The sequence below is a fragment of the Planobispora longispora genome (assembly GCF_016863135.1).
GTDB lineage: Bacteria > Actinomycetota > Actinomycetes > Streptosporangiales > Streptosporangiaceae > Planobispora > Planobispora longispora.
The window spans coordinates 1-56,434 of sequence record NZ_BOOH01000055.1 but is presented as its reverse complement, the minus strand read 5'-3'; the positions used below and the strand labels follow the sequence as shown (position 1 = coordinate 56,434).

The 56,434-nt window shown below is 71.2% G+C and carries 50 protein-coding genes and 7 pseudogenes (1 of these 57 cut by a window edge); 25 read left to right on the top strand and 32 right to left on the bottom strand.

What is annotated here, in order from left to right; all coding sequences use genetic code 11:
• The 6 genes and pseudogenes from Plo01_RS32245 to Plo01_RS32225 all read right to left on the bottom strand — a co-directional run.
• On the bottom strand, positions 1–276 hold the beginning of the coding sequence (locus Plo01_RS32245) for a HypD family hydrogenase formation protein (RefSeq protein ID WP_444980771.1). It extends 405 nt beyond the left edge of the window; the window shows 276 of its 681 coding nt (coding positions 1–276); its start codon is at positions 274–276; its stop codon lies off the left edge, out of view.
• Positions 260–502: a HypC/HybG/HupF family hydrogenase formation chaperone gene (locus Plo01_RS32240; protein ID WP_239317482.1), complete on the bottom strand. Its 243-nt coding sequence runs from the start codon at positions 500–502 to the stop codon at positions 260–262. Before Plo01_RS32240 ends, Plo01_RS32245 begins: the two co-directional genes overlap by 17 nt.
• Positions 503–578: 76 nt before the next feature.
• Positions 579–704, bottom strand: a pseudogene (locus tag Plo01_RS41435) (hypothetical protein); the annotation flags it as partial.
• Positions 705–795: 91 nt separating this feature from the next.
• Positions 796–1,197, bottom strand: a pseudogene (locus Plo01_RS32235) (acylphosphatase); the annotation flags it as partial.
• Between the two features lie 109 nt (positions 1,198–1,306).
• Positions 1,307–2,239, bottom strand: a complete 933-nt coding sequence (locus Plo01_RS32230; protein ID WP_203894522.1) for a universal stress protein — start codon at positions 2,237–2,239, stop codon at positions 1,307–1,309.
• 81 nt (positions 2,240–2,320) lie between these two features.
• Positions 2,321–3,721, bottom strand: coding sequence for a wax ester/triacylglycerol synthase domain-containing protein (locus Plo01_RS32225; RefSeq protein WP_203894521.1), 1,401 nt, complete (start codon positions 3,719–3,721; stop codon positions 2,321–2,323).
• A gap of 197 nt (positions 3,722–3,918) precedes the next feature.
• Between Plo01_RS32225 and Plo01_RS32220 the strand changes: the two genes are divergently transcribed.
• A complete protein-coding gene (locus tag Plo01_RS32220) occupies positions 3,919–4,197 on the top strand; it encodes an SHOCT domain-containing protein (RefSeq protein WP_239317480.1) in 279 nt (92 codons plus the stop codon).
• Between the two features lie 110 nt (positions 4,198–4,307).
• Here Plo01_RS32220 and Plo01_RS32215 read toward each other — a convergent pair whose 3' ends face one another.
• Positions 4,308–5,945 carry an ABC transporter permease gene (locus tag Plo01_RS32215; protein WP_203894520.1) on the bottom strand — a complete coding sequence of 546 codons (1,638 nt, stop codon included), beginning with the start codon at positions 5,943–5,945 and terminating at the stop codon, positions 4,308–4,310.
• Entirely contained in the window at positions 5,942–6,955 is a 1,014-nt protein-coding gene (locus Plo01_RS32210; protein ID WP_203894519.1) for an ABC transporter ATP-binding protein, read from the bottom strand. The genes Plo01_RS32215 and Plo01_RS32210 overlap by 4 nt, the downstream gene beginning before the upstream one ends.
• 911 nt (positions 6,956–7,866) lie before the next feature.
• Between Plo01_RS32210 and Plo01_RS32205 the strand changes: the two genes are divergently transcribed.
• Positions 7,867–8,334: an SRPBCC family protein gene (locus Plo01_RS32205; RefSeq protein ID WP_203894518.1), complete on the top strand. Its 468-nt coding sequence runs from the start codon at positions 7,867–7,869 to the stop codon at positions 8,332–8,334.
• Here Plo01_RS32205 and Plo01_RS40625 read toward each other — a convergent pair.
• Positions 8,292–8,781, bottom strand: a pseudogene (locus Plo01_RS40625) (transposase); the annotation flags it as partial. The gene Plo01_RS32205 and the pseudogene Plo01_RS40625 overlap by 43 nt on opposite strands.
• A 303-nt stretch (positions 8,782–9,084) precedes the next feature.
• On the opposite strand from Plo01_RS40625, the gene Plo01_RS32200 reads away from it, so the two are divergent.
• On the top strand, positions 9,085–9,312 hold the full coding sequence (locus tag Plo01_RS32200) for an IS3 family transposase (protein WP_203894517.1): 228 nt from the start codon (positions 9,085–9,087) through the stop codon (positions 9,310–9,312).
• Between the two features lie 41 nt (positions 9,313–9,353).
• Here Plo01_RS32200 and Plo01_RS32195 read toward each other — a convergent pair whose 3' ends face one another.
• Together Plo01_RS32195 and Plo01_RS32190 are read right to left on the bottom strand one after the other, a co-directional pair.
• The gene (locus Plo01_RS32195; RefSeq protein WP_203894516.1) at positions 9,354–9,893 is read right to left on the bottom strand and encodes a Tn3 family transposase; all 540 of its coding nucleotides are present in this window, start codon (positions 9,891–9,893) and stop codon (positions 9,354–9,356) included.
• Positions 9,894–9,909: 16 nt separating this feature from the next.
• Positions 9,910–10,794, bottom strand: coding sequence for a helix-turn-helix domain-containing protein (locus tag Plo01_RS32190; protein ID WP_203894515.1), 885 nt, complete (start codon positions 10,792–10,794; stop codon positions 9,910–9,912).
• A gap of 163 nt (positions 10,795–10,957) precedes the next feature.
• On the opposite strand from Plo01_RS32190, the gene Plo01_RS32185 reads away from it, so the two are divergent.
• Both Plo01_RS32185 and Plo01_RS32180 read left to right on the top strand, forming a co-directional pair.
• Entirely contained in the window at positions 10,958–12,001 is a 1,044-nt protein-coding gene (locus Plo01_RS32185) for an NAD(P)-dependent alcohol dehydrogenase (RefSeq protein WP_275415445.1), read from the top strand.
• Between the two features lie 372 nt (positions 12,002–12,373).
• Entirely contained in the window at positions 12,374–12,847 is a 474-nt protein-coding gene (locus Plo01_RS32180) for a hypothetical protein (protein ID WP_203894513.1), read from the top strand.
• 175 nt (positions 12,848–13,022) lie between these two features.
• Here Plo01_RS32180 and Plo01_RS32175 read toward each other — a convergent pair whose 3' ends face one another.
• A complete protein-coding gene (locus tag Plo01_RS32175; protein ID WP_203894512.1) occupies positions 13,023–14,705 on the bottom strand; it encodes a hypothetical protein in 1,683 nt (560 codons plus the stop codon).
• A 191-nt stretch (positions 14,706–14,896) separates the two neighbouring features.
• On the opposite strand from Plo01_RS32175, the gene Plo01_RS32170 reads away from it, so the two are divergent.
• The gene (locus Plo01_RS32170) at positions 14,897–17,599 is read left to right on the top strand and encodes a hypothetical protein (protein WP_203894511.1); all 2,703 of its coding nucleotides are present in this window, start codon (positions 14,897–14,899) and stop codon (positions 17,597–17,599) included.
• Positions 17,600–18,435: 836 nt separating this feature from the next.
• Here Plo01_RS32170 and Plo01_RS32165 read toward each other — a convergent pair.
• From Plo01_RS32165 to Plo01_RS32150, 4 genes are all read right to left on the bottom strand, one after another.
• Complete coding sequence (locus tag Plo01_RS32165; protein ID WP_203894510.1) at positions 18,436–18,843, bottom strand: hypothetical protein; 408 nt, start codon at positions 18,841–18,843, stop codon at positions 18,436–18,438.
• A gap of 34 nt (positions 18,844–18,877) precedes the next feature.
• A complete protein-coding gene (locus tag Plo01_RS32160) occupies positions 18,878–20,185 on the bottom strand; it encodes an MFS transporter (protein ID WP_203894509.1) in 1,308 nt (435 codons plus the stop codon).
• 295 nt (positions 20,186–20,480) lie between these two features.
• On the bottom strand, positions 20,481–21,506 hold the full coding sequence (locus tag Plo01_RS32155; RefSeq protein WP_203894508.1) for a hypothetical protein: 1,026 nt from the start codon (positions 21,504–21,506) through the stop codon (positions 20,481–20,483).
• 221 nt (positions 21,507–21,727) lie between these two features.
• Positions 21,728–22,690: an NAD(P)H-dependent flavin oxidoreductase gene (locus Plo01_RS32150; RefSeq protein ID WP_203894507.1), complete on the bottom strand. Its 963-nt coding sequence runs from the start codon at positions 22,688–22,690 to the stop codon at positions 21,728–21,730.
• Positions 22,691–23,294: 604 nt separating this feature from the next.
• Between Plo01_RS32150 and Plo01_RS32145 the strand changes: the two are divergent.
• Positions 23,295–23,462: pseudogene (locus Plo01_RS32145) on the top strand (SulP family inorganic anion transporter); the annotation flags it as partial.
• 94 nt (positions 23,463–23,556) lie between these two features.
• Here Plo01_RS32145 and Plo01_RS32140 read toward each other — a convergent pair.
• Positions 23,557–25,185, bottom strand: coding sequence for an ABC-F family ATP-binding cassette domain-containing protein (locus tag Plo01_RS32140; protein WP_239317478.1), 1,629 nt, complete (start codon positions 25,183–25,185; stop codon positions 23,557–23,559).
• A gap of 146 nt (positions 25,186–25,331) precedes the next feature.
• On the opposite strand from Plo01_RS32140, the gene Plo01_RS32135 reads away from it, so the two are divergent.
• Complete coding sequence (locus tag Plo01_RS32135; protein WP_239317476.1) at positions 25,332–26,039, top strand: TetR/AcrR family transcriptional regulator; 708 nt, start codon at positions 25,332–25,334, stop codon at positions 26,037–26,039.
• Positions 26,040–26,172: 133 nt separating this feature from the next.
• Here Plo01_RS32135 and Plo01_RS32130 read toward each other — a convergent pair whose 3' ends face one another.
• Positions 26,173–26,943: a TetR/AcrR family transcriptional regulator gene (locus Plo01_RS32130; RefSeq protein ID WP_203894504.1), complete on the bottom strand. Its 771-nt coding sequence runs from the start codon at positions 26,941–26,943 to the stop codon at positions 26,173–26,175.
• 47 nt (positions 26,944–26,990) lie between these two features.
• On the opposite strand from Plo01_RS32130, the gene Plo01_RS32125 reads away from it, so the two are divergent.
• Positions 26,991–27,740, top strand: a complete 750-nt coding sequence (locus Plo01_RS32125; RefSeq protein ID WP_203894503.1) for a bleomycin resistance protein — start codon at positions 26,991–26,993, stop codon at positions 27,738–27,740.
• A gap of 122 nt (positions 27,741–27,862) precedes the next feature.
• On the opposite strand, the gene Plo01_RS32120 is transcribed toward Plo01_RS32125, so the two are convergent.
• Complete coding sequence (locus Plo01_RS32120; protein ID WP_203894502.1) at positions 27,863–28,678, bottom strand: MBL fold metallo-hydrolase; 816 nt, start codon at positions 28,676–28,678, stop codon at positions 27,863–27,865.
• Entirely contained in the window at positions 28,672–29,268 is a 597-nt protein-coding gene (locus Plo01_RS32115; RefSeq protein WP_203894501.1) for a dihydrofolate reductase family protein, read from the bottom strand. The genes Plo01_RS32120 and Plo01_RS32115 overlap by 7 nt, the downstream gene beginning before the upstream one ends.
• A 76-nt stretch (positions 29,269–29,344) precedes the next feature.
• Here Plo01_RS32115 and Plo01_RS32110 point away from each other — a divergent pair, with 76 nt between their 5' ends.
• From Plo01_RS32110 to Plo01_RS32090, 5 genes are all read left to right on the top strand, one after another.
• A complete protein-coding gene (locus tag Plo01_RS32110; RefSeq protein WP_203894500.1) occupies positions 29,345–29,848 on the top strand; it encodes a winged helix-turn-helix transcriptional regulator in 504 nt (167 codons plus the stop codon).
• A 139-nt stretch (positions 29,849–29,987) separates the two neighbouring features.
• Positions 29,988–30,455 (top strand): WD40 repeat domain-containing protein, encoded by a 468-nt coding sequence (locus tag Plo01_RS32105; RefSeq protein ID WP_203894499.1) that lies wholly within the window; start codon positions 29,988–29,990, stop codon positions 30,453–30,455.
• A 94-nt stretch (positions 30,456–30,549) separates the two neighbouring features.
• Positions 30,550–30,795 (top strand): hypothetical protein, encoded by a 246-nt coding sequence (locus Plo01_RS32100; protein ID WP_203894498.1) that lies wholly within the window; start codon positions 30,550–30,552, stop codon positions 30,793–30,795.
• A 96-nt stretch (positions 30,796–30,891) separates the two neighbouring features.
• Positions 30,892–31,452: a suppressor of fused domain protein gene (locus Plo01_RS32095; RefSeq protein WP_203894497.1), complete on the top strand. Its 561-nt coding sequence runs from the start codon at positions 30,892–30,894 to the stop codon at positions 31,450–31,452.
• Positions 31,453–31,543: 91 nt separating this feature from the next.
• Positions 31,544–32,491: a WD40 repeat domain-containing protein gene (locus tag Plo01_RS32090; protein ID WP_203894496.1), complete on the top strand. Its 948-nt coding sequence runs from the start codon at positions 31,544–31,546 to the stop codon at positions 32,489–32,491.
• A gap of 45 nt (positions 32,492–32,536) precedes the next feature.
• Here the strand turns inward: Plo01_RS32090 and Plo01_RS32085 are convergent, their stop codons facing one another.
• Positions 32,537–33,193 carry a WD40 repeat domain-containing protein gene (locus Plo01_RS32085; protein ID WP_203894495.1) on the bottom strand — a complete coding sequence of 219 codons (657 nt, stop codon included), beginning with the start codon at positions 33,191–33,193 and terminating at the stop codon, positions 32,537–32,539.
• A gap of 597 nt (positions 33,194–33,790) precedes the next feature.
• On the opposite strand from Plo01_RS32085, the pseudogene Plo01_RS32080 reads away from it, so the two are divergent.
• Positions 33,791–33,871: pseudogene (locus Plo01_RS32080) on the top strand (IS5/IS1182 family transposase); the annotation flags it as partial.
• Between the two features lie 300 nt (positions 33,872–34,171).
• On the opposite strand, the gene Plo01_RS32075 reads toward Plo01_RS32080, so the two are convergent.
• A complete protein-coding gene (locus Plo01_RS32075; RefSeq protein ID WP_203894494.1) occupies positions 34,172–34,540 on the bottom strand; it encodes a hypothetical protein in 369 nt (122 codons plus the stop codon).
• A gap of 210 nt (positions 34,541–34,750) precedes the next feature.
• Here Plo01_RS32075 and Plo01_RS32070 point away from each other — a divergent pair, with 210 nt between their 5' ends.
• The 3 genes and pseudogenes from Plo01_RS32070 to Plo01_RS32060 all read left to right on the top strand — a co-directional run bounded on the left by Plo01_RS32070 (position 34,751) and on the right by Plo01_RS32060 (position 36,919).
• Complete coding sequence (locus Plo01_RS32070) at positions 34,751–35,221, top strand: DUF1963 domain-containing protein (RefSeq protein ID WP_203894493.1); 471 nt, start codon at positions 34,751–34,753, stop codon at positions 35,219–35,221.
• Positions 35,222–35,636: 415 nt separating this feature from the next.
• Positions 35,637–36,197: pseudogene (locus Plo01_RS41560) on the top strand (putative DNA-mimic protein); the annotation flags it as partial.
• A 35-nt stretch (positions 36,198–36,232) separates the two neighbouring features.
• On the top strand, positions 36,233–36,919 hold the full coding sequence (locus Plo01_RS32060) for a hypothetical protein (protein ID WP_203894491.1): 687 nt from the start codon (positions 36,233–36,235) through the stop codon (positions 36,917–36,919).
• A gap of 723 nt (positions 36,920–37,642) precedes the next feature.
• Here Plo01_RS32060 and Plo01_RS32055 read toward each other — a convergent pair.
• Complete coding sequence (locus Plo01_RS32055; protein WP_203894490.1) at positions 37,643–38,119, bottom strand: hypothetical protein; 477 nt, start codon at positions 38,117–38,119, stop codon at positions 37,643–37,645.
• 280 nt (positions 38,120–38,399) lie between these two features.
• On the opposite strand from Plo01_RS32055, the gene Plo01_RS32050 reads away from it, so the two are divergent.
• Together Plo01_RS32050 and Plo01_RS32045 are read left to right on the top strand one after the other, a co-directional pair.
• Positions 38,400–40,778 (top strand): hypothetical protein, encoded by a 2,379-nt coding sequence (locus Plo01_RS32050; protein WP_203894489.1) that lies wholly within the window; start codon positions 38,400–38,402, stop codon positions 40,776–40,778.
• Positions 40,779–41,416: 638 nt separating this feature from the next.
• Positions 41,417–41,839 carry a hypothetical protein gene (locus Plo01_RS32045; RefSeq protein WP_203894488.1) on the top strand — a complete coding sequence of 141 codons (423 nt, stop codon included), beginning with the start codon at positions 41,417–41,419 and terminating at the stop codon, positions 41,837–41,839.
• A 75-nt stretch (positions 41,840–41,914) separates the two neighbouring features.
• On the opposite strand, the pseudogene Plo01_RS32040 reads toward Plo01_RS32045, so the two are convergent.
• From Plo01_RS32040 to Plo01_RS32025, 4 genes and pseudogenes are all read right to left on the bottom strand, one after another.
• Positions 41,915–42,205 (bottom strand): annotated as a pseudogene (locus Plo01_RS32040) (NUDIX hydrolase); the annotation flags it as partial.
• 11 nt (positions 42,206–42,216) lie between these two features.
• The gene (locus Plo01_RS32035) at positions 42,217–42,417 is read right to left on the bottom strand and encodes a DUF6968 family protein (RefSeq protein WP_373871744.1); all 201 of its coding nucleotides are present in this window, start codon (positions 42,415–42,417) and stop codon (positions 42,217–42,219) included.
• Between the two features lie 807 nt (positions 42,418–43,224).
• Positions 43,225–43,935 carry a hypothetical protein gene (locus Plo01_RS32030; protein ID WP_203894486.1) on the bottom strand — a complete coding sequence of 237 codons (711 nt, stop codon included), beginning with the start codon at positions 43,933–43,935 and terminating at the stop codon, positions 43,225–43,227.
• Positions 43,905–44,264: an NAD(P)-binding protein gene (locus Plo01_RS32025; protein WP_203894485.1), complete on the bottom strand. Its 360-nt coding sequence runs from the start codon at positions 44,262–44,264 to the stop codon at positions 43,905–43,907. The genes Plo01_RS32030 and Plo01_RS32025 overlap by 31 nt, the downstream gene beginning before the upstream one ends.
• A 78-nt stretch (positions 44,265–44,342) precedes the next feature.
• On the opposite strand from Plo01_RS32025, the gene Plo01_RS32020 reads away from it, so the two are divergent.
• Positions 44,343–45,044, top strand: coding sequence for a TetR/AcrR family transcriptional regulator (locus Plo01_RS32020; RefSeq protein WP_203894484.1), 702 nt, complete (start codon positions 44,343–44,345; stop codon positions 45,042–45,044).
• An 11-nt stretch (positions 45,045–45,055) separates the two neighbouring features.
• Here the strand turns inward: Plo01_RS32020 and Plo01_RS32015 are convergent, their stop codons facing one another.
• The 3 genes from Plo01_RS32015 to Plo01_RS32005 form a co-directional block, all read right to left on the bottom strand.
• Positions 45,056–45,634: a hypothetical protein gene (locus tag Plo01_RS32015; protein ID WP_203894483.1), complete on the bottom strand. Its 579-nt coding sequence runs from the start codon at positions 45,632–45,634 to the stop codon at positions 45,056–45,058.
• A gap of 218 nt (positions 45,635–45,852) precedes the next feature.
• Positions 45,853–46,746, bottom strand: coding sequence for a MurR/RpiR family transcriptional regulator (locus Plo01_RS32010; RefSeq protein WP_203894482.1), 894 nt, complete (start codon positions 46,744–46,746; stop codon positions 45,853–45,855).
• A gap of 560 nt (positions 46,747–47,306) precedes the next feature.
• The gene (locus tag Plo01_RS32005) at positions 47,307–47,927 is read right to left on the bottom strand and encodes an endonuclease/exonuclease/phosphatase family protein (protein WP_203894481.1); all 621 of its coding nucleotides are present in this window, start codon (positions 47,925–47,927) and stop codon (positions 47,307–47,309) included.
• 358 nt (positions 47,928–48,285) lie between these two features.
• Between Plo01_RS32005 and Plo01_RS32000 the strand changes: the two genes are divergently transcribed.
• Positions 48,286–49,386, top strand: coding sequence for an anti-sigma factor RsbA family regulatory protein (locus Plo01_RS32000; RefSeq protein WP_203894480.1), 1,101 nt, complete (start codon positions 48,286–48,288; stop codon positions 49,384–49,386).
• Between the two features lie 65 nt (positions 49,387–49,451).
• Here Plo01_RS32000 and Plo01_RS31995 read toward each other — a convergent pair whose 3' ends face one another.
• A complete protein-coding gene (locus tag Plo01_RS31995; RefSeq protein WP_203894479.1) occupies positions 49,452–49,766 on the bottom strand; it encodes an STAS domain-containing protein in 315 nt (104 codons plus the stop codon).
• 330 nt (positions 49,767–50,096) lie between these two features.
• Positions 50,097–50,492: a RidA family protein gene (locus tag Plo01_RS31990; protein WP_203894526.1), complete on the bottom strand. Its 396-nt coding sequence runs from the start codon at positions 50,490–50,492 to the stop codon at positions 50,097–50,099.
• 135 nt (positions 50,493–50,627) lie between these two features.
• On the opposite strand from Plo01_RS31990, the gene Plo01_RS31985 reads away from it, so the two are divergent.
• The 3 genes from Plo01_RS31985 to Plo01_RS31975 all read left to right on the top strand — a co-directional run.
• Complete coding sequence (locus Plo01_RS31985; protein WP_203894478.1) at positions 50,628–51,602, top strand: helix-turn-helix transcriptional regulator; 975 nt, start codon at positions 50,628–50,630, stop codon at positions 51,600–51,602.
• A 628-nt stretch (positions 51,603–52,230) separates the two neighbouring features.
• Entirely contained in the window at positions 52,231–52,446 is a 216-nt protein-coding gene (locus Plo01_RS31980; protein ID WP_203894477.1) for a hypothetical protein, read from the top strand.
• A partial coding sequence (locus Plo01_RS31975) for a non-ribosomal peptide synthetase (protein WP_203894476.1) occupies positions 52,443–56,434 on the top strand: 3,992 nt, incomplete at its 3' end. The genes Plo01_RS31980 and Plo01_RS31975, both read left to right, overlap by 4 nt.

Genomic DNA, 56,434 nt, shown 5'->3' with positions numbered 1-56,434 from the left:
CTCCAGGGGCTCGAAGCCGGTCACCACGATCGGCACCCGGCAGCGGGCGGCGAGCGGCTCGTAGGCGGTCCAGCCCATGATCGCGCATACGTGCCCGGCGGCCAGGAACGCCTGCACCTCGTTGTGCGCGGAGTCGAGGATCGCACTCATCGCCGGAGGCACCAGCACATGGCTGACCAGCAGGCTGAAGTTGGCCAGGCCGAGGTCGGCGGCGTGGATCTCGGCCAGCAGCGCCCGGGCCAGGACCGGATCGCGATACTCATCCAGATATCTCATCGAGCCCTCCGGGAATCGCCCTGATCACCGCGAGGGTGCGCTCGGCCTCCTGCTCGTCCACCACGGAGATGGCGAAGCCGACATGTACGATCACGTAGTCGCCCGGACGAGCCTCGGGCGTGTAGGCCAGGCAGACCTCCCGCCGCAGGCCGCCGAAGTCGGCCACGCCCAGGGGCGGGGAGCCGCCGTGCAGCTCGACGATCCGTCCGGGGATGCCCAGGCACACCGCTCTCACCTCCGCGGGCCGCGGCGATCGTGGCATGGAAGGCCGCGGCCACCGCGCCGACCGGCTCGCCGTCCGCTTTGGCCTCCAGCAGGTCCCGCAGCGTGGCCACGGCGTCATAGACCCACATTCCGCCGTCTCGGCGGATGCGCCAGGCGAGCGGGTCGGCGCCGGGAAAGCCGGTCGCCGCCCGCTCGAGTCTCATCGCGGCCTCGCCCTCGAAGCGGTTGTCCGCGCACAGGCCCAGCAGAAGCGGGCCAGCCGGTGTAGGTGGCCCGCAGCACTTCCCCGCCCCAGAACGTGCCGTCGTCCCCGAGACCGAGCCCGTCGTAGGCGATGCCCAGGAACGGCCCGGTCAGCCCGTGCTCGGCGGCCACGCCCGCGACGTGCGCGTGGTGGTGCTGGACGGTGATGCGATCGGCGGCGGGCCACCCTCCGGCGAGCTGGGTCGACAGATAAGCCGGATGCGCGTCGTGGGCGACCGCGGCCGGGGCGACGCCGTGGATGGCGCGCGCCCGGCCGAGGGCGTCGTCGAAGGCCTCCAGGTCCGCCCGCGTGCCGGTGACGGTGATGGTCACCTGCCCTCCGGCGTTGCGGACGTGTCCGCGCAACCCGATCCGCGTGGCGAGCCGGTGCACGAACGGCCGGAATCCCACGCCCTGCACGACCCCGCGCACCTCGATGCGCCAGGTCTGCATGCTCTGGACGACGGTCTCGGTCATGTTCCGACCCTCCCTCCGGGGCTCACGTCCCGTCAGTGCCGCACGGCCTCGCGTGCCGGGACCAAGGTCCCGATCCGGGTAGCGGTCACGCGACCGGCCGCAGCCGGATGCGGTCCGCATGGCCCGACCGGCTCTCCCATCCCCGGTGGACCACCGCGACGGGGCAGGGCGCGTGGCGCATCACGGCCTGGCTGACCGAGCCGGACAGCAGGCCGCGGAGCTCGCCCATCCCGCGGGATCCGACCACCAGCAGCCGCGCCTGCGCGGCCGCGGCCGGCAGCTCCCCGCGCGGCGATCCGTCGAGGATCTCGACGCGGACCTCCAGGCCGGGATACCGGTGCAACCACGGCCACAGCTCGGTCCAGAGCTTCCCTTCGGCCTGCAGACGCGCGATCTGCGACGCGGCGGAGTCCTCATGGCCGATGTGCGCATCGGCCATGAGGACCCGGAGCGGCGCGTGATGGAGGTGCGCCTCTCCGGCGGCGAAGTCCAGGGCGGCCGGCGACTCGGGTGAGCCGTCGAAGCCGACCACCACGGGCCGCCTCCCGCCCGGGTCGGAGTGTCCTCGCACGACCACGACGGGGCAGCGGACGCGCACCGCCACCCAGGTGCTCACCGACCCGTGCAGCAGAGTCGCCGGCCCGCTCCGGTCCCAGGTGCCCACCACGAGCAGTTCTGCCATCCCGGCCAGTTCCGCGAGCACGTCCGCGGACCGCCCCTGCCGCAGGACCGTCCGGACGGCCAGCCCGGGATGATTCCGCTCGGCCCAGGCCGCGCTGCGATCGAGCATCCGGCGGGCCGGGCGGCAGGCCATCTCCGCCGGCACCTCCTCCCCCGGCCATTGGGGGTAGGGCCACCGCCAGACGTGGCAGACGGTGAGCGGGACGCCCCTGGCAGCTGCCTCGGCCGCGGCCCAGCGCAGGGCCGCATCCCCCGGGGCGAAGCCGTCGATCCCCACCACCACGCCGAGTCCGTCCTGTATGCCGGTCATCATGGCCTCCTCACGGTCGAAGCTCACGCTCCCACCCTCGTCCCCGGGGCCGATCCGGTTCAGGGCCGCTCCTCCTGTCTCGGCGGGACCTTCGTCATCTGACCCTCGTCAGCTGGCCGTCCAGGCGCCGCTCTCCTCCGGATGCGGCAGCTCCCGCGGCCGGTCGGGCGCCTCCGTCAGGGCGTCGAGCTCGGCCCGCAGCGCGGCGACGAGGACGGGGAGGTCGGGCACGTTGTCGGGATCGACCAGGACGGAGACGGTGAACGTCCCGGCGTACGACAGGGCCTCGAAGCTCACGGTGACGTTGCCGCTCTCGGCGACCGCGACCGGCACGACCGCGCGGATCGCCGCGCCGCCGAACGACAGCGGCCGATCGGGGCCGCGCACGTTGCTGACCAGCGTGTGCAGGCGCCGCTGGCGCCGCATGTACCAGCGATACAGCCCCAGCCCGGCCAGGGCCCGGAACAGCAGGCCGAACAGGGCGATGAGGGGCGTCTTGGCGGCCGTGGCCTTGCGGGCCCGCAGGATGGCCGCGATGCGCTCCAGCCGCCGCGCGGGCGGCTCGCCGGTGACCGGGAGGGTGACGATCAGCGGGATGACCTCGTTGCCGAGCCGGTCGGCGCCGGCCGTACGGCGGGCCGCCACCATCACCCCCACGGCGAAGGCGTCGACGGACTCACCGCGATGCGTCAGCAGCGTGCGCAGCGCACCGGTGATCGCGGTCAGCAGCGCGTCGTTGACGGTCCCGCCGGAGCGGTGGGCCGCCGCCCGCAGCGCGGCCAGATCGGTGCCGACCGTCTCCACCCGCCAGCGCGGCCCGGTCGGCCGCAGCAGCGAGCACCGGGCGGCAGGTTCCGGGTGGAGCAACCCGCCCGACGTCGCCGCGGACGCCCGGACGGTCCGCCAGAACGCGGGCACGCGGCCCAGCGCCCGCAGGCGGCCGAGGAGGGCGTCGGCGGCGAGTCGCCGTCGCGAGGGCAGGCTCCGGGGGAACGCCGCGGCCTCCGCAGGCGGCGCGGCGGCCGTCTGGTCCACCAGCCCGGCCAGCACGGCCAGCCCGCCGATGCCGTCGGCCACCACGTGGTCCAGGACGACGACCATCCCGAGCACGTCGCCGCCCGGTCCGGTGACGAACGTCACCGACCACGGCGGACGGGACAATGGCAGCGGCTCGCTCACCACGGCGGTGGCCACATCCAGCAGCGCCCGCTCATCCGCCGGGGCCGGGCAGGGCACGCTGCGCACGTGCCGGCCGACGGCGAAGGCCGCATCGTCGGCCCAGACGGGGCGGCCGCATCCCGGCGGCACCCGTACCAGGCGCTGCCGCAGCCGCGGGATGGCCCGGACGCGCTCGGCCAGCAGCCTGGTGGCGGCCTCCCGGTCGAAGTCCGGTGTCGCCCCCAGCACCAGCAGGGCGCCGATCTGCCGGGGCGCCGATCGCGAGCTCATCGCCAGCATCGCCAGGTCATCGGGGCTGGCCCGCTCGATCGTGCGCGTGGGCTCGTTCATCGTCTCCATCCCCTTCCATCCCGGGGCGTCCGCCGGGCCCGCGCGTGCGGGAAAGCCTGGTCCGGCGCTCACCTTCAGACTCCCGCGCCGCCTCCTGCCGCAGCAGGGCCTTCCGCTCCCCGGCCGGGGGACTTTCGGTCCTTTCCCGCCCGGGTCCGGCCGTGACCGCTGGAAGAAGGCAAAGGAAGGAGGCTGCCATGAACGCGTTGCTCGTGGCCGCCGGCCCGTGGGACGGCAGGGGCCACCACATGTGGGGCGGCGGATCGGCGTGGTTGGGGGGCTCGCTCATGATGCTGGTGTGGGCGGGCCTCATCGCCGGAGGAGTCTGGCTGGTCGTCCGCGCCGCCTCCGACCGGCGGCCGGCCGGGCGCCCTGAAGCCGGACGCGCGCGTGAGGCGCTGGCCGACCGGTACGCCAAGGGCGAGATCTCCACCGAGGAGTACCAGGAGCGGCTCGCCCACCTCGGCACCGGCTGACGGGCACCGTACCGGAGCCCTGGACGGGTGAGCCGGAGTGGGAGGTAACCGTTGAGGCCGCTGTGCCGTCTCCGTGTCCCTGCATCTCTGTGTCCGTCATGCCGTCCTGGTCAGGCCGACGCGTCTCCTTTGGTGCGGCGGCCGTTTGCGACAGCGAGGGCCGGCACCCCGGCCAGCATCCAGGCGGCCACGACCGCCAGGTCCGTCCACGGCCAGGGACGGCCCGCCGGATCGAGGGCGGCCAGCAGCGCGTGTGAGAGGTGCTTGAGCGGGAACACCTCCCCGGCCGTCTCCAGCACCGCGGGCAGCGGCCCGCCGACGACGAACACGTCCGAAACGAAGGCCAGCGGCAGGAAGGTCCCCAAGGTGATCGCGTTCGCAGTCGCGGACCGGGCGGCCAGCGTCGCCACCAGCGCTCCCAGGACGGCGAAGCACGCCACCCCCAGCACCACCGTCACCAGCATCACGGGGATCGCCGACAATCCGATCCGGACGTCGTAGCCGGACACCGCCACCAGCGCCAGCACGATGGTGGTGGCCAGCGTGACCTGCAGCGCGCAGACGACCCAGCCGCTGTAGTAGGCCCAGCGCGGCAGCGGCGTGCCGGCCAGCCGCTTGAGCACGCCCCGCTCCTTGTCGACCGTGACGGCCTCGGCGAGGTTGACATAAGCCGAAACCCCGACCGTGTAGGCGGTCATCGCGGCCAGCATGAACACCGGCAACGGCACCCCCTCGGCCTGCGTCTCACCGAAGACCAGCGAGATGATCACCAGCAGCAGGATCGGCAGCACCACGGTGAAGAACGCCGTCGGCAGATCCCGGCGCAGCCGCAGCGCGGCGTGCGCGGCCTGGCCCCCGGCCAGCCGCCACGGCGCGGGACGCCCCTCGGGCCGGACGGCGCGGATGGCGGGCCTGGACACCGCCGCCGGTGGTCGCGGTTTCGCCGTACCCGCCACCGCGGCCCTGTCCTGTGACCGCTCCCAGCCGAAGCGCCACACCGCCACCGCCACGGCCCCGGCCGCCCAGGCCGCCAGCACAGCCAGATGGCCGCCGTGCAGGCCCGAGCCGGGCAGGAAGGGATTGAAGGCATCGCGCACGGCCTCGCCGAAGTGACGCAGCGGGAAGATCCACCCGATGGTCTCCAGCCAGACCGGCAGCTTCGCGCCGACCAAGATGACGTCGGAGATGAACGCCAGCGCCAACAGCAGTCCGGTGCCGATCAGCTGCACCGCCGCCGCGCTGCGCACCAGCGCCACCACGGCGAAGCCGAGCGCGGTGAAGCACACCACTCCGAGCAGCAAGGTCAGCAGCAGCGCCGGCAGCGTGCGCCCCACCAGCTGCACGTCGTAGAAGAGCACTCCGGCGCCGACCAGCACCACGGTCGTGGCCAGCGCGATCGCCAGGGACGTCCCGGCCAGAGCGGCGATCACCGCCCAGGCCGGCACCGGGGTGCCGCGCAGGCGCTTGAGCCAGCCGCGGTCACGCAGATCGGCCAGGTGCATCGCCAGAGCGCCGAAGCAGCCCTGGGCGATGCCGAAGACGGTCATGACCGGGACGACGAACTGCATCACCCGCACACCGGTGGCCGGATCGACGGTCGCGTTGCCCACCGCGGCACCGACGATCACCATCATCAGCAGCGGCATCGCGACGGTGAAGACGGCCGCGATCGGGGTGCGCAGGAAGGAGCGCGTCTCGTGCCGGGCCAGGCGGGCGACCAGCCCGGCATCCGCGACGTGGATGTTCATGACGACCTCCTGGGTGCGGATTCGTCGCCGACGGCCGGTTCCCGCCCGGTTCCGGATGACGCTTTGAACCGCTCGCCAACGGCGGCCGGTTCCCGCCCGGCCTCAGCTGACGGTCCGGGGTCCTCGACGAGGTCGAGATAGACGTCTTCCAGGCTCGGCTGCGACAGCGTCAGCGAGGTCAGCTCCGCTCCCCGCTCCAGCGCCCAGCCGGTCAGGGTGTGCATGTCGCGGGCGGCCTGCCGGGTGCGTACGTCCACCGCCTCGCCGTACGCCTTGATCTCGCCGGTGAGCGCCGGCAGGTCGGCCGGGGCCGTGCCCTCGGGCAGCCGGAAGGACAGCACGCTTCCCCGGCCGTCCCCGCCGAGCGCGTCCGGTGCGCCGATGGCCACCAGCCGTCCCGCGCGCAGCACCGCGACCCGGTCGGCCAGGTGCTGGGCCTCGTCCATGTAGTGGGTGGTCAGCAGGATCGTGGTGCCCAGCGCGCGCAGGCCCTCGATCAGCTCCCAGGCGCGGTGCCGGGCCGAGGGGTCGAACCCGGTCGTCGGCTCGTCCAGAAACAGCAGCTCGGGCCGGCCCACCAGGCCCAGCGCCAAATCCAGGCGGCGTTTCTGCCCGCCGGACAGGGTGCGCACCCGGGCGCCCGCCTTGTCGGCCAGACCGACCTGCTCGATCACCTCGCCGGGGTCACGGGGGTGCGGGTAGAAGCCCGCATACAGCCGCACCAGCTCGGCGACGGTGAACTCCTCCTCGAAGCCGGCCTCCTGCAGCACGATCCCGATGCGCTCGCGGTAGGCCCGCCCGCCGGTGGCCGGGTCGAGCCCGAGCACCGACACCGTGCCGCCGTCCCGGCCCCGATGCCCCTCCAGGATCTCCACCGTGGTGGTCTTGCCGGCGCCGTTCGGCCCCAGCAGGGCCAACACCTCGCCTTCGGCGACGGTGAAGCTCACCCCGTCCACCGCCCGTACCGGCCCGTAGTGCTTGCGCAATCCATCGACGATCACCGCAGGCATGACGCCTCCTCCCCTCGGGGCCTTCATGGTCCGTCGCCCGGCCGGAATCGGGCAGAGCCGTAGGGCGTGGGTGCTGGGGACTTTGGGCCCCTGTACACCGCTGGGACCGGCCGAGTGAGGGCACGGCTCCCGGATCCGCGGTGTTTGAGGCGACCGGCCGAAGATTCAGGAAGAGGAGGAAGGGTGAGGCGAACCACCACGCACCCGTCCGGTGCTGCGACCAGGGGTCCTCAACGACCTGGTCACGGTGGTTCGAACAGCTGCGCGTCGGCTATGGACATCGGGCCGAGCTTCGCCGATGCCCGCTCGGCCTCGCAGGTGCTCCCATCTGTCCCTGCCGGCAAGCACCCGGCGGAAAATACAGGTTGTCCAGGCATATTCGGGACTGCGGAAACAACCCCACCTACTGGACCGACCCCAGACTGTTGTCCTTATCGGGCAGACCAGGGGCGGTCAGCCGGTTGTTGCTGTTGTGATGCCGTCCACGACGTCGCCTGGCAGAAGGCTGTGGATCGAGTGGCCGGCTGGTGATGTCAGAAACCCCACGAGATGCCGTGACTGCTCAGGTAGTCCAAGGGGTACGGGCTCGACGCGCCGCCACCCGCGCGCCGAGGCGGCCTTGATGGCGGCGAGACGGAAGTACTCCAGCGTCATCTCCCTTAGCACATGAGTGCTGATGCGCTCGGGACGACCCCGCCGATCCATCGCCCAGCACAGCAGGCGGGGGTGGCGAGCGCGCCGGCGATCATCACGCCGTTGGCTGCGCCCGAATCGCGCACGAGGGATAGTCAAGACCTGTGTATCGGCGTGTCCTGCGACTTGTTGGTCGCCTCTTGATTCCTGCTGGTTTCTTCGGCGGTTCGTTCGATGAGTATGGGCTCAGCGGAACCTTTTGGTCCTAGGATCGGGCCATGAGCAGGACCGACCGCGCCAGCCGGGTCATCGCGGCATCACCGGCGACTGTCTACGACGCCCTCCTCGACCGGGAGTCGCTCGAGGCCTGGCTGCCGCCGGACGGCATGCGCGGGCGGGTCGAGCGGTGGGATCCCCGGCCTGGCGGCGGGTTCCGGATGGTCCTCACCTACCTCAACTCCACCGACAGCCCCGGCAAGACCTCAGAGTCGACGGATGTCGTCGACGTCGGGTTCGCCGACCTGGTGCCACCGGAGCGTGTGGTGCAGCGGGCGGTGTTCGAGGCCGACGATCCGTCGTACGCAGGCACCATGACGATGACCTGGCACCTCGTCGCCGTCAGTGACGGGACCGAGGTGACCGTCACCGCCACGGACGTGCCACCGGGCATCGACCAAGCGGACCACGAAGCTGGGATCGCCTCCTCGCTGGCCAACCTGGCGTCGTACGTCGAAACGGCCAGCTGACTCAAGCCGGCTGCGCCCAGGCCCATGACCACCAGAACGCAGGACTTGGCCTCGGACCGGCGGATGCGCAGGTGGATGCCGTCGGCCCAGATGGAGACGTAGTCGGTGGACGACAGGTCGCGCTCACCGAAGGCCGTGTGGTCGGCCTGCCACTGCTGGGTGAGGCGGCGGGCGAGAGGCCGGCCGAGCTGCCGGGAAACTGCTCCAGCGCGGGCACGAAGTCGCCCGAGGACAGGCCGTGCGGATAGAGCAACGGCAGCACCTCGCTGATCTTCGGGGACTTCCCGGCCCAGGGCGGCAGGATCGCCGAGGAGAACCGCTTGCGCTCCCCGGTCCCTCGTCGGTGCGCTTGTCATTCACGCGCGGGGCCTTCACCTCGCCCGTCCCGGCGGCGGTGGTGACCGACCTGGGCTGGTGATAGCCGTTGCGCACAACCAGCCGCCGACCTGGTCGACCGCCAGTTCGCCCGCGCCGCCCCCAATCAGCCATGGGTCAGAAGACATCACCGAGCACCCAACCCGGGAGGGCAAGGTCTACTGCTGCGTGGCGGGAGGACGTCTACTTCCGCCGGGTGGTGGGGGCTGGTCCATCGACAGCACCCAGACCGCCACGCTGGCCACCAGCGCACTCGGGATGGCGGTCGGCAACCGCACGCCACCGGCCGGAACGCCGATCCATTCCGATCACGGGGTGCAGTTCACCTCCTGAACCTTCACCGAGCGCGCCGAAGCATCCGGTCTGGTGCCGTCGATGGGATCGATCGGTGACTGCTTCGCAGGCGCCGTGATCGAGTCGTTTTGGGGACGGATGCGGACCGGGCTGCTCAACCGCAAGCGGTGGAAGACTCGCATCGAGCTGGCCAACGCGATCTTCGAGTATCTGGAGATCTTCCACAACCGGCAGCGGCGTCACAGCGCGCTGGGGATGCTGACCCCCGTCGAATACGAGATGCTCTACCCGGACGTCCAACCGGCATGAGAGCCAACCGAGTCGGCGCCACCAAAGTCGGAGTACATCACTCAGCTGCGGCTCGCGCGGCTGCGCGGGCCGCAGCTGGCGCCATCCGCCGCCATCGAGTTTGGCCGGCTCCGCCTCGACGTCGACGGTGATGACGCCGAAACCGTCAGGCACCACGCCTGCTCGGTCTGCTGCTCGAGGTGCGGGCGGGTGATGGTGTCCTGCTGGGCGTAGTGCAGGTCGCGGCGCAGCGCGTGCAGGGACTCGCCCTTGTCGAGCTGGCGGGAGATCTTCCGCCGATACGCCGGATCCGACAGGTATATGGCCAGGTGCACAGTCCGTCTGAGCATGCCCCACTCCTTCAGCGCGGCGGCCAGGGTGTTCTGCCGGGAGGCGGCCGACCGCTTGCCGACGATCAGCGAGGCGCTCGCTTGGCCGTACTTCAGCGCCCCGGCCGTCCGCGGCAGATCGGGCCGGCAGGAGGCGACGAGGTCCTCATTCCAGCGGGCACCCAGCAGCGGCCCGGCGTGCAGGTAGCGCTCGGCGATCTCGGCTGGGGCGGCGTCGCGTATCAGGCGGTACTTCGTGGGAAATTTCTTCATCGCTACCGGAACCCCGTCAATCACGCTTGGCGGGAGCAGGACCGGCGACTTGGGGCTGGTCGGCGGTGGTGGCCCAGCTGGCCAGCAGGCGGAGTCTGTCTTCCGAATCGCTGCCGGGCTCGGTGCCGTAGGCGACCAGGGTGAGATTGTCGGCGGCCAGGTCGAGGGACTCGTAGGTGAGGTGGAGAATGCCGACGACGGGGTGGTGGAAGGGCTTGGCGCCGATGTGGTGCTGACGGACCTCGTGGCGGGCCCAGCGGGTGCGGAAATCCTCGCTGCGGGTGGACAGCTCGCCGATCAGATCGGTGAGGTCCTTGTCGAAAGGATCACGTCCGGCCTGGGCCTGCAGCAGGGCGACGGTGTCGTCGGCGGCGCGCTCCCAATCACCCCAGAACGTCTGGGAACGGGCATCGAGGAAAATGAACCGGGCATGATTGGGGACGGCGCCGCGGGCCGCCTCGAGCATCGGAGCGTACAGGGCACGGCCCAGGGCGTTGGTGGCCAGGATGTCGCCGCGGCCGTTCATGACGAACGCGGGGGCCTCGGTCATGCCGTCCAGCAGCCGCTGCACCGTGGGCCGTACCTGTTGCGGAGCGGTGCGGCGTCGGCGGCGCGGTGCGGGTCCGGCGGCGCGGGCCAGGTCTTCCAGATGGGTGCGATCGTCGTCGTCCAGCCGCAGCGCGCGAGCCAGGGCCTCCAGCACCTGGTCGGAGACGCCGGACAAGTCACCGCGCTCCAGACGGGAGTAGTACTCCACGCTGACACCGGCCAGGTGGGCGACCTCGGCGCGGCGCAGACCCGGCACCCGGCGGGTGCCGTAGGAGACCAGCCCGGCCTGCTGCGGGCTGATCCTGGCCCGGCGGGAGGTCAGGAACTCACGGATCTGACTGCGATGGTCCACACCTTCCAGGCTAGGCGGCCCTGTCTCTGCTGGGGGTGCCCTGTCAGTACACCTTTCACCAGTGCCTTCTTCCCACTGTGACCAGCGCATTTACTAGGTAGCAGCCATCGCGCCCGGCCCCGGTGAGTCCTCCGGGGAGCGGGCTCATTCAAAGGAGCGATTCATCATGCGTGTGCCCGCCTACATCGCACCGGCCGCCGCCGCACCGCTGGCCCCCACCATCATCGAACGGCGTGGGGTCGGCCCGGGCGACGTGCTCATCGAGATCAAGTACGCCGGCATCTGCCATTCCGACATCCACACCGTCAACGGCGACTGGGGCCCCCAGCCCTATCCCCTGGTCCCGGGCCACGAGATCGTCGGCATCGTCGCCGAGGTCGGCGCCGACGTCACCGCCCACCGGGTGGGTGATCGCGTCGGCGTCGGTTGCATGGTCGGCTCCTGCGGCCGGTGCGCCGACTGCCGCAACGGCGACGAGCAGTACTGCAGGGAGGGCATGATCCCCACCTACGGCGGCGCCGACCGGGACGGCACCATCACCCAGGGCGGCTACTCCACGCACATCGTCGTGGACGCCGGCTTCGTGTTGTCGGTGCCCGAGAGCCTCGATCTGGCGGCCGCGGCGCCGCTGCTGTGCGCCGGCATCACCACCTACTCGCCGCTGCGCCGCTGGGGCGCCGGCCCGGGCAAGAAGGTCGCCGTCGTCGGACTCGGCGGCCTCGGCCACCTGGCTGTCAAGATCGCCCACGCGATGGGCGCCGAGGTCACCGTGCTGTCGCAGTCACTGAAGAAGCAGGAAGACGGCCTGCGGCTGGGGGCCGACCACTACCACGCCACCAGTGACCCCGGCACGTTCGCCCAGCTCACCGGCCGGTTCGATCTGATCGTCAACACCGTCAGCGCCCGTATCGACGTCGATGCCTACCTCGCTCTGCTCGCCGTCGACGGCACCCTGGTCAACGTCGGCGCCCCTGCCGAGCCGCTGAGCCTGAACGTGTTCTCCCTCATCGGTGCCCGGCGTTCCTACGCCGGGTCGATGATCGGCGGCATCGCCGAGACACAGGAGATGCTCGACTTCTGCGCCGCCCGCAACATCGGCGCCGACATCGAGCTGATCTCAGCCGAGCAGATCAACGAGGCCTACGCGCGGGTCCTGGCCTCTGACGTCCGCTACCGGTTCGTGATCGACACCGCCACCCTCTACTGAGGCGCGGCGCGATCGTGGGTCCCTTCTCCCCCATGATCACTTCATTGCAGACATACCCGGCTGCGGTGCCCACCCGGGCAAACTTCGACTAAAGACGTCACAGCTGCCTTCGCGCCGCCCATGGCGCTCGGCGCGATGACGCAGACACCGCGCCGCCTCCGCACCCCCGACTCATCTCCAGAAGAGCCGCATCCCACCGCGCCTGGGTCTCTGCGTCCATCTTCTTTTGATTGGCTCGGAAAGCGACGAACACGTAAAAGGGCGTGGATGGAGTGTGCATTTGGCCACTGACCTGCCCACGCCGCCTGCCACACCCTCAAGAGGCCGGCGTTCCGCCAGGAAACGCGGGTCAAACAAAAAGGGAGACACGGCATGCGATCCGACAAGCTCCTCACGCTCGCCCTGACGGCGGGCCTGGCCGTCTCGGCGACTGTGTCCGCGGCCTCACCCGCCGGCGCGAGAAGCGCGGCCGCCACCTGCCGGGTGGAGGTGAACTACGTCGACGCCTACGACACCGAGGAGAACAACGGCGACGAGATCCGGATCAACCTCGCCGGGTACATGTACCCCAGCGGCAACAACTACGTCGCCATGAACAGCGGTGACACCGCCTATTCCGGCAACTTCGCCAACCCGGCCACCACCATCGGCACCACCGGCTCAGCGTTGTTCAGCCTGCGCGAGGTGACCCCGCCCGCCGTCGGCCAGGGCGACGAGCTCGGTTCGGTCACCGCGAGGGGCTCCACCTGCGCGACGCTCGCCACCGGGCAGATCGCCTATGTCTCCAAGCACATCTTCGGCACCGGCTACTGGTACTACATGAGCCTGGTGATGACCGGCCTGTAGCCCTCGGACCCGAAGGCCCTGCCGGGATCGTCATCTGGTGACGGCCCTGGAGGCTGAGACCGTCGCCGCTCCAGCGCATTCCGATCACCCGGCCATCGAGGCCATCGTGCCCGCGGACCAGCCGAGCCCCGCGCCGGTGGCGCAGATCAGCCGCATCCCGGCCGATGGAGCGCGGTCATCTGACGGTCCGCCCGACCTTGGAGAGACGGAGCGCGTGCGGGAAGCCGACGCGCGGAGTGGTGTGGTGGGGATCGATGAACACCGGCTCCTCATCGGAACCGCCGCCCAGGTAGGCGTCCTGTGCGGTGACGCTGGTCCAGCGGTCGTTCTGCAACTGCTGGGCGGCTCCGATGCCGGTGACCGGGGGGAGGGAGATCCGCACATCCAGCTTCGGGCCGGTCAGGTGTTTCCACACACGGTGCGGGTCGGTCAGCGGGTCGGGCGGCACCCGGCTGGAGGTGTGATAGCTGCGCAGCACCCGGGAGCCGTTCTCGCCCAGCCAGCGCTGGAGCAGGTCCAGGTAGGGAGGCCAGCCGCCGGCGGACGGATGGAACCCGTCGAGGTCCCACAGCTCCTGCCACGACTCGCGCCACGCTCCGCTGGGGACCACGCCGCCGCCGGCGGGCACGCCCCACAGGCTGGAATCCAGCGTGACGTTCCGCCGCTTGGCGACCGGCGTGCACAGACCCTTGGCGGTCGACCACAGCTCCACGGTCGAGATGTCCCAGCCCCTCTCGCACATGAGCGTCTTGACCGCGGTGATCCCGGTGCTGAACCCGGCCACGGCCACCCTGCCCACCGCCGGGACCGCGCCGAACCCCTCCGACACGACGGCCGCGGTGTTGCCGCGCAGGTTCGGCCCGGCCAGCTCCATCGGGTGGGCGGACCTGGGCGGGCGCAGCCCCAGCCGGCTGGTCCGGCACTGGCGGTGCAGGAACAGGCCGATCTCCCGCAGCGCCCGCAGCAGCCCCTCCCCGCTGCTGAAGGGCCCCAGGTCGCCGTAGTCGGCGATGGGCATGACCAGCACCGCGCGGTTGCGCTGCGCGACCATCTCGTAGGCGAAGAAGAACTCGTCGAGCAGGTACTTCTTCGCCAGCTCCATGTACTTCTGGAACGGCGCGGCCCGGTTGACCAGCCCGTACGGGTAGGCCACGCCCTGGTACTCCTCGTTCTCGGTGGTGGGGCTGTAGAAGACGACGTAGTCCAGAGCCGCCGGCGGCGTCTCATCGGAGAGGTTCGGCGACCAGACCGCCACGGCGTAGCGCGGCCGGCTGGGCCGGGGCGCGTATTCCAGCCAGTAGAACCGCCCGAAGGCCGCGAGGTCGGCCTGCGCCGTATCGCTCTGCAGCCGTTTCCATCCCTTCGTTCCCGGGGCCACCGGCTTCGGCGGGAGCAGCTGCGCCCGCGGCACCTGGACCGCTCTTATGTCGTTCCAGTGCCGGGCGTAGCCGAACACCCCCGGGAAGCGGGGAACGCCGGACAGCAGCACACCGCCGGGGTCGCGCGCCGGGGTCTTCATCAGAGCGGCGACCTGCTCGGCCGGCAGATTGACGGTGGGCGCGGTGTCCATCCGGCCCAGCCGTACGGCCAGCAGCACCTCCTGACCGCTCACCGTCGGAGTGACCAGGGCGTTGTCCCAGGAGGCGCGGCCCGGCAGGCCGGTGAACGCGCACCTCTCCGCCACGTGCTGGCCGTGGTCGACCTCCAGCGTCACCAGCCGGGCCGGGTCGAGGTCGATCTCGGCGCTCCAGCGCCCGGCGGGGTCGGTGAGCCCGCCGGCGGACCCCAGGCGCACCCGCGCCCCGGCCAGGGGCCGGCCGTTGACGTCGACCACGGAGACTCTGCACGTGACGGCCATCCGGGCTCCCGGGCGGGGGACGATGCGGGACCTTCCGAGCCTAGACGGCACGGAGGCCGGATGGTACGGAGAGTCCTGATGTGGACACTCACTGTCAATCGCCGGAATCGCGTGGCACATTGGCACTTCAGGGAGAGGCGCGGCCCGCCGAGGACACATACGGCCCGGTGCGGCCTACCTAAGGGGGTCTCATGGCGATCGTCGTCACGTTCACCGGGAAGACGGCCCTGCCGGGACCGGACACGGGCTTCCAGATCTGGTCATACAAGATCGATCCAAGCCCGCCCGGCGAGATCCCGGCGAACCAGCAGATCGCGCTGAGCCTGCCCGTCACCGTGGACGTGCGGGATCCGGGCCTCCACCCGGATCTCCCCCAGCTGGCCGGCACCTTCCTGCGGCGCGATCCGGGTTCGGCCCGCCAGTACGTCGGGCGGACCACCGGGTCGGCCGGGGCCCAGACCATCTCGTTCGTCGCCCCGGCCGCCGAGTCCACCTGCGAGATGCTGCTCGTCAGGATCCAGTCGAACCAGCCGGTGGTGTCGCTGCCCTTCGCCACCGCCCCCGGCGGCGTCCACGCCCCGGTGCAGGTCCTGACCGCGCCGGTGCAGGGCCGGCCGGTGTTCAACGGCCGCCCGCTGACCGACTTCGCGGGCACGCTGCCGTACGCCAGCGAGATCTTCGGCGTCTATCAGCCGCTGGCCGGCTGGTTCGGCGCGCAGAACACCCTGCGGGCGGCCACCGGCACCACCGGCTACGAGGTCCCGGGGCTGAGCCGGGAGGCCTTCTCCGCCGCGGCGGCCCGCACGCTGGACGACCGGGAACTCGCGGACCTGGCCGGACGGCTGGAGGCCGCCGCCCAGGGCGTGCTGTCCCCGGTGGGGCTGGTCAACCTCTTCCGGCAGTACTTCTTCGAGTTCGACACCTTCCTGGGCGCTCCGGCCGGGCACCTGTGGATCAGTCCCGGCGGCACCGTGGAGGTGGTGGAGACCAGCACCCGCCGCACGCTGGTCGAACGGGTCGCCGAGCAGGCGGAGGAGACCTCCCGCAAGGTCGAGGAGAGCCTGACCCGGCAGGAGGACATCGCCGACGCGGTCAAGGAGGAGAACGCCAACGACACCAAGCTCGGGGTCAGCGCGACCGGCGGGGTGAACGCCCCGATCTACCACGCCGACGCCAGCGCCAGCTTCAGCACCCAGAGCACGGTCAAACGGTCCGCCGAGGAGACGCACAAGCACGCCCGCACGCAGAGCTCCAAGGTCACCAGCGAGATCAAGCGCAACTTCAAGACGACGTTCAAGACGGTCACCGACGTCACCGACACCTCCAGCCGCCGCTACGTCGTGCAGAACACCACCGACCAGCTCGTCAACTACGAACTGCGGCGCAAGATGCGCAAGGTCGGCGTGCAGCTCCAGCACATCGGCGCGCGGCTGAGCTGGCAGGTCTACCTCGACGCGCCCGGCCGCGACCTGGGGCTGGGCGACATGGTCGACGTGGTCGCCGCGCCCGACCTGACCGGGGTCCAGAAACCGGAGATCCAGCCCCGCCCGCAGGACCAGAAGGTGACCTATCCCCTGTCGCTCCCCTTCGTCCTGCACCAGGGGGCGGACGACGAGGCGGAGAACACCTACAAGCTCTCCGACGAGAACCGCGACCACGGGATCCACAAGCCCGACGTCGGCACCAACAACATCATCCAGTTCCGGTTCGACTTCCCGCTCCCGCCCCCGCCCCCGGGCTACGAGGTCAACCGGATCGCCTCCATCGACTTCCGCGGCGCCCAGGTCCAGTTCACCACCTCGCACACCGACCTGGGCATGCCCGCCAACCCCGATCCCGCCAAGAACAGCCTCGGCCTCCGGCTGACCCACGCCAACTTCCAGGGCAGGAAGTCCCTGCCCTTCGACGCCTCGATCGTCTACACGCCGACGGCCGCGGCCGTCCAGGCGATCGACGCGGCCAACGCCGAGGCCCGGGCCGCCTACGCCAGACAGGTCGCGCAGCTCCAGCACGAGGCGTACGGCCACGCGGTGCGCGAGCGCCTCAAGAAGGTCAGCACGATGCGCTCCCGGCCGCCCGAGGACCTGCGCAGCGAGGAACGGCAGACGGTCTTCGGCACCCTGATCCGCAGACTCTCCCTGGGCACGGACCCGCACCTCGGTTCGGAGCTGATCCGGCAACTGTTCGACGTCGACGAGATGCTGTACTTCGTCGCCCCCGACTTCTGGCGGCCGAGCACCGGGACGACCCACCCCACCCCGTCCAGTCTCGGCCGGTACCCGGTCCCCCCGCCGCCGTGGGCGGCCGACCAGACGGCGCCCCTGGCGGGTGAGACCGTGGTGAGCTGGTACTCCCACACCGACCGGAACAACGCCATCGACCCGCAGGGCCAGGCCACCCCCGAGTGGCGGATCGACTACCTCATCACCGAGGAGACCCAGCCCGCGCCGCTGGGCAGCTCCCTGGGCTGGCTGATCCAGATCGACGGCGACGAGCGCCGCAACGAGTTCCTCAACGCGGCCTGGGCCAAGGCGGTCCTGCCGGTGCGGCCGGGGCACGAGATCGCCGCCCTGAAGTGGCTCGTCGAGGTCGAGGGCCAGGCCGCCTTCGACCTGCCCTACCCGTTCCAGCCGGGCGACCCGCCCGAGTACCAGGGCAAGAAGGTCGGCGAGGTGCTGCAACTGCTCGCGGCCGGACTGCAGGCGTCCAACACCTCGGTGGCGAACCTGCTGGCCACCGAGGAGGTCTTCGAGACCGGGTTCGACCCGCTCGATGGGGGCTTCCGCCCGGCCGAGCCGTACCAGATCTTCGACCAGTGGATCGAGGTGCTCCCGACCGACCAGGTCGTGGCCGTGCAGGTCCGCTACGACCCGAAGACCGGCCAGCAGCTCTGACCCCGGTCGGACCCCGGCGGCGGGCCCCGATCGATGCGCGGTCGTGCGCGGTCGCGGTCGAGGGCCGGGACAATCCGGTCAGGCCGCCCGTGCGAGCCGGTCCAGCGTGCGATTCAGGGCCGACTGGCCGCGCTCGAACAGCGATTGCGGATCTACCCCTGCAGGGCCCTGCCATCGCAGGTAGACGGCGATCGCGCCTTTCCGTACGGCTCCGCCACGTGCACGTAAGAGCCGCGATAGCCGGAGGCGGCGGTCGCCTTCGGATGACGCGCGGCGAACCGCTCGATCCCCCCGTCCACGACCCGTGCCGGAAGGCCGCCACCGACGGTGCGATGACTTTCGGGCGGGTCTGCTCGTTGTAGGTGAATCCCGGGTCGGAGTATCGGCAAGGGTCCGGTGCGAAGGACCCGATCGGGAAGTCCTCGTCGCGCAGCCAGGCCCGCCGTACCTGCTCGGCCTGCTGTTCATCATGGGCCAGCGCCACCATCTCGTGCACGACGACCCCGCCGAGCAGTGAGCGCTCCACGGAGGGGACGAAGCTCGGAAGGCGCTCTCGGAACGCCACGGAACTGCAGGACATGTCGGTGCTCATCGGCGGCCCTGACCTGCCCGTCAGGAACGGGCGCGGTCCGCCGGGCTCCGGCCAGATCTTCAGCTGCCTGCCGTACACGCCGGGATCGGGCAGGGCGCCGGACATCCGGGCCGTCCGGTCCTGAGCGGCTGGCGCGGTGACGCCGCCGTCGGCCACGGCCAGCACGGACGGTGAACGGCTTGTAGAAGAAGGAGTGATCGGTGTCGCGCCCTCTTCGCCCGCTGATGATGGCCTGCACGCCGGATCAGCCGCCACGGTCGAAGGCGGACACACTCGCCTGCCCTCGCAGTCCCTCCCCCATTCCGACGACCGCCGGGCCCGCGCAGCCGCGAGCCACCGCGGCGGCCCGGGCCACCAGGCGAGCCGCTCGCGCCGCACCGGGCATCAGCATGAACCGCACGTGGACGGGCGGGTCGGTCCTCACCTGGGCGACCACGGTGGGAACCGCCTGCGGTTCGGCGGGCGCCTCGGGGTCGGAGGCGTTCAGGCACAGGTGGAAGACATCACCCGCCCGGGGGAACGGTGCCTGGCCGCGCAGCTCGAACTCGCGCAGCCGGCGTGCGATCTCCTCAACCGTGCGGGCGGGCTCGGTGAAACGCGGCGGTTCCACCGAGACGCCGCACCCGGTCAGCATCAGCACGATGACGAACATCCGGCCCATACGGATGAGATGTTCCCCGGATTTCTCAGCGTACGTTTTCGTTCCGTTGTTCCTTCTCACCGTCCCCATCGGTGCGGACATCGAGCGGCTGGTCACCGCTGTCGGGAGCACACCGGCTCCCTCGGATTCGCCATACCGCTGGGACCGGCAAGGCAGCCAGCGTGGTGAGCGTCGCGAGCACCGCACTGGCCGTCAGGACGGTGCGGGTGCCGAACGCGGCCGCCGCAGGCCCGGCCAGGCCCATGCCGATCGGCGCCGCGACCAGGGCCCCGAGCATGACCACGGAGCTCGCCCGCGCGAGATGCTCCTCGGGCAGGTTGTGCTGCAGGGCGGTGGTCTGCAGCACGTTGTAGACCACCAGTTGCAGACCGGCGGTGACCGCGGCGAACACCAGCTGCCAGGTCGCGGCCGGTAGCGCCAGCAGAGCCGGCAGCGGGATCATCAGCAGGAAGACCGACAACGCCGCGACCATGGGGCGGGCTGGTCGCCAGCGGGCCGCGATGACGCCTCCGGCGATGCCGCCTGCGGCGTAGCCGATGCCGATCGCCGACCAGGCCGGGGCTCCGCCGAGGTGGTCGTCGGCGATGTACGGGCCCAGCACCAGGATCGGGGAGACCGCGATCATGTTCGTGAGGCAGACGTGGACGATCCACAACCTCAGCCAGGATCGCCCCATCACCTGGGCGACCCCGGCGCCGATGCCGGCCAGCAGTCCGGGGCGTGGCCCGTACGGCTGCGCGGTGGCGGCCCGGGGGAGGCGGTACAGGAATGCGGCGCTGATCAGGAAGCTCAGGGCGTCGATCAGGACGGCCCAGCCCGGCCCGGCCACCGCGACCAGCGCGCCGGCCGTGCCGAGCGCCAGGATCGAGGTGGCGCTGCGGGAGACGGCCAGCAGCGAGTTGGCCGCCTGCAGGTGCTTCCTGCCTGCCAGCGACGGCACCAGCCCGACCGCGGCCGGGTTGAAGAAGGCCGATCCGGCGCCGGCCAGCAGCTGCAGCACCACCAGCATCCAGATCTGGGCGGTACCGGTCAGCAGCAGGACCGCTGTGGCGCCGTGCGCCAGGAAGCGCATCAGGTCGGCCAGCAGCATGACGCCGCGGCGGGAGAAGCGGTCACCGAGTGCGCCGCCCAGCAATGTCAGCGCGATCACCGGCAGGCGGGTGCTCAGCACGACGATCCCCAGATCGGCCGGCGATCCGGTCAGGTGCAGCACGGCGAACGCGATCGCCAGGGGGGTCAGCGCGTCGCCGAACGCCGAGGCCGTCTGGCCCAGGTAATAGCAGCGGAAGTCACGGACCGCCAGGGGCGCGGCCATCGCTGCGAAAGCCCTCACCCGACGCCTCCGGAGCCTTCGGCGCAGGCGGGACCCGTGACGGTCCGGACTCGCAGGCCGGCTGGCCGGTGAGGAGCGATCGACTGCGGGCCAGCCTCGGGCACGGTGCACCTCTTCCCCTTGATCCACACAGGAACGGCCACCGCGGCACGCCCGACCGCTGTCACCGGTATGGACAGGCACCCTGCCAGGTCCTACCGACACTTCCGGATCATCACGTGGCCGCGTTCACGAGGACCGGCTCACAGCCGCGCCCCTGGCGCCGGAATCCGTTCCGATCCTTCCCGGAGGCCTGTCAGAGAGCGGCCGTCGGGACGCACAGGGGCCGGGTCCGGAGTTGGTAGGAGACGGCGGCGACGGCCAGCGCCCAGCCGTACCCGCCGAACGCCAGCGACGCCGCTCCCCCGATGCCGAACAGGCCGTCGCCCAGGATGCCCGCGCCCGCGAGGATTCCGCTTCCGGTGCCGTACAGGGCGAGGGTCGGTGCGACCACCCAGACCGGTGTCAACGGCAGGAACCGGGGCACCCGCCTGCCCGCCAGCCACGGCGTCCAGCGGGGGAAGACCATGCCCCACGGCCGGACGAGTCCCAGCAGCAGGAACACGGCGAGCCCGACGCCGCAGACCCCCGCCAGCACCATGGACCAGGCCGGCCGGAATCCATCCGGCTCGATTCCGGGGACACCGGCCGCGCCGAGGGCGTGCAGAACCAGGTACGGAAGGAACGCGCAGCAGCCGGTGTAGGCGATCCGCCGCACCGCGGGGGGCGCCGCGTGCGGCGCGGGATACCGCCGGCCCGATGCCTGCGGCGGATGCGCCCGGCCGCACCGAGGACAGACGCCGGCCCGGCGGCGGGAGTGCGCCAGCGCGGTGGCTGCGAACAGGGCTCCCACGACGGCCAGGCACAACCGCTCGGCGAAGGTCACCCAGTCGCTGTCGCCGTGGCGGTCGGTGACGGTGCCGGTCAGGACCAGCTGGATCAAGTTGAGCAGCACCCAGCAACTGCCCGCCAGGGCCAGCACCGCCACACCCCACGCGCCGGCCGACACGGCGACAGGCGGCACCCGCGCGCCCCGCGGGCGTACGGTGGCGGCCGCGACCACGGACCCGACGAGCAGCACGGCCGCGCCCGGCCAGGTGACGTCGGGCAGGCCGAGATCCGTGACGCCGAGGAACGAGCGGTATCCCATGAGCGCGGCCACCAGCAGCACGCAGCCGTACGCGGCGGCCGCTCCGCTCGCGACGGGCCCCGCCCATGACGCCCACCGCTGCCACCAGGTGATCGACGGCGTGACCGCGCGGTCGTCGGAACGGTTCCTCATGCGGACCTCCTCGGGCTGGAGAAGACCTTGGAAGTCTGCTCCACCGCGCCTTCGATTTCGCTGAGAGGCGCTGAGAACCCCCTCAGCCGCGTCGGGCGCCGCACGCAGCGGCAGGGCCACGTGCTCTGCCGTCCGGAGACGACGCCGAACCCGTCACAGGCGCGGCTGCGCCCATGTGTGGACGCTCCCCGCAGACCGACGCTGCGGGGAGCCGCCATCGGTCAGTTCCTTCCGGCTCTGTTGAGGGCGTCCTCGGCCTGGGCGGCCAGGGTGGCGACGAGATCGGCTGCGGAGGGCCGATCGGTGACGAGGTCGACGGCCTCACCGGCCCAGACCGGTAGAGGGGGTATGGCACCTCGTGCCAGCTCGTCCTGATAGTCCTGGGCGGCCCGGGGATCTGCGGCGAGCTCGGCCTCGCGGCCGCGCCAACGCTCGAGATAGGGGTGGCCGAGGGTGCGGGCGGTGTACTTCGACGGCCAGCGAGAGCCGCGCACGATGTCCAGCACGCTGCTGCGCTCGGTGTCGTGCCCCCGTCCTTCGACGACCGCCTCGGCGATCGCGGGATCGACCAGCGCCTCGGTGGTGGCCTGGAAGCGGGTGCCGAGCAGGGCCCCGGCAGCGCCCAGGGCCAGGACCGCGGCGATGCCCCGGCCGTCGGCGATCCCACCGGCCGCCAGCACCGGCACCGGTGCGGCCAGATCCACCACGACGGGGACGAACGGCAGTGTGGAACGCCCGCGCCGGGCACCGTGGCCGCCGGCTTCGGTGCCCTGCGCCACGATGACGTCGGCGCCCAGATCCACAGCGCGCCGGGCCTCATCCAGATCGGTGACCTGGATGATCAGGAGTGCTCCCGCGTGACGGACGGAGTCTGCGAACGGGCCGGGATCGCCGAAGGACAACATGACCGCCCGGGGGCCGTACTCCAGCGCACGCTCTACCGCACCGACGTCAGCCGCCCAGCTCAGGAACCCGACGCCCCACGGCTGGTCGGTGCCCGCAGCCACGATCGACGCCTCACGCTCCAGCCATCCGCGCTCCCCGTTCCCGGAGCCCAGCATTCCGAGCCCACCGCCCCGGGAGACGGCCGCCGCCAGCGCCCCGCCGGCCGACCCGCCCATCGGCGCCAGCACGATCGGGTGCCGCACCCCTGACAGCTCCGTGAAGCGCGTCGACAACGCCATGGCCGCACCTTCGCTTCCGCATCGACGGGGCCTTCATCGACAACAGGTTCTCCCGGTATCCCTGTGAGCAGGCTGAGAGAGGTTGATGAACGTCTCAGGGAGGGGATGACCGGTGGCCCTTCCGTCGGCCACCCGGCCGATGTGCATGCGACCTCCACTACTGCGCGCAGCATGCGAGGTGGAGGATGCGGCTGTGGGATCGTCCAGGGTGTCCATGATCGGGAGGCCTCACTGCTGACGGGGCGGCTGGGGTGCGGCCATACCGGGCCCCCTCCTCAATCCCTACTCCAACGTTAGGGTAGAGTTGCTGATCACGGGGAGATTTATGCCGGTATGCCCTGATTGCCGCGGGCACTGACCCCCGGTCCGCCCGAGCACGGCGCACCGGCGCGCCGTGTGACGATCCCGACGCAAAGGACTCCGGCTCGCGCATGCCCGCCGTGATGCTCCCGCCCCGGTAGCCGCGCCCCGGCCCCGCTTTCGGTGGCCCGCTCAGCGCTCGCCCCCGGGGGTCGTCGATGTCTCACCGCCCGCCTGCTTGATACGGGTGCCGCTTTCTCTGTTTCGCCTGTTGCCACCCTCATGGGGACGGCCTCGCGGTCGCATGCCGTACGGCGGCCCCTCCCATATCCAAGGACGTCGTCGTGCCGCGCTCATCACCACTCGCCCACCTGCTGCCCGCCGCCCGGCCGGCCTGGTGGTCGCCCTGGCCCTGATCCCCGAGGCGATCTCGTTTTCCATCATCGCCGGAGTCGATCCCAGCGTCGGGCTGTCCGGCGGCCACTGACATCAACCGGGCGTAGCGCGTTCGGCATTCGCGAAAAGGGTGCGGACGATGCCCGGTCACCGCTCACCGGCCTGCGACATCAGTACGCGCGCTCGACCCGGCCTTCGCGCCAAACCGGCTCGTCGCTCTCGTAGACGGCCCCGTCAGCGGCGAAGATCAGGAAGCGGTCGAAGTCGGCGGCGAACCAGCGGTCGTGGGTGACGGCCAGCACGGTGCCGGAGAAGGATGCCAGGCCCTGCTGCAGGGCCTCGGCGCTGGCCAGGTCCAGGTTGTCGGTGGGCTCGTCCAGCAGCAGCAGGGTGGCGCCGGACAGTTCCAGCAGCAGGATCTGCAGCCGGGCCTGCTGACCGCCCGACAGCGTCTCGAACCGCTGCCCGGCGGCGGGGGCGAGTTCGTAGCGGGCCAGAGCGGCCATCGCCTCGTTCAGGGTGAGCGCGTGGCCGGCCATGACCAGCTCGGCCGGAGTGCGGCCGAGCAGGTCCGGCCGGGCGTGGGTCTGCACGAACCGGCCAGGGGCCACCCGCGCTCCCAACCGGACCGAACCGCTGTGCCGCACGGCGGGCACCGCGCCGTCGGCGGCCTGCTCCAGCAGGTGCAGGAAAGTGGACTTGCCCGAGCCGTTGGAACCGAGAACCCCGACGCGCTCGCCGTACCAGATCTCGGTGTCGAACGGCCGCATCAGACCGGTGAGCTCCAGGTTCTCGCAGATGACGGCGCGTTTGCCGGTGCGTCCGCCGCGCAGCCGGATCCGCACGTTCTGGACCTTGGGCGGGCGCTCGGGCGGACCGGCCTCCTCGAAGCGGCTCAGCCGGGTGTGCGCCGCCCGGTAGGCCGAGGCCAGCGCGTCGTTGTTGGCCGAACTCTGCTGCAAGGTGCGCACCAGTTGCTTGAGCTTGGCGTGCTCCTCGTTCCAGCGGCGGCGGCGCTCCTCCAGTCGGCCGATTCGCTCCTGGCGCGCCCGGGCGTAGGTGGCGAACCCCCCGCCGTGGATCCAGACGCCGCGATCCTCCACGGTCACGATCCGGTCGGCGGCCTCCGCCAGCAGCCGGCGATCGTGGGAGACCAGCAGCACGGTCTTGTCCGTGGCCCGCAGCCGGGCCTCCAGCCACTGCTTGGCGGGCACGTCCAGGTAGTTGTCCGGCTCGTCCAGCAGCAGGACCTCGTCCGGGCCGCGCAGCAGGGCCTCCAGGACGAGGCGTTTCTGCTCGCCTCCCGACAGGGAGGTCACCGGGCGGTTCCGGACGGCGTCGTAGGGCAGGCCCATGGACTCCGTGGCGCAGACGTCCCAGACGACCTCCATGTCGTAGCCGCCGGCGTCGGCGTAGTCGGCGACCGCTTGGGCGTAAGCGAGTTGCCTCTCCTCGTCGTCGCGGGCCGCGATCGCCGTCTCCGCCTGCGCCAGGGCCGCGGCGGCGGCCCGGACCCGGTCCGGCGCCACCGACAGCAGCAGGTCGTGCACGCTCCGGTCGTCCCGGATACCGCCGATGAACTGCCGCATCACTCCCAGCCCTCCGGAGGAGACCACGCGGCCGTCGTCCGGTCGCAGATCTCCGGCGACCAGCCGCAGCAAGGTGGTCTTGCCCGCGCCGTTCGGCCCCACCAGGGCGGCCTTGACCCCATCCCCGACGCGGAACGACACCTCGTGCAGGAGCAGCCGCCCGTCCGGCAATACGTAGGTCAGCCTGTCCACCTCGACATGTCCTGCCACGACGCCTCCCTGATGCGGGCTCGGGCTTCCCATCACTTCCGGATCGATGTTCCATTCACCGGATCAATGATCCGGTGCTCGATCCTCATACTAGACTCGCTTCCGTGGAAGCGAGCAAGGCAGGGCCTGGAGCACACCGCACAGGAGTGGCAGGGGAGGTGTGGCTGCGGCCGTCCGCGCGGAGGGAGCGCGGCGCCCCGCCGCTGAGCCGGGACCGGATCGTCCAGGAGGCCGTTGCCCTCCTGGACGCCGAAGGTGCCGACCGGCTGACCATGCGGCGCCTGGCCGAACGGCTCGGCACCGGCTCCACCACGCTGTACTGGCATGTCAAGACCAAGGACGACGTCCTCGACCTCGCCTTGGACGCGATCTTCGCCGAGGTCGAGATCCCACAGAAGAGCGGCGAGGGGTGGCGTGCCGACATCACCGCGCTAATCAACGGGTGGCGCGCGGTCCTGCTGAGACACCCCTGGTCGGCGGCGCTGCTGAGCCGCCCGATGCTGGGCCCCAACGTGCTGGCCCGCAGCGAGTTCCTGTACGCCACCCTCCTGGCGGCAGGAGTGGTCGAGCCTCACCTCACCGCCGCGGCGTACGGTCTGTCCAACTACGTCATCGGCTCGGGGCTGATGCAGGCCACCTGGCCGGCCGACGCGGAGCAGGAGGTGCGACGGGCCGCTCGAGAACACCTCCAGTCCAATCGGGAGCGCTACCCGGCCCTCGCCGCCCACGGCCCGCTCGTCGCGGAAGGCGACTGGGACACCGGCTTCGCTCTCGGCCTGACCTGGCTTCTTGACGGCATCCAGGCCGGTGTCACCGACGCCGGCGGCACCGCCGGTGGTGCGGCGCGAGCGTGAAGCGGCCGCATCGCGAGGAAACGTTTGACCGGCGGTTGAGGAGATCCCGTCTGATCATCTCGATCGGGCGGGATCTCGCCGTTTCCCCGGTCGCCGTAGCCGTCTGCGGGCTTGTGCGAACGCGCAGAGACGATCAGTCCCGGGCCGCGGCGATCCGGGCGCCGACGGAGTCGAGGACGAGGTCGAGCCCGAAGGCGAAGCGGTCCAACGCCCGCTGCAGCGTATAGGGGAGAGCGGAATCCGACACGGCGAACGCCCCGGCCTCCTCCAGTGCGGCCAGCCGCGGGAAGCGGCCGGCCATGCGCTCCCCCAGGAGCGGGGCGCGCTCCTCCCACCACTCGTCGTCGCTGCTGCCGGTGAGCGCGGGCGCCTGCTCGGCCTCGACGACTGCCGAGGCCGCGCCCCGCGTGTACGCCTCGACCGCCGCCACGCATCCCACGATGTCGATTGCCGCCAGGCCGTACCCGTCGAGCAGGGCCAGCGCGGCGTCATGGCGGGCCAGGACGCTCGGGCCGAAGACGGTGCGCGAGGTCGCCACCTGCAGCAGCCAGGGATGGGCGCGGAAGGCGGCGAGGTCGGATGCGGCCAGGTCGCGCAGCCCGGCCCGCCACCCGGCGTCCGCGGAGGGGAGGGGCCGGCCGCCCGCGACGCGGTCGACCATCAACTCCAGCAGCTCCGCCTTGCCCGGTACGTAGGTGTACAGCGACGCCGGGCCGATGCCGAGCGTGTGCGCCAGCGCCCGCATCGACAGGGCGGCCGGCCCGGAGCGGTCGGCCTCGGCGATCGCGGCGTCGACGATCCGCGCGAGGTCGAGCCGCTGCCGCGGGCCGCGCCGGGGGGTGGGCGCCCCGTCCCAGAGCAGCGCCATCGTGCGCGCGGCGTCACCGCGTCCCGGGTACTCCATCTCCCACCCTTCTGCCACGAATACACCGAACGGTGTACGGTGTTTTTATGCGCACCGAATCCACCATCCCCGGCCTGCCATGCCGCGACCTCGACAACGTCCTGCCTTTCTACACCGCGCTCGGATTCGACGTGACCTACCGCCAGGAACGCCCCAACCCGTACGCCGCCGTCCGTCGCGGCGGGATAGAGCTGCACTTCTTCGCCGTCCCCACGTTCGACCCCGCCGACTCCATGGGAAGCGTGGTCGTGCTCGTCCCGGACACGGAGGCGCTGCACACCGCCTTCACCGCGGGACTGCGTGCCGCCTTCGGCAAGGTTCCGGCGTCCGGGATCCCGCGGATGACCCGGCCGCGGCGCAAGCAGGGCACCGCCGGCGGTTTCACGGTCGTCGATCCCGGCGGCAACTGGCTGCGGATCAGCAGATACGGCGACGCGGGCGACGAGCCCGCGGCCGCGGAGGGCAGGCTGGCGCGGGTGGTGGCCGCCGCCGCGCGCCAGGCCGACTCCCGCGGCGACGAGGCGGCCGGAATCCGCATCCTGGAGACCGGGCTCGCCCGGCACACCGATGCGCCGCCCGCCCAGCGCCTGTCCGCGCTGGTCTATCTCGCCGAACTGCGATGGCGTACCGGCGCGCGCGACGCCGCGGCGGCGGCGCTCGCCGAGGCCGGCGCGCTGGAGCTGTCTGCGGCCGACCGCGAGGCGCTGGCCGCCGACCTCGTGACCGCCGCCGGACTGGAAGCAGACCTGGGCGCCTCCCGTCCGGAGGCCGGAACGGCGGAACGACCCCCTGTCTGATCACACGATCTGAACAGAAGCGGCCGAACCGCAGAACGTCGTGCCGCCGTCCCGGATCCCGGCCGGGACCCGCGCGTGCCGGCTGCGCCGCATGCCGATCACCAGCGGGGCGCCCCGTCGCGCTAACCTCTTCGGGCGAGGCTCTGGAGTTGCCCTTCGTGCACGAAGCTCACCCACTCCCAGCCGTCCTTGGCCGATGGACCGACCCGCGGGTCGCCGAGAGCGAGGCCGTCGCGCAAGGCGAGCACGTACGCCCGGTCCTGGTCGATCCGTGCCCGCACCTGGTCGGATCCGCCGACGGACCCGTGGCCCGGGACGACGACCTCGACGTCGCCCGCCACGCCCTCCAGCAGCCGCAGCGCGGTGAGGTAGTCCTCGATCGGGTCAGCGGCGGCGTCCAGGTCGAGCATCGGAACCAGGACGTCGGAGAGCATGTCGCCGGCGACGAGGACCCCGCGTTCTTCGATGAACAGCGCCGCATGGCCCGGTGCGTGCGCTTGATGCTCGATGATCCGGACCTGAGGGCCGTCCCATGGGATCCGCGCGGTTTCGGCGGGCAGGCCGGTGATGAGGCCGAGCAGGTCCAGCGGGACCTGCCCGGCGACCTCCGTCTCCAGCAGGTGGTCGGCGATGCGATCCTTCGCACCCGCGTCCGACAGCTGATCTCGGATAGTGTCCGCGCAGCGGGCCGTGCCGTAACGGGGCGCCTCGCCGAGCCGGGCGTGCCAGAGCAGGTGATCCCAGTCCGGATGCGTAGAAAACCCCGCCACAACGGGCTGGCCCAACTCGCGAAGGTCGTTCGCGAGGCAGTCGATCTCGGAGTCGGTCACCCCGGGATCGATGAGCAGCACACCGGCCCTGCCCTGCACGACAACGGCGTTGCTCTGCACGAACTGGCTCTCGTGGACCAGCACACCCTCGGCGACCTGCCTCAGCACGAGCCCGCCTCCTTCGCGTCCCGGACGGCGTAGCGGTGCATCGTGACACCCTGCTCGAACGATCGCTGCTCCAGCAGGTCGAGGTCGATCGGCAGATCGTAGTCGTCGAACAGCGGCCTGCCGAAGCCGAGGATCGCCGGGTGGGTGAAGAGCAGCAGCTCGTCCAGCAGCCCGGCCCGGAGCAGCTGCGTCGCGAGCGTCGCGCCGCCGACCCCGATGGCGCCGTCGGTTTCGGCCCGCAGGGCGGCGAGCTGCCCGATCGCGTCGTCTCCGCCGATGATCCGGGTGTTGTGATCGGCGCTGCGGCGGGTGCGGGAGACGAGCACCTTGGGCTTGGCGGTCCAGATCTCGCCGTATTCACGCAGGACCTCCGGCAGCGACCCGTCCCCGCGCGCCCGTGGCCAGTACTCCTCCATGACCTCGTAGATGACCCGGCCCTGGACCATGAGCGCGAGCGCCTGCGCCCGGGCGTTGAACTCACGGTGCAGTGCCTCGCCGATGCGCAGCCACTCGCCCGCGCCGTTGTCCCCCGGAACCTGCTCGATCCGCAGGTCGAGGGACACGTTCATCCAATATGCGAAGCGACCCATCATCTCCCCTTCCGCGTAGTGCTTGCATTCTGCAACTACTATTGTTGGGGGGCGAAATACCTGTCAAGGAGGAATCGTGGAACCACGGTCGGGGTGTCCGGTCAACGCCGCCGTCGAGGTGCTCGGAGATCGCTGGTCGCTGCTCGTGCTGCGCGACGTCATCTTCGGCGACCGCCGCCACTTCCGGGCGCTGCTCACCGGGTCGATCGAGGGCATCGCCTCGAACATCCTCGCCGACCGCCTCGTGCGGCTCGTCGAGGCGGGGATCCTCACCCGCGGCACCGCCGCGCGGGGGCAGCGCGCTCGCTACAGCCTCACCGAAACCGGCATCCAGACTCTTCCCGTCATGTACGCCCTCGGCAACTGGGGCCTCGACTGGTGCCCGGGCAGCGCCGAGCTCCGCAGCCGGCAGCAGTTCATGCGCGATGAGGGTCCGGCGTTCATCGAGGAGCTCATGGACGAGCTCCGTGTCCGCCACCTCGGCACCCCGCCGAAGCCGCACGACGGCCCGGGCCCGTTCGAGCGCCTCGACGCCGCCTACGCCGCGGCCGCCGAGCGGGAACACGCCGATCGGCGGTGACGGGACGGCCTCCGCCCGACCTTCCATGGCGATCGATGTCCATCCGGCCACCGCGACGGCCTGCGCCGTTGCGTGAAGCTCCGTCCAGGCGGGCGAGGAACCCACGGCGTCCTTGATCGATCTAGGTATGCTGCCGGGCATGTCCGACCAGTGTTCTCAGCCCGGACCGCAGGACGGCCCTCCGCCGCCACGATGGAACCCGATCTGGGCCACCGGGTCGCAGTCGAACGGTGCGCTGCCGGGGGCCGCGGCCGGTCATGACGTCGCGATCCGCGCGGTGGCGATGGCGGCGGACGGCCGTTTCGCGGTCACCGCCGATGAAGCCGGCGACGTACGGCTGCGCGATGCGGCCACCGGGCGGCAGATCGGCAGGCCCATGCGGGATGAGGGCGGAGCCGGTCAGGTGACCGTGACGGTGATCGATGATCGCCCACGCGTGATTACCGGCAGCGGCCCCGAGGGAACGGTGCGCGTGTGGGATCCGGCCACCGGCCGTCAGGCGGGCCCGGCGTCGGGGTTTCCGGCTCGGATCACCGCATTGGCCGCGGCATCGGATAGTCTGCTGGCCGGCTTCGGCTGCGATGTCGCAGTACTGAGCCCCCGCTGAGGACATGACGCTCGACGGCCGGCCGGAGAGCACGATCTGAGACGGCAAGCACTCACCGCGGCGAAGAGCCCGCCAGTACCCTCGGAAGGAGCCTGTGGACGTCCCCGTGCACTACCGCAAGCAACTGGTCGGGTTCATCGAGGACTCGACGGTGGACAACTTCCGCACCTACGGCCGGTGGCGCGCCGTCGCCTCCGAACAGACGACGCTGTTCCTGCGGGCCGTCGCCGCCGAGGCGGAACCGGCGATCGGGATGGGCGAGGCGGGACAGGTTCCCGGTTACGTGACGGGCATCGACGACGGATGGATCGAGGTCGTGACGGTGCCGGCGGTGCCGTAGGAGTCCTCGCGCGCGCATGCCGACCGGGTGAGACGCCGTCGCCCTCCGGGATGAGGCCGATCATCCCTTGTGTTGATCACACGGCAGAATCGGCACATGCCCACCCGCGTTGAACGCTATCTGGCCCATCTGGACCGCCTGTCCGGCGGACAGGAGCCGGCCTTCGTCCCCTTCCGCTCGAGCAAACCGGGACTGCGCGACGTCACCGCGATCGTCTACCGCGATCAGCCGGAACCCGGATTCCTCACCGGCCTGACCTACGGCCTGTCGCTGTCGGGCCATCCCGCCTGGCAGCGCAGCACCCCCGAGCTGTGCATCACCGTACGTTCCACCGACGAGGCCTGGGCCTGGGCGATCGCCCATCTGGCCGAGCAGCTGCGCGGCGGCCCCTGCCACTTCGGCTACGGCGACACCCTCGGTTTCGGGCAGCGCATCTCCCAAGACAGCGGCATGGACGCCTTCGTGCTGTTCGCCCCCGCCGCACTGGAGCGGGAGGACTTCCTGGGCATCGACGTCGGCGACGAGCTGCCGGTCAGCATCACCGGCTGCTACCCCATCCACTCCAGCGAACGCCGCTTCATCCAGGCCAACGGCCTCAAGGCCTTCTGGGACCTCGACTGGGACCCCTACGACGTGACCCGCGCCGCGGTCGTCTGACGCCCGAGCGGCCACAGTACCCCGTGCCCGAACGCCGGCGGCCCCGCCAGGACAAACCCCGGCGGGGCCGCCCGGCTGCGATACTCCTCCCATGGCACTACGGAAGATCACCGATCTTGATCCGGTTTTCCGTGACGTGACCTTCGCCGACGAGGGCCGCCTGCTGGCCCTGGACGCCGATGCCGATCTGTGGCACGTGGACCTCGCCGGCGGGCCCCCGCTGTGCCTCGGTGGCGGCGAGGAGATCGCCGGCGCGGCGCTGGAGAGGTTCGAGGGAACCTGCCGGCGCTGTGATGTCACACCGCGGCGGATATCGTGGCACGGCGGCTCGGCGACGGCGGTGGTGCACATCGACTGCGGCAGCCACTGGCTCCTTCTCCGCCGGGCCTCCACAGGGCCCTGGCGGCCGCTGCTGACCGGCTCGCGGCTCGTCTGCTCCCCCGAGCTGTCGTGGTCCCCGGACGGAAGGGTCCTGGCCGTCGGCATCGACGGGGTGTGCGTCGTGCCGGTGCGCGGATCCGGGCACCGCAGGGACCTCGACGCCGAAAGCTGGGGGTGGACGCCCTGCGGCGGGCTCCTGCTGTACCGCTACGACGGTGAGCGATGGACGCTCCACCTCGATCCCGCCCCGCTGCGCGAGCCGGGACCGCGCATCCTCGGGCAACCGCACGCCGACCTGGAGAACTGGGGATGGCCCGGCGCGCTCATCGTCGCCGCGGACGGCCGGACGTGCACGGTCGCGTTCCGCTCCAAGATCGTCCGGTACTCGTTACCGTCGCTGAGCGTCGTGCACGCCCTCGACGTGCCGGGCGTGCACGGGCTCACGCCGAGCGCCGACCAGCGGCGCGTGGTCGTCGAGTCCGACGGCGGCGTGCAGGTGTGGGACACCGTCGCCGGCCTGCCGCTCACCGAGCCCCTCCCCCGCCTCTGCGACGCCAGAGTATCGCCGTCCGGGCGGCACCTGGCCTTCCGCACCCGGCCTCCGGCAGCGCTCCATCCCGCCGCCGAACCCGGCTGGTCGATCTGGCAGCTCGAGTAAGGCCTTTGGTCCAGGGGGCGATGACCGGTTCCAGCGGTCTCGCTGTCAGCTCATCCGCTCCAGCAGGGCGATCTGCTCGCCGAAGCCGACCAGCAGGCCGCCGTCCGAGGTCACGGCCAGCGCCGTTACCGGCTGTGGGAACACCACGTCGGATTCTTGCGCCCCCTGCTCCCCGGCCAGCAGGGGATGCACCCGTACCCGGCCGTCTCCGCCGTGACCACCGGTGATCGCCACAGGCCGGCCCTCGATCGTCATCGTGATCAGTGCTGTCCCACCGGCCGCCTGCGGGCAGCCGACGACGGGTCCTTGGACCGGTTGTCGGCCGGCCACGTCCCACACCCACAACTGCCCGTCGCCTTCGGTGACGACCACAGCCCAGCCGTCCATGCTCATCGCGGCCATCCGCGTCATCGAGCAGAAATCCGGGCACAGCGGCTCGCCGATCTGCCGTCCGGTGACCAGATCCCACACCCGCAGCACATGCTCGCCGTACCCTCCGCTGCTGACGGTGACCGCGACCGGGCGGCCCTCCATCACCACGGCGGCCACCGCGGTGACCACGTCGGCATGACCGAGCCGAGCGGCGACTGATCCTCGTGAGCGGCCGGTGGTCAGATCCCACAACGTCAGCCGCACCGGGCCGGCCGGGCCGTATTCGCTGACCACGGCGACCGGGCGACCGGCCATCACCGCGGTGGCCACCTGCCGTATCCCCGGGGCGCCAGCGGCTGCGGCGGGCCGCCGGGCAGCGGCGGGCGGTACGGCGGTCACCCATCGCACGGCCCACCGCGCCCCAGCACTCTCCTTGGCTTCTGCGGCACCGGCCCGCCGGGCCGGGCCCACATCGATGTCAGCATGCCCGATCACGACGACAGCCTAGGACGGCACCGGCGATGCAAGTGCGGCACGATCATGATGCCCCAGACAGCCAGATGATCGTCCAGGTTGCGTTCAGTCATCGAATCCGGCACGGTCTCTTCGACGGCAACGGACGAACGAGGGCCCATCGTTGATTCTGCGCCGCCCAGCGGCGGTTGGGATCGGGCATCCATCAACATCGCGCGGAGGGGGACTACCTGCTTCAGCGGGTGGGGGAATCTGCGCTGCCTCTCTTCGAAAAAAATGCCGGTACCCGTTGAGAGCGTCGGCTGACCCGGTTCGGGCTACAGGAGGTGGGTGTACGTACGTCCTTCACGTTCCTGCTGCGCCCCATGTCGGTTCCGACTGAAGACTGACCCTGTGATTCCGCGCGGGTTCTAGTGTTCGTCGCAACACACCTGATCATGATGGGCGTGTTGATGGCTGTCTCGCGGGCGGCGAGACGTCAACCGGGCCCACGCCCGCATCCGCGCCATTGGCGAACGCGCTGTCGCGACCTTGATTCGCTACCTTGTACCACCACTGGCTGCAGGAGGAGTGGGCTTGAGGCTGCGGGCCTCGCCGCTCCCCCGGACCTCTACTACCGGTATCCCTTCCTCCAGTACGGCGACAATCCACGCCATAAGCCCGCCTGAGCACGATGAGGCCGTGCGCGTGCGGGCGTTGGCGGCGGCCTGAATGCTCTGCCGAGCGTGATCCGCACCCGAGACGGTCTGACCGTGATCTGCAGGTCCGGACGTTCACCGTCGATCACGAATGTATGACCGGCCGCTCACCGGGGGCGGTGACCGGAGCCCGTGATCACCGGTCTTGAGGCTCACCTTCAGGCGTTCGCATCTTGCCCTCCGCACCGGGCCTGGTGACGCCGTCAACTGAAACGCAGATGCCGAACACCCGATCGTGGCCCGTCCAGCCGTTCACCTGTCCCCGGTTGTTGCTGATCTGCACCCGGCCGCCCGGCACATCCAGCGCCGACACCAGGTGGAGATAGACGCTCCCGTGAACTCTGGCCAGCACGATGTCACCGACCTGGAGTTTCGACGGATCCACTGGCGCCACCTTCACCGACTGCCGACTTCGGATCAAAGGAATCATGGATGAGCCCGTCGGTTTGAACTCCACGGTGGCCCCGGCCACCACCCTTGCAGCCATCGCATCCAGCATGCCCATGGATGAGAGCATTCCTGATTCACACTCGCCTGTTCCAGGCAATTTCCTCGATACAGCGCGGCGCGCCCTTGGAAACCGCGATCTCAATGGCGGAGAGGCCCGTTGTCACCGATGGCCGGTGGCACCGCCGTACGGCGGCAGCTCATAGCCGGCCTCGGTCCCGTCTCCGACGCTTCGGGCGGCCTGCGGCGGGCTGGTTGGATACGGCGCATGGTCGACGCGACCATGGAGCAGATGCAGGGCTTGGCCGAGCGGGAAGGTCTGGCCGATCGATGGCCCCAGATACAGGCCGCAGCACTGCCCGCGTTCGCGGCCGATGTCGTACCCGGTGGTCCGATCCTGCCTACCGGTAGCCGCCTGGGCGGCAGACCCGCCCTGCCCGGCTCCGGTCACTGGCCCACCATCGGCAGCGAGGCGCTGACGTCCGTCGGCCAGCTCGACCTCGGTGCCTTCGATGCGCCGGTCGTCGGTCTGCCCCCCGTTGGCCTGCTCAGTTTCTTCGTCGGAATCGATGAGCCGGCCGCGAACGTCGTACACGCGGTCCGGTATTTTCCCGATGCGTCGCGCTTGCGGGAGTGCGCGTCCCCGACTGCCCGGTTCCGCAACGACGAGCTGACCGGTTTTCCCGTCTGCGCGTTGCGCGTGCAGACGACGGTGAATCTGCCGCAACAGCTGCTGTAGGAGCTGGGTGACCTGGGTGAGCGCCTGCGGAACCTGCTCCCTCCGGCCTCGACGGCCGCAGCCGCATCGGCGGCCATCCTCAAGACGGCATCGATGGGCGAGACTTGGCCCGTGGCCGTTTCGACCGCACCTATGCCTGCATCGTCTCGCCCTGAGCGGCGACCCGGCGCGACTCCCCGGTGTCCGAGCTGAGAACGCCTCCGCTCCCATCCAGCTCAACGTCGGCAGCGCCGGCGAAGCCCGCCTGATTCCCCGGCCGCTCCCGCACCGCTGTCGCGCGTCCTTTCTTCCTGCGCGAGCCCGCAACCCCATGGTTCGAGCTCAGAGCCGGCCCTAAAGTCACCGCTATGGGATTGACTATCAGCGTGGGAAACCCGTGTTTCGGCCTCGACCCTGACGGCAGGAGCGCTATCGCCGGCAGTTTGAGGCGTTGCGGCAGTCCTTGGCCGAACACGGCATCGACTGGTCACCGCCGCAAGCAGGCGCATCCGCCGGCATCGCGCGCCACCATGTGAAAGGCTTCCCGCACAGTTTCCTGCGTCACCTGAGACGGGTGGGTGCCCTCCACGTCGCAGGACAACCGGTGATGCCGGTGTCCGGCCCGGAGGATCTGGAAGGCGCCGATGGACACATCGAGGACGCTGCCTCCATGCTTGACTCCCACCTGTTGTGCCACGCTGACGATGCGGGCTTCTACGTCCCGCTACCGTTCGAAGGTCCGCTGTTCCTGGCCGAGGACACCATCGACGGCGCGGGCATGGTCGGCTCCAGCCAGGGTCTGCTGGGTGAGCTGATCGAGATCGCCCCGTTGATCGGGGTAGGGCTGGAGCCCGACACCTCGCTGTCCGATGCCGAAGCCAGCCGCCTGGTGCAGGACGGGGGCGGCCCCTACGCCGTTGAGCAGATCACCTGGCTGGCGCTGCACGAGGCGTGCCGGGCGAGCATCGCCTCCGGCCACGCCATCGTCTACACCTAGCGACGGCGCCCGGCGCAGCCGGTACGCTCATGATCGTGAGGGGGCGAGAGGCGGATCTCGGCGAGGAGCACGGCGGGCTCGACGACCTGGTCGACCGGGCGGCAACCGCCGAGGAGATCACCTATATCGTGCGGGACGGGCAGCGCGCCGCCGCCGTCGTCCCGCTCAGCCTCCTGGACGAGCGCGTGATGACCGTGACGCTCTATCAGAGCGGACAGGGAGAGCTGGTCATCGCACGCGGCAACAGCGCCTGGAGGGTGCGGCCGCCCACCGATACCCCGACCGGGATCTTCGCCGCCGACGCGCGCGCCTGGCTTGATGATGCCTGGCGGCCCAGTGAGCGCGGCGGCCAGGTCAGGGCCCACATCGACGAAAGCTGCATCCGGGCTGTGGAATGGACCGGCCAGGGACTACGCCTGCGCTATCCCAAAATCAGTCTCAACCAGGCGGCAAACGCCTACATCGGCCCGCTGTCTTACACCTTGAGCGTGGTGAAGGGCAGCGCCGGAGATGACGCCGTCGGGCGGCCCATCGAGGAGATGGGCATCACCTACGCCGACATCGATGATGCCACTCACGACTGGCTGAATGAAAACGTCGACGACTGGAAGCCCGCCGACCCCTGGGACCCCTTCGAGAAGTTTCCCTGGGTGCTGGTCACCCCGGCGGATCAGGATCCGCGCGCCGACAACGTCATCTGCTCGCGGACACTGACGATCTGATGTGCGGTGGGCGGCCGTGATCGTTTTCAGCGGGCGGGTTGGCCCCGGAAGTTCCATCTGGTCGGGGTTTCAGGTGCCGGGTCAGGCGACAGAGGGTGTTTTCGCCGGTGAGAGCACCTCTCATGAGGTCGCCCATGATGATGCGAATCGTAGCTTCGGAGTACCCCGGCAGGGCCTGGCACGTGCGTACCAAGCAGCGAAGCATCAGCCGGCCCAGAATGCTCGGCCGTGCGGCGCCGCGGCAGGGCGGTGCGACCCCTGCCGACGGGGTCGCGGCGGTGCCTCCGATGATGCTGCTGCGGCAGGACCTGGCGGCTCAGGTTGTGGTGAGGGTCGGCCGCTCGACGGTGACCTGGGTGAGCAGGGGCAGGCCAGCCGCGGTGACTAGCAGCAGGCCAGGGGCGGCGAGGAGTCGGACCTGATCCGCCGTGCCCCGCCGTGCCCCGCCATGCGCCGTGGCGCTGGGCAGATGATCGGACACGCCGGTGGCCACGGGCGCCGGTCACCTCGGCTGTGCGGCGGTCAGCCGGTCGAGGGTCGCCTCGGTCCCAGCCGCGAAGCTCGCATTGAGCGCGAGCCCGCAGACCTCCTCTGCCGGCCGGTGAATGGCAGGCAACTCATCGGCCGGCAGCGCTGACACCCGATCGATCTCGCCGGGGCGCGGCGAGATCGATAATGAAACTGACCTCGGCCGGGACGAAGCCGGTGGTGGAGAAGAGCAGGCTACCTGTGTGCACGATCCGCGCCGGGACCAGAAGATTTTGGCAGGCGAAGCCACTTCTCGTCCTTCCAACCAGCCAGGCCGGCCTGCGGCAGCGCACAGTACCGCCCTTCGTAGAGCCGGTATTCCTGCCGGATGCTTTGCAGGTAGGAGGCCAGATGGAGGAAGAAACGGGGCGCAAAAGGACCGCCCTGTCGCAGGACATGACGCCGTAGGTCCGCCTGCTGCCTCCAATCGCCGGTGAAGGCTCGAGCGAGGTTCATCTTCTCCAGGACAATCTCTACGGCATCGCGCGGTACGGCTTCCTTGATCAGCAGGTAGGAGGACAGTGCCGGCGGCAAGAGAGCGGGATGGGATCGTCGGCGAGCCGTCGGATGCCCGGCGCCTTTGTTTCCTCGTCGATTATCTCCGATGTCCGGTCCGGGATGAGGGCTTGCGCGGTGGACCCGGAAAGCGCCGGATGCCGCTTTCTTGACCATGTTGTTCACCGTACAATACGGTTGTCGTTGTCCACCGTACAACGACATCCACCGCGGGCGGCCGGATTGTCGGCACGGCGAGGAACACCCGCGCACCAGGCGGCACGCGCACCCGTCGCGACTACCCGCAGCCGCGATCGGCGGCGCCCGCCCGGACATCGCGCCCGGCCACGCCCCGCACCCCGCCCATCTGGGGCGCCCGCCGAAGATGACGGCCACCGACCACAGAAAAGAGAAAAGCGATGCCCCTGCCCCGATCCCATCGCCCGGAGGTGCGCCGGTGAGGTCTGCCGCACGGCGAACGGCGCTCATCGCCGCGCTGGCCCTGACCGCCCTGCTGGCGGCCCTGGCGGCGCCCACCGGCGCGGCGGCACTGCGATCGCCTGCCGTCTCCTCCCCGCAGCTGCTCATCGCAGAGGACTTCGATGAGCCCTTCACCACGACGGCTCCGGGCTTTCGCGTCAACCGCTGGCCCGGCCCGGACGGCCGCCTCCCCGGCTACGAGGCGTCTTCCGGTCCCGGAGCCTCCGGCGGAGCCCAACGATTTCGGATCGTCTCGCGCTCGACCGGCGCCGGCGCCCACCTGTATCGCGCCTGGCCCTTTGAGCGGGGCACGGCCTACCGGGTGAGCCTGGCCATCCGCGCCTCCCGCGCCACCCGGGTCCAGCTGCTGCTGCGCCGCGACGGCGAGCGGGCCTTCGACGTGGCCGCCGCCACGACGGCAGAGGTGAGCACGAACTGGGCGCAGGTGACGCTCCAGGGCACCTACAGCTGGGCCGATCCCGGCTCATTCCGGGTGGCGCCGCTGGAGGATGACGTCGATGTCTTCATCGACCGCTTCACCCTGTCGTCGGTTACCGACGCCGATGCGCGCTCACCCTTGCACATCCCGCCGAGCATGGACCCCCGCATCGGAACCACCGACACCGCCGTCGACTTCGAAGGCCCCTACCACACCGGCCGGCGCCTGGCGCCGGGCTGGAACCTCAACGACGCCGCATCCGATCTGGCCGATGTCGACGCGGGAGCCGCCACCGCGCCGGGCTACCACGACCCGGACGGCGAGGGCGCCGCCGCGCAGCGCTTGCTGATCAAGCCTGGTTCGCGGGCCGCGCTGTATTACGACCCGCGGCGCTTTGGCTGCCCGCGCGGGCGCACCTACCGCATCTCCGCGCAGATGCGCACCGACGCCGGGCAGCGGGCCGGCGCGCGGCTGGGAGTCCGCCGCGACATCCGCAACGCCTTCACCTACCTGGCCGAGCAGAGCGTGACCCTGACCGGCCGGTGGCAGAAAGTGCAGTTCCAGGTGGCCTGCGCGCAGGCTCCCGGAATCCCGGTGAGCATCCGGCTGACCGCGCTGAGCGCCGAGCGCAACATCTACCTCGACGACATGGTGATCTCCGAGATCCACGGCAACCCGTGGGCGCCGGCGGGCGACGGCGCCGTCTCCGACAACCTGTTCGGCCTCCACACCCAGAAAATCGACGCCGCCTCCTGGCGGTGGCCGCCCCTGGGCCAGCACGTGGTGCGCCTGTGGGACAGCGGGACGCAGTGGTTCCGGCTCGAGCCCACCCAGGACGGATGGGACTGGAGCAACGGCAAGGTCGGCAAACGGCTGGAGGTGACCTACGTCAAGAAACTCATCGACATCCGGGAGCACCTCGATCCCAAACTCAAGATCATATACGTTCTGGGACAGACGCCCGCCTGGGCCCGGCCGCCAGGGGCAACGGGCCCGCAGTCCCCGCCGGAAAGTGACGACGACTGGCGTGACTACGTGCGCACCCTCGCGCAGCGGTACGCCGGCAAGATCACCGTCTGGGAGCTGTGGAACGAATTCGACTACGGCCTGTTCTACACCGGCGACGCCAAACGCCTGGCCCGGCTGGCGGAGATCGCCCGGCAGGAACTCAAAGCGGCCTACGCCGGCAACATCCTGCTCAGCCCCAGCATCACCGTCAACGGCATCGACTCGCTCCACCGGTTCCTGGCCGCCGGCGGCAAAGACCACATCGACGGGGTGGCCTTCCACTGGTATTTCGCCACGGATCCGGAAAACGCCGGCGTCATCGACAACATCCGCACCCTCATGGACCGCCACGGCATCGGCCACCTGAAGTTGTGGAACACCGAAGGCGGCATGCAAAGCTGCGTGGGCGGCGGCCCGTGCCTGAACGGCACCAACGCCGTGTGCCTCAAGCAGGGACCCTGCACCGTCGAGCTGTGCAAGACGCCGGGCGGCTGCCGGCCGATCACCGACGCCGAGCGCCGCTCGGCCGTCGCCCGCGCCCTGTTCGTCATGGCCGGGCGCGGCATCGAGAACTTCAACTTCTACATGCTGGAGGAGGCCTACGACGCCCGGCTGATGAAGGACGGCAAGCCGAGCCTGGAAGGGGAGGGCTACCAGGCGGCGGCCGAGTGGCTGTCCGGGGCGCGCATCACCGCCTCCTACAGGGTCGCTGAAGACATCTACGTCTTCCGCCTCGCGCGCGGCAGGCAGCGCTACTCGGTGCTGTGGACCACCGGCCCGCCGGAGCGGGTCGAACTGCCGCCCGGCTGGAACGCGCACACGGTGACGACGTTGAGCGGACACACAGCCGCCATAGCAGGTGATCGGCAGATCAGCATCGGCCTGGAACCGGTACGCATCGACTCCTGAGCGGGGGCAGGGCTCACACGCCGCGCCAGCGCGATACCGACGGCGCCGGTGATCAGGTGGGGTGCGTGCTGACGGCCCGTACTCGATCGACCAGGTGCGGGCTGGCCCGCACCCTTCGCCACGACGTCATATCCGGGTCGTAGCGATGGAGGCTTTGATGTCCCCGGATCGGCCCAACCACACGCCCTTGTCGGTACTGGCGTGCAGGATCGGCACATCGGGTGAGGCGAGAGCAGGAAACGAAAGTGCCCATCAGCAACCAGCTGATCATCGATCATCCCTTTCTCAAGGCCATGCACCAGGACGACTACTATCCCGAGAGCAATAGTCAAGATCTGTAGATCATGAGTTCCTAGGCGGCTGTAGGGACGGGTGATTCTGAGGGGCGTTCGACGGGTCTGCCGTCGATGAAGGTGGCTCCGGCGCGGACCAGAGCAATCAGGTGGGCGCCGTTGACCGCGAACCAGGATGCACACTCGATGACGATCGGGCCTACGCGCCGCAGAAGGTCGAGCCAGGGCTACCGTGTGCCGCCGGGAACGTGAAGGGTGCTCATGAGCGCTACCGTACGGCAGCGCGATCAAGAAGGACTCCGTCGATGTACGGCGCCGCCCGGCCGGGCCGCAAAGGAGAAACGCATGGACGAGGAGGAGCTCCTCCACCGGTACGGCCTGCACCCAGACGGGCGCGCCCTCGACGAGATACGTGAACTGCTGACCGCCCAGGCCGCCGGGGAACGCCAGGAGCAGGGGGCGGGTGATACCGAGCTGATGAGGCTCTGCTGCGTCCAGTTGTTCAACGTCGGGGCGCTCGATGACGTCTTGCTCGTCTGGCAGGCCAAGACGGCGAGCATGGACGCCGATTGCTCCATCGACATCCAGCTTCTGTGCGGAGCGGGGCTGGCGGAAACGAAGACGTTCCTCGCCGGCCATCCTTCGGAGGAGGCGAAGGCAGCCTTGGACCGGTTGCTCATGTGTGAGGCCGCCGGGGACTTCGACGGGTTCTCCACTGCGGAGTATTCAGCGGTCTGTGCGAACTACTACGCCGATGACGGAGACTGACGCGCGGACCGCTGTGCCGGCGACAGCAGTCCTCTCACGGGACCGAACGAGTCGCAGCCGCACTCAGGCAGCGGTTCACCCGATGTACGGCGCCGCCCGGCCGGCCAGGTAGTGGCCGATCCGCAGGCGCATCGACCGTTCCATCGTCAGTGCCTCGACCTCCTGGCGCGGCACCCAGCGCACTTCGCGGGACTCGTCGCTCGGCGTCGGCTCGCCTTCGACGGCGCGGCCCGTGAGCACGATGGAGAACTCCTGGGGGGCCTCGCCGTTGGAGGTGTAGAGGATGACGTGCTTGGGGTTGGTGTCGGTGCCGACGATGCCGGTGATCTCGCACCGGACGCCGGCCTCCTCCAGCGTCTCCCGGGGCCCAGACCCGCTCAGACCATCTGGTCCGGCTCCACAGTGAAACCGAGATCCGGCAGGCCCAGCCAGTCCAGCCGGACCGACGCGGACCGTGCTCGCGCTTCCAGCTCCGACTGCGCCTTATACACGCTCAGCAGGAGCGCCTGCAGCGAGTCCACGCCGGATGCCCCCTGACATCCTCCTCGCCCAGGCCCAGGATCTGGTAGGGACAGCACCAGTCGCCGTGCTCGCTCAGCTCGTCGAGACGCGGCCGCCCGAACCTGGCCGTCACCGCAAGGTGCGCCCCATCGGTGAAGTCACGGCCTCGACCTGCCGATCGGCCATGACTTCACCGATCTCATCCATCATGTCCATGTCCCTCAGTCTGCAAGCTGCCGGCCTAATCGGCTGAACCGTTCACGACCCGCGCCAGGTGAGATGTCTGATCCGGGGAAAGGCCAGGCCCGCTTTCGACGATCATCCCGTCAGCGGTCAAACCGGATCGCCGGCTGGGTCTGCCAGCGAGCCTTCATCCGTGCGGACGAGACCGTGCCCGCTTCCCGCGAACGCCGGTCAAGAGCCCCACGGTGAAGGGGCCGCACGCCGGCGCGCGGCCCCTCCGTCCCGTTGTCAGGCGCACGAGAGGTACCACGAGCCGATGCCGTCGCACCCTCTCCAGTCGAAGTCGGAGGTGCGGTAGCCGGGCGGGACGGGCGAGCGCGGCGCTCCCGGTTCATCCGGCAGCTGGCCACCACCGAGGAGCGCTCAAGCGCCTCGTCATCGAGCAGGTTCACGATGTGTCCCATCGACGTTGGCGGCGGGGTTGCGTTCGTGGAGCGTGAAGGGCCATCCGGTGGTGATGGCCCCTCCGGCCGCCGGACAGGCGATCGTGTCCGGTGGGAGGGCGTCCAGCGGTCACCATACAGCGTGCCGATCGGGGTCTGGAGTTCCACATCGAGGTCCAACCGGACCGCCGCGTGAGTGGATCATGGCTTCGGGGCGCCTCGGCACGGCCTGGCGCGTGCGCGCCACGCAGCAAAGCATCAGCCAGCCCACCATGCTCGGCCGCTCGGCGCCGCGGCAGGGCGGTGAACCCCTGCCGGCGGCCAGGCCGGGATCGTTGCCGAACACCCCGCACCCTCACGCACCGAGCACCAGCCGGCAGTGACCATGGGCTTTGGCCACCTCGAGCACGCAGGCGATCCTTTCCCGCAGCGCGGCCGGTACGCTGCCCGCCGGCTGCGGCTGGTTGCGCCCGTCCGGATGGGCGCATCAGGGGTGAGTGCCGTGATCAGGCGGCGGCATCCGCCGCCGGGGACGTCGTCGCCTCCGCCGTAGGGCTCGGGAACCTCCAGCACCGCAGTCGACAGACCGCCGGCCGGAGCGGCGAGTTCGGTCTCGACGACCGTGTGCAGGATGAAGCGCATCCACTCGCGGCGGCCGGCGTCGGTTTCGGTGGCGCAGTAGGCGTCGATGAGGCTGCCGAGCGTCTCCTCCCGCCCGCTCCCTGCGGCGCCTGCTGAGGCGGCGGGAGCGCCGGAGGGCGGGGTGCGGGCGGTGAATTTGGCTGCGGCGTCTTCGACGCCGGCCGCGCTGCGGATCAAGCTCGACTGGAGCGAGCTGCGCACTCGCACGCCTCCTTCACCGACCAGCGCGACCCCGGCGGTCAGGCCCTCCAGGGCGTAGGGCAGTTGCGGGATGCCCGCCCGCTCGCACAAATGGGTCAGCGGGTTGCCGTGGGGGTGTGGATCCACGCGGCGCCCAGGTCGATGTCGGTCCCGCCGATCTCAGCGGTGCGGATCCGCCCGCCCAGGCGATCTGTGGCCTCCAGGACCAGTACTTCCACTCCGGCCGAGGCCAGAGCATTGGCCGCGGTCAGACCGGCCGATCCCGCCCCGATCACGATGACGCGGGTGAGCTCGCCTGCGACGCCGCCCGGCGCAGGGCCGCCGTCGCGGCCGACCTGCCGCCTACTCCCGGCCGGAGGCCGGACTGACGAGGCACCGGCCCGGTAACCCAGGGCGGTCCCGGCGGCGGCAACAGACAGCCCGGCTATCCCTGCCAGCAGCTGTTTCCCGGTCACGCGCATCCTGTTTCACATCATCCCCGGTAAACCACATTGTACGGTGAACAACAGCAAATTTATTGTACGGTGGACAACATGGTCGAGGAGATTGCCGGAGAGCGTGCCCGCCGAGCGGCCGGACCGGAGCGAGAGCCGCTGTCGCGGGAGCTGATCCTGCGGCGGGCCCTGGAAATGATCGACGAAGCCGGAGTGGAGGCACTGAGCATCCGGCGCCTGGCCGCCGACCTCGGCGTGTTCCCCACCGCGCTGTACTACTATCTGCCCACCCGCAACGCGGTGCTGCGCGGCGTGGTGGAGACCGTCCTGGAGGAGATGGACCTCACCCGGGCCCGCACCGGCGCCTGGCGGGACCGGATACGGGCGCTGTGCCTGGCCCTGCGGCAGGTCGCGCACGCCCATCCGCGGCTGTTTCCCTACCTGGCCTCCTATCCGGAGAGCACCGTGCAGGAGTACAGGATCTACGAGGAGCTGTACCGCGCCCTGGAGGAGGCCGGTCTCGATCCGGTGCGCACCGTGCAGGCCGGCACCCTGATCTTCTCCTACGCCACCGGCTTCACGCTCGCCGAGGTCAACGCCACCATCGGGCCACCGGACGACAGTGAGTTCGACCAGTTGTCGGCCCTGCCCGCCGCCGAGTTCCCCGCCACCCACCGGCTGGCCGGACAGATCCGAGACCTGGATCTGGAGGCGAGCTTCGCCGCCGGGATCGAGGCGATCCTGGACGGCCTGAGCGCACGAGCGGCTCGACGGGGCATCCCCGCCGAGCCGCCCAAGTGATCAGAACGCCATCAGTTGACGCAGTCCTGGCTCTTCAGGGCCAGGATCATCTCGCTGACCCTGCCACGCGACAGCTGGAAGAGGTAATCGGCCTTCGCGTTGCCCGGAACGGTGATGACGGCGTATCCGTTGGCCGCCCGCCGTATGCCGGGGTAGGCCTTCTTCAGTTGCCCGCCGGTGGAGCCGACCTTGATTCCCCGCGGGGTCTTCGCACCTTTGGGCGCGACGATCACGGCCACGCCGTGCTTCTTGGAGATGTACAGGCCCACGCTGTCGGCGCCGCTCGGGTAGGCCTTCAGGTCCCATGCCGTGCACGGGCCGGAAACGGGCTTGGAGACGATCTTCCTGGTGGCCTTGGCCTTCTTGGCGCTCATCCCCAGTCGCACACCTCCGAATCCGAACGGCCCGAATTTTCCGGCCGCGGTCGCGGAGGCGGCCGGCGCCGCGGCCGGCTGCGGTAGCACCGCCGCGCCGGCCGGAGCCGCCACGGCCCCCAGCGCGAGTGCCGTCACCAGGACGGCGGCCGACGCCGTTCGCCGCCCGGCAGGTGCTGCCAGTGCGGCCTTGCCGGCCCGGTTCGGTACGGACATCCTGCTCTCCTTCGGTTGCCGACGGCCCCGGCGGCCGTCGTCCTCGGCGCGCGTCCTTCACGCGCCCTGCAGGGGGCGCGGTTCGACACCTGTCCCGGATTCGGCATCCGCTGGTCCCCGCATCCCCCGGCAAACTTTCCTGTACAGTGGCCAAGAAGATCGTATTGTACGGTGAACAAGAGAGTCAACAAGAGATCGAGGCGCCATCGGGGACGGGATCAGCCGGGGAGACTGTTGGCGTCGGTGATGTCGGCGGTCGCCCGCATCGCGGCGTGCGAACGGGCCGGGGCGGACAGGCCGATGGCGGCGTGCAGGATGTCGACGACGGCCAGGTGGGCCAGCCTGCTGCTGGAGGCGGCCATCTGGAAGCCCAGGTCCGGACCTCCGGCCACCAGCACCGCATGGGCGTGGTCGGCCAGCGGCGATGACGAGAAGCTGGTGATCGCCACGATCTTCGCCTCCCGGAGGCGGGCGGCCTCGACGGCGGCCAGCGTCTCGGCGCTGCGTCCGGTGTGACTGACCGCCAAGATCACATCATCCTCGTCCAGCAGGCTCGCCCTCAGCTGCCGGGTCCGGCCGTCGGCCGGGGCCTCGGCGCGGCAGCCGATCGTGGTGAGCCGATAGGCGGCGTCGGCGGCGGGGGCCGCGGACGTCCCCACGCCGACGACCAGGATGTGCGCGGCGGCCGTCAGCATCTGGACGGCCCGCTCCAGATGGGCGAGATCGAGGGTGGCTCGGACCGAGCGGACGCTGTCGCCGTGGCTGGCGAGCACCGTCGCGTACACCTCGTCGAGTCCGGTGCCGGCGCTGAGCGTGCGCGGCACGTTGTCGGCCGACCGGGCCGCCTCGCGCACCAGCGCCAGCTTCAGTTCCGGAAAGCCGCCGAAGCCCGCGGCATGGCACGCCCGGACCACCGTGGACGGACTCACTTCGGCGCGCTCGGCCACGGCTGCGACCGTGGCGCCCCGCACGAAGTCCGGCTCTTCGAGCACCAGGCGCATGACGCGCGCGTCGCTCGGCCGCAGCGAGGGGGCGGCCGCCGCGATCACCGCGGCCACCCCGCCGGCCGGGTGCGCGGCGTCCGGTGATCCACCCGAATCTTCAGGAATCATATTCCTGATGATATCTTAGATTAAGGAATTCCATTCCAGGAGGTCGTTGCGTGTTCTCTTCCCCCGATCACCGGGATGCCGGTGCCGATCGCGTCATCCTCGGTGACACATGAGCCCTGTCATCCGGCAGGAACGGCCCGGATGCCCATCGTGTGGACATCCGCCGTCCTCTCCCCGGTCAGCGCACGGCAGTTCCGAGGGAACGGTGGACTACCGGCAATGCGCGTGCGGCCGATGGCTGGTGGTGCTGGCCGGCGAGGTGGTCGCGGCGACGGGATCCCGTCGCCGCGACCTGCCCGTCCCGGCGGGACCCTGATGGCGTCGAGCGGTCCCGGTACGGCGATGGTCGTCATGCGGGAGTCGGCGCGGGTCACGGCGGACGCTCGGGCCGTGACGACAGTCCGGGCACGGGCCGCCGAGCGGGCCGTGCTTCTCAGGGGTAGGCGCTGCAGGCCCGAACTCCACCGGATGCGTCTGATACGCCGTGCGGATCGTGGATCTCGTGCGCAACGTGCGCCAGCGACAGGATCACGTCGGCGGACGGGGGGCCGGAATCCCTCCTACCGCGCCACCCACGCGTGCATCGGCACGTGGTCCGACCATCCCTTCCTGGCGTAGTCGACGAAGCAACGCCGCATGCGGCCGTCGCCGGCGAACACGTAGTCGATCTTCCGCTTACGGGTGACGTAGGTCCAGCGGCTGCGCGGATCGCATTCGTCGCGACCGGCGTAGGCGGCGGCGGCATCGCGCGGCACCAGGTTGAGGTCGCCGCCGACCACGCCCCGGCCGAGCTTGAACAGCTCGCGAAGCTGTCTGTGCCGGTAGGGCGCGCCCTTCTGCCTGTCGTCGTAGATCGAACCGGAGGAGAAGTGCGCGGTGCAGAGCGTCCGGTCGGCCGTGCAGACCGCGTACCTGCGGGCGCCCCACGGCGGCGAGGTCAGCGCGTGCACCTCGAAGCGGGCGTCCTGCCCGGCCACGGCCAGTGTGACGCTCTGCACCCCGCGCGCTCTGCCGTTCCAGTCGGGAAAGCACTGGTACGGCGAGCCGTCCGGGTGGGCGAGCCCGGCCGACTCGACGCTCCACGCCCGGCCGGTTCGCACTTCCAGCTCGCGCTCCAGGTCGGCGTCCGCGCCCGTGCAGAACTCCTGGAGGAAGACCACGTCCGCCTCGGTGGCCGGCACGGCGACGTGCCAGGCCAGCTCGGCGGCGGAGCGGCGGAAGAGGGGGGCAGCTCTGGTTGGTGCCTGCGCAGACGTTCCACGTCATCACGTGGAGCGCGGGGGCCTGCGCGGGCAGGTTGAGGGATAACAACCCGGCGATCACGAAATATCTGATCATCATCGGTAATTTCATCACGCACGTGCGGGAGACGCCCTGGAATGTGTGGTTGACGTCCCTCCGTCCTTCCTTCGATGAGGGCGGCACTCCGGCCGCGGCCGTCGCCGGCCTGTGGGGCCCGACACGGGGCGGCGGCGCGTGGGGTGACGGAGCTATCATGCGGTTTGTTGGTTGCGGATGGAGCTGGTCGGGAGGCCAGGAATGGGCCCTCCAACCGAGGGCGGCTGCGCTCATCAGGGGTTGCTGTACGGCTCGCCCGGGGAACTGCTGGCGGCGGCCGTGCCGTTCCTGCGCCGGGGACTGGCCGCCGGTGACGCGGTGGTGCTGGCGTGCGGCGAGGCCGGCAACGCGCTGCTGGTGAATGCGCTGCCGGACCGCGAGCGCGGGAACGTCATGCTGGTCGAGCGCGCGGAGATCTACACCCGGCCCGCGTGTGCGGTGGCCGCGTTCCGCAGGATCGTGCGCGCCGGGCTGGAGGCGGGTGCGCGCGGGGTGCGACTGGTGGGCGAGGTGGACTTCGGGGCCGAACCTGCGTCGTGGCGCGAGTGGATGCGGTTCGAAGCGATCATGAATGTGGCGCTGGCCTCGGTCCGGCTGCGGTGCGTGTGCGCGTATGACACGCGAGCGCTGCCGGGGCCGGTGCTGGATTCCGCGGCGCGCACCCATCCGGCGCTCCTCACGGCCGCGGGTGCGGTGCCCAGCCCTCCTTATACGGACCCGTCCGCCTTCGTCGCCGGCCTGTCAGAGGCGGGTCCCGATCCTCTGGAGAGGACGCCACCGGCCTACCGGTCGGGTCCCGTGACCGCGCCCGGCCAGATTCCGGCGCTGCGCGAGCAGCTACGTTCGATCTTGGCGGGGCTCGAGGTGCCGGTGTCCAGGCGGTCGGATCTGGTCGCGGCGGTGTCCGAGACGGTGGTGAACGGCCTGCTGCACGGAGCACCCCCGGTGCGGCTGCGCCTGTGGGCGGACCCGTCGCGGCTGGTGTGCACGATCGTCGATCAGGGGCCGGGGTTCGATGACCGGCTGCTGGGATACAGCCCGCCCAGCGGTGACCTGCGCGGGGGCGCGGGGTTGTGGCTGGCCCGCCGGTCCTGCGATCGGGTCGAGACCTTCCGCCCTCCCGGCGGGTTCGGGGTGCGGCTGGTGCTCGCGCTGCCGATGGGGCACGGCCCGGCGGAGCTGGAGGGCGCCCGGGCCCGGGTGGAGATCATACAGCGTAAAACGGCCGCGGCGGGCATCCGGGCCGCTCAGCTGCGCAGGGAGGTGAAGCGCCTCGGATCTTCCGGGCAGGTCCCCGGGTGAGGCCGTCCGCGGAGTGCGGTGCGCAGCGAGGCCGGCTCACCCCACGCGGATCCCACGCGGAGCGTTCACCAGCCCGCCTCCTCGCCGCCGGCCGGGTCCGCGGCGACCAGTTCCAGGCCGGCGCGGTTCAGCTCGCAGATCTCCAGCGCGCGCAGCACGGACGGCGAGCAGGTCAAGCGCAGCGTTCCACCGCGCGCCCGCAGGGCGTCACAGGCGGCCAGCAGGGCCCGCAGGCCCGCCACCCCGCAGTAGTCCACCTCCGACAGGTCCAGATGCCACGCCCCGGCCTCGACCTCGGCGACCAGCCGGTCGGCGATCTCCGCGGCGTTGACCAGATCGATGTCCCCCCGCAACCGCACCGCCTGCCGTTCACGCCGCACTGAGCACAGCTCGGCCTGAGGGGGAGGAAACGGTTCCGACATCCCGACTCACGCTCTTTTCCGACAGGCCCCGACAGGCCCCGACAGCCATCGAGGCATCCTCATCAGGATGCTCTCCGCACCCTCCACACCGCAATCACCCGCCGGCCCGGCGACGTCCGGCGCCCACGGCAGGCGATCACCGCCGTCCGGTCGTGCCCGAGCCGCCGATGGCCGCCGTCCGGTCGTGCCCGAGCCGCCGATGGCCGCCGTCCCGAGTGCCGGAGATCACCCAGCCGCCTCCGGCTCGTGCCGCCTCCGGCAGCCCCGCCGGAGGCGGCACAGGTCGCATCAGGCGACGGCGGTCGCCTCGAGCTCGACCATCAGGTCGGGGAGCGCCAGCCGTGTCACCCCGAGCATCGTGGTGGGCGGCGCCACCCCGGCGGCGCCCAGCCGCGACGCCAGCACGCCGTAGTGCTCGAAGAGCCGATCGACGTCGGTGGTGTAGACGTTGAGCCGGACGAGGTTCGCCAGGGACATGCCGGCCTCGCCGAGCACGGCCTCCAGGTTGTCGAGGCTCAGCGCCAGCTGCGCCGCCATGTCATCGGCATGCCGGGGCTTGCCGTCGCCGTCCATCGCGGTCTGCCCGGCGCAGTACAGGGTCCGGGCGTGCCCGGAGACGATCTCGCCCTGGTTGTATCCCAGCTCCACCGACCACGCCCACGGGTTGACCGCCGTTCGCTCCACTGCCATATCAGCTCCATTCGATTCGTCGACATCACGTACGTCGATCAGTTCGGTAGCCGCCGTCGTCCGGCCGCGTTGATGAGCCTCCCAACAAATCGCGACATCCTGTGTCGTGTATTTCGGTAGCGTTCTCGCATGCGCGCCGACCGGTTGGTCTCACTGGTCCTGCTGCTGCGGCAGCACGGCCGGCTGTCCGCCACCGCGCTGGCCCGCGAGCTGGAGGTGTCCACCCGCACCGTGCTGCGCGACATCGAGGCGCTGTCCTCGGCCGGCGTCCCGGTCTACGCCGAACGCGGGCGGCACGGGGGGTTCGCGTTGCTGCCCGGTTTCCGGACCGAGCTCACCGGTCTGAACCACGACGAGGCCCTCGCCCTGCTGGTCGCCGGATCGCGGCGCGGCGCGCAGGCGTTCGGGCTCGGCTCGGCGCTCGCCTCGGCGATGCTCAAGGTGGTCGACGCGCTGCCCGAAAGCTATCGGGACACCGCGGCCAGCGCGGCCGAGCGGTTGCTCATCGACCCGGAGACCGACCTCCTCTCGCGCCGGCTGGCCGCCGAGGAGACGCCCGACGCCGTCGTGGCCGAGGTCCTGCGCGCGGTGTTCGCCGGGCGCAGGCTGCGGATCCACTACGCGGCCGTGGACCAGGCCCCGAAGTGGCGCACGGTGGACCCGATCGGCCTGGTCACCGTACGCGACCGGGGTTATCTGCTGGCCGCGAGATCCGGCGCGGACCGCACCTACCGGTTGTCCCGGATCCTGGCCGCCGAGGAGCTCGCCGAACCCGCGCAGCGACCGGATCGGGTCGATCTGGACCGGGTCTGGCGGAAACGCAGCACGCGGTTCAGGACCGGCGGCGACCAGGTCACCGTGCTGGTGCGCGTCGACCCGGCGCGGCGGGAGGAGCTGGTGGGCACCGCGCTGGCCGTCCTCGCCGAGGAATCCGACCCGGACGGCCGGCTGCGGCTGGAGGTGACCTTCCAGGATCCGAGACACGCCGAATGGGCGCTGTGGCAGCTCGCCACGGACGCGGAAGCCCTGGCCCCGCAGTGGTTGCGCACCTCCCTGCACGATCGGGCCGCCGCGATCGCCGCCCGGTACGGGGCGTCATCCTGAGGGGTGGCGGGCGATCCCCGATCGCCCCGCCCGGGAACCGGGCTGGAACGAGTTCTGCAGCGGCGCGGAGGTCGTCGGACGGCTCCGCCCGCCGGCTGTGCCGCAGCGCGGTGAACCGGCGAATTGGAACGCGCCATTTCTCGGCGCGCGCATGAATAGTCCGAGCGCCGCATTACCGCCTACATTGACTCTTGTATTGACTTAAGTACGACAATTTTTGTCAATTAGGACTGTCCCTCTCGCCATAGGGAGGACCGGAAGTCCGGTTTCGGCCACTCTCTCTAGGATGATCATCCGTGACGGTGAGTGTCCGCCGCGACGTCGCGGCGGGATCGAGGGCCCACCGGCGCCGGATCCGGTTTCCGCTGGGATCCCGGCTGACCTCGACATTGTCCGATCCGGGGTGGCGGAGGACCCGATCTAGGGAGATGCCCGAAACCTCCATTTCGACATCGATTGAAATTTCACCTCTTGACTGCATTTCGGCCGAAATAATAGGAAGAGCGTGGCTTGGCGCTGACAGGCCCTCTGCGGGACGACCCCCGCACGAGTGGTTCCCTCATCCGCTGTTCGAGCGACGATCTCGCACGGCTCGGCGGGTCCCGTCTGGAGGTGACTTCGCGTAGCGATGCGAGAGGAAAACGCGTTACCGAACCCCCCGTTCACCTCGCTGACGTGCTACCCGCCCGGCGCTCCCCCGCTGTTCCGCCTCCCCCGCGCGGGCGGCGGCGTCCCCGCCCTCCGGGCCCGGCGGCAGACCTTCGACGGCCTCTTCCACGTCCGGGCGATGACGCTCCCCGGCCGTGCCGGCCCGCAACCGCACCGCGTGGAGGCCGCAGGATGACGTTGACCCCGCTCCGCCCGAACTGGACCCACGGGCCCGAGCACAGGCCGCCGGACGGGTCACTGGGCGAGCTGATCCTGGCGCAGGCCGTGCGGACCCCGGACGCGCCGGCGATCCGGCAGTGGGACACCACGCTGACCTACGCCGAGCTGGTCGCGCGCGCCACGGACCTGGCGGCCCGGCTCGCCGGGCTCGGGGTCGGGCCCGAGACGCGGGTGGGGCTGTGCGCGCGGCGCACTCCGCTGATGCCGGTGGCGGTGCTCGGCGTGCTGCTGGCCGGGGGCGCGTACGTGCCGCTGGACCCGGGGCACCCGCGCGGGCGGCTGGAGGAGGTGCTCGACGACGCCGGGATCGCGGTGGTCGTCGTGGACGGGGCGGGCGCGGAACTGCTGGGCGGCTGCGACCGCGTGCTGATCGGGATCGACGCCGCCGGGGGCGGAGACATCGGGGCCGGAGACGTCGAGGCCGGGGACGCGGAGATCGGGGACGCGGAGATCGGGGACGCGGAGATCGGAGCCGCCGGAGCCGGAGAGGCTGGGATCGGAGCCGCCGGGGTCGAAAGCGCGGGGCCGGTGCGCCCGGCGGGTCCGGCCGCAGCGGGGAACGCCGCCTACGTGCTCTACACCTCGGGCTCCACCGGCCGGCCCAAGGGCGTGGTCGTCAGCCACCGCAGCGTCGTCGCCTTCACCACCGCGACCGTCGCGCACTTCGGCCTGGACGGGTCCTGCCGGTCGATCGCCTTCTCCGCCCTCGGGTTCGACGTCTCGGTGCTGGACATGCTGGCTCCGCTCACCGCGGGCGGATGCGTGCAGCTGGTGCCCGACGGGGACCGGGTGGACCCGGCCAGGCTGCAGCGTTTCCTCGAAGAGCACGAGGTCACCTGGGGGTTCATCCCCCCGGCGCTCCTGCCGCTCGTCGATCCCGCCCGGCTGCCGCACCTGCGGGACCTCGTGACGGCGGGCGAGCCGCCCGGGCCCGAGCAGGTGGCCCGGTGGTCGGCGCACGCGCGCTTCCACAACTGGTACGGCCCGACCGAGTCGACGGTGTGCGTGGTCGGCGGCGCGTTCGACGGAGAGTGGCGGCGGCCGCTGCCGATCGGGCGGCCGTTGCGCGGCTGCCGGGCGCACATCCTGGACGAGGAGATGAACGAGTGCCCGCCCGGGGTCCCGGGCGAGCTGTTCATCGGCGGGCCGCAGGTCGGCCGCGGCTACCTGGGCCGGCCCGCGCTGACCGCCGAGCGGTTCGTGCCCGACCCGTTCTCGGCGGAGCCGGGGGCGCGGCTGTACCGGACCGGCGACCACGTGGCGTGGGAGGACGACGGCGGCATCGCGTTCATGGGCCGGCTGGACCGTCAGGTGAAGGTCCAGGGGCAGCGGGTGGAGATCGGCGAGGTGGAGTCGGCGCTGCGGGCCCATCCCGCGGTGCTGCAGGCGGTGGTGGACTTCACGGGCGAGCTGGTGGCCTACGTGACGCCGCGGGACGCGCCCGGCCTGGCCGCCCTGCGCGAGGACCTGTCGGTGCGGCTGCCGCCGTACATGCTGCCCAGCAGGCTGGTACGGCTGGACCTGCTGCCCCTGAACTCCTCGGGCAAGGTGGACCTGGCCGCGCTCAGAGCGGCGGGCGCAACCCGCGACGGGGACTCGGCGCGGAACGGGGCGACGACGACCGGGACCGGGGAGGAGGACGGCGCCGGCGGGCTGGCCGGGATCTGGGCCCGCGTGCTGCGGGCGCCGGCCCCCGGCGACGAGGACGACTTCTTCCAGCACGGCGGGCACTCGCTGCGCGCGATGCGCCTGGTGGCCGCGGTCCGCGCGGAGCTCGGCCGGGAGGTCTCGGTCGAGGACGTCTACGCGGCGCGCACCTTCGGCGGGCTGAGCGCCCTGGTCGAGCGGGCTCCGCACGCCGCCGGGGAGACCCCGCCGACCGGCAGCCCGGCGGCCCTGTCGCCGGCCCAGCGCCGGATGTGGTTCGTGGAGCGGCTGGCGCCCGGCTCGACGGCGCACACCATCGCGATGGCCGAGCGCGTCCGCGGCCCGCTGGACCCGGCGGCGCTGCGCCGCGCGCTGACCGCGGTCGTGACGGCGCACGAGGTGCTGCGCTGGCGGGTCGGCGCGCGCGACGGGGTGCCCGAGGTGTCGGTGGCGCCGCCGTACGAGGTGGCGCTGCCGGTGGTCGAGGCCGCCCCGGAGGATCTCGCCGGGCTGCTGGAGGCCGAGGCGCGGGCGGGGTTCGACCTGGCCGCGGGCCCGCTGCTGCGGGCGCGGCTGATCCGGCTGGCGCCCGGCGACCACGTCCTGTGCCTGACGGTCCACCACCTGGTCTTCGACGGCTGGTCGCAGGAGGTCCTCTACCGAGACCTGGCCGCCGCCTACCGCGGGCAGACCCTGGACGGCGCGGGCCGCGGTTTCGCCGACTACGTGCGCTGGCAGCGCGAGCGGAGCGACGCCGGCGCCCTCGCCTGGTGGCGCGAGCACCTGCGGGACGCCCCGCTGGTGCTGGACCTGCCCAGGGACCGCCCCCGGCCGCCGGAGCAGACCTTCCGCGGGGCCGCCTGCCGCGCCGAACTGGACCCGGAGACGGCCGGCCGGGTCGGCGCGCTGGCGGCCGGGCTGGGCGCGACGCCCTACGCGGTGCTGCTGGCCGCCTTCGCCCGGCAGCTCGCCCGCCTGTCGGGCCGCGAGGACCTGGTGGTCGGCGCGGCCTACGCGGACCGGCCGCACGTGGCCTTCGACCGGATGGTGGGCATGTGCGTGCAGATCCTCCCGCTGCGGCTGCGGCCGGCGGGCGGGTTCGACGAGCAGGTGACGGCCTGCGCCCGGGAGCTCAACGCGGCGATCAGGCGCCCGGACGTGCCGCTGACTCCGCTGCTGGAGTCGCTGCGGGTCCCGCGGGACCTGAGCCGCAACCCGATCACGCAGGTGCTGTTCAACATGTACAACTTCGCCGAGGCGCGGCTGGACCTGCCGGGCTGCGCGAGCGAATCCCTGCGGCCCGGGCTGCCGGGCGCGCTGTTCGACGTGACCATGTACGTCAGCGAGCGCGCCGGCGGCTACGCGCTGGAGCTGGTCTACAACCCGGACCTCTACTCGGCCGAGCGGATGGAGGCCCTGCTCACCGGCTACGTCGACCTGCTCGGCGAGCTGCTGACCGGGCGCCGCGCGCCGCAGGCCCCGCAGCGCGAGCTGCCCGGGTGGGACGGGCCCGGCCTGCTGGACGGTGACGCCTACGGGAGCCTGCGGCGCAGGACAGTGGCCGCAATCCGGCGCGCCGGGGTCCGGCCGGGCGAGACGGTCGCCGTGCTGGCGGCGCGGGTGCCCGAGCTGCCGGGGCTGCTGCTCGGCGTGCTGGCCTCGGGGGCGCGGTGGCTGATCGTCGACTCCGCCCACCCGCCCGCGGTCCGGGAGCGGCAGGCCGCGGGGGCGCGGGCCGTGATCAGGTGCGCGCCCGGACCGGAGGGGCTGCAAGGGCTGCCGGAGATCGTCCTCACCGACGAGGAGGACGCCACGATCCATCCCGAGCGCGGTTACCTCTCGCTGACCTCGGGCACCACCGGCGACCCCAAGCCGGTCGTCACCACGGACCGCCCGCTGGCCCACTTCACCGACTGGTATGTCAGGAATTTCGGGATAACGCCGCAGGACCGGTTCGCACTGCTGTCCGGGCTCGCGCACGACCCGGCGCTGCGCGACATGTTCGTCCCGGTCAGAGCGGGCGCGCGGTTGTCCGTCCCGGCCCAGGAGCTGCTCCGCGACCCGGTACGGCTGGCCGCCTGGCTGCGCGAGCACGCGATCACCGTGCTGCACCTGACCCCGCAGCTCGCCGCGATGCTGGCGGGCACCGGCGCGACGCTGCCCGCCGTCCGGCTGGTCGGCGTGGGCGGCGACCGCCTCACCTGGGCCGAGGCCGCTCGGCTCCGGCGGCTCGCGCCCGCCGCCCGGCTGGTCGCCTTCTACGGCACCACCGAGACCCCGCAGGCCCACGCCTGGTA

Excerpts from the sequence above, each read along its gene's own strand:
- Plo01_RS32225 (WP_203894521.1), bottom strand. The coding sequence starts at position 3,721 with ATGAACGAGCCCACGCGCACGATCGAGCGGGCCAGCCCCGATGACCTG.
- Plo01_RS32220 (WP_239317480.1), top strand. The coding sequence starts at position 3,919 with ATGAACGCGTTGCTCGTGGCCGCCGGCCCGTGGGACGGCAGGGGCCAC.
- Plo01_RS32215 (WP_203894520.1), bottom strand. The coding sequence starts at position 5,945 with ATGAACATCCACGTCGCGGATGCCGGGCTGGTCGCCCGCCTGGCCCGG.
- Plo01_RS32210 (WP_203894519.1), bottom strand. The coding sequence starts at position 6,955 with ATGCCTGCGGTGATCGTCGATGGATTGCGCAAGCACTACGGGCCGGTA.
- Plo01_RS32205 (WP_203894518.1), top strand. The coding sequence starts at position 7,867 with ATGAGCAGGACCGACCGCGCCAGCCGGGTCATCGCGGCATCACCGGCG.
- Plo01_RS32200 (WP_203894517.1), top strand. The coding sequence starts at position 9,085 with ATGGGATCGATCGGTGACTGCTTCGCAGGCGCCGTGATCGAGTCGTTT.
- Plo01_RS32195 (WP_203894516.1), bottom strand. The coding sequence starts at position 9,893 with ATGAAGAAATTTCCCACGAAGTACCGCCTGATACGCGACGCCGCCCCA.
- Plo01_RS32180 (WP_203894513.1), top strand. The coding sequence starts at position 12,374 with ATGCGATCCGACAAGCTCCTCACGCTCGCCCTGACGGCGGGCCTGGCC.
- Plo01_RS32175 (WP_203894512.1), bottom strand. The coding sequence starts at position 14,705 with ATGGCCGTCACGTGCAGAGTCTCCGTGGTCGACGTCAACGGCCGGCCC.
- Plo01_RS32170 (WP_203894511.1), top strand. The coding sequence starts at position 14,897 with ATGGCGATCGTCGTCACGTTCACCGGGAAGACGGCCCTGCCGGGACCG.
- Plo01_RS32165 (WP_203894510.1), bottom strand. The coding sequence starts at position 18,843 with ATGTTCGTCATCGTGCTGATGCTGACCGGGTGCGGCGTCTCGGTGGAA.
- Plo01_RS32155 (WP_203894508.1), bottom strand. The coding sequence starts at position 21,506 with ATGAGGAACCGTTCCGACGACCGCGCGGTCACGCCGTCGATCACCTGG.
- Plo01_RS32150 (WP_203894507.1), bottom strand. The coding sequence starts at position 22,690 with ATGGCGTTGTCGACGCGCTTCACGGAGCTGTCAGGGGTGCGGCACCCG.
- Plo01_RS32130 (WP_203894504.1), bottom strand. The coding sequence starts at position 26,943 with ATGGAGTACCCGGGACGCGGTGACGCCGCGCGCACGATGGCGCTGCTC.
- Plo01_RS32125 (WP_203894503.1), top strand. The coding sequence starts at position 26,991 with ATGCGCACCGAATCCACCATCCCCGGCCTGCCATGCCGCGACCTCGAC.
- Plo01_RS32115 (WP_203894501.1), bottom strand. The coding sequence starts at position 29,268 with ATGGGTCGCTTCGCATATTGGATGAACGTGTCCCTCGACCTGCGGATC.
- Plo01_RS32105 (WP_203894499.1), top strand. The coding sequence starts at position 29,988 with ATGTCCGACCAGTGTTCTCAGCCCGGACCGCAGGACGGCCCTCCGCCG.
- Plo01_RS32095 (WP_203894497.1), top strand. The coding sequence starts at position 30,892 with ATGCCCACCCGCGTTGAACGCTATCTGGCCCATCTGGACCGCCTGTCC.
- Plo01_RS32090 (WP_203894496.1), top strand. The coding sequence starts at position 31,544 with ATGGCACTACGGAAGATCACCGATCTTGATCCGGTTTTCCGTGACGTG.
- Plo01_RS32075 (WP_203894494.1), bottom strand. The coding sequence starts at position 34,540 with ATGGGCATGCTGGATGCGATGGCTGCAAGGGTGGTGGCCGGGGCCACC.
- Plo01_RS32070 (WP_203894493.1), top strand. The coding sequence starts at position 34,751 with ATGGTCGACGCGACCATGGAGCAGATGCAGGGCTTGGCCGAGCGGGAA.
- Plo01_RS32055 (WP_203894490.1), bottom strand. The coding sequence starts at position 38,119 with ATGGTCAAGAAAGCGGCATCCGGCGCTTTCCGGGTCCACCGCGCAAGC.
- Plo01_RS32045 (WP_203894488.1), top strand. The coding sequence starts at position 41,417 with ATGGACGAGGAGGAGCTCCTCCACCGGTACGGCCTGCACCCAGACGGG.
- Plo01_RS32020 (WP_203894484.1), top strand. The coding sequence starts at position 44,343 with ATGGTCGAGGAGATTGCCGGAGAGCGTGCCCGCCGAGCGGCCGGACCG.
- Plo01_RS32015 (WP_203894483.1), bottom strand. The coding sequence starts at position 45,634 with ATGTCCGTACCGAACCGGGCCGGCAAGGCCGCACTGGCAGCACCTGCC.
- Plo01_RS32010 (WP_203894482.1), bottom strand. The coding sequence starts at position 46,746 with ATGATTCCTGAAGATTCGGGTGGATCACCGGACGCCGCGCACCCGGCC.
- Plo01_RS32000 (WP_203894480.1), top strand. The coding sequence starts at position 48,286 with ATGGGCCCTCCAACCGAGGGCGGCTGCGCTCATCAGGGGTTGCTGTAC.
- Plo01_RS31985 (WP_203894478.1), top strand. The coding sequence starts at position 50,628 with ATGCGCGCCGACCGGTTGGTCTCACTGGTCCTGCTGCTGCGGCAGCAC.
- Plo01_RS31980 (WP_203894477.1), top strand. The coding sequence starts at position 52,231 with ATGCGAGAGGAAAACGCGTTACCGAACCCCCCGTTCACCTCGCTGACG.